49 protein-coding genes, 8 tRNA genes, 1 pseudogene and 1 riboswitch are annotated in these 56,497 nt (G+C 60.3%); of the genes and pseudogenes, 40 read left to right on the forward strand and 18 right to left on the reverse strand.

Translation table 11 applies throughout. From position 1 onward, the window contains the following. Positions 1-176 precede the first annotated feature (176 nt). From GIW28_RS11060 to GIW28_RS11080, 5 genes and pseudogenes are all read right to left on the reverse strand, one after another. Positions 177-368, reverse strand: a pseudogene (locus tag GIW28_RS11060) (histidinol phosphatase); the annotation flags it as partial. A gap of 373 nt (positions 369-741) precedes the next feature. Beyond that, positions 742-1,506, reverse strand: coding sequence for an ABC transporter ATP-binding protein (locus tag GIW28_RS11065; protein ID WP_236447842.1), 765 nt, complete (start codon positions 1,504-1,506; stop codon positions 742-744). Then, complete coding sequence (locus tag GIW28_RS11070) at positions 1,503-2,507, reverse strand: FecCD family ABC transporter permease (RefSeq protein WP_099548990.1); 1,005 nt, start codon at positions 2,505-2,507, stop codon at positions 1,503-1,505. The genes GIW28_RS11065 and GIW28_RS11070 overlap by 4 nt, the downstream gene beginning before the upstream one ends. Continuing rightward, complete coding sequence (locus GIW28_RS11075) at positions 2,504-3,514, reverse strand: ABC transporter substrate-binding protein (RefSeq protein ID WP_099548991.1); 1,011 nt, start codon at positions 3,512-3,514, stop codon at positions 2,504-2,506. The genes GIW28_RS11070 and GIW28_RS11075 overlap by 4 nt, the downstream gene beginning before the upstream one ends. Before the next feature lie 115 nt (positions 3,515-3,629). Beyond that, positions 3,630-3,823, reverse strand: a riboswitch (cobalamin riboswitch). A 495-nt stretch (positions 3,824-4,318) separates the two neighbouring features. Next, entirely contained in the window at positions 4,319-5,710 is a 1,392-nt protein-coding gene (locus GIW28_RS11080; RefSeq protein ID WP_236459140.1) for an aldehyde dehydrogenase family protein, read from the reverse strand. 190 nt (positions 5,711-5,900) lie between these two features. On the opposite strand from GIW28_RS11080, the gene ptrR reads away from it, so the two are divergent. Then, positions 5,901-6,773 (forward strand): putrescine utilization regulator PtrR, encoded by an 873-nt coding sequence (gene ptrR, locus GIW28_RS11085; RefSeq protein ID WP_017138723.1) that lies wholly within the window; start codon positions 5,901-5,903, stop codon positions 6,771-6,773. A 46-nt stretch (positions 6,774-6,819) separates the two neighbouring features. Here ptrR and GIW28_RS11090 read toward each other — a convergent pair whose 3' ends face one another. Both GIW28_RS11090 and GIW28_RS11095 read right to left on the reverse strand, forming a co-directional pair. After that, positions 6,820-7,029, reverse strand: a complete 210-nt coding sequence (locus GIW28_RS11090; RefSeq protein WP_017138724.1) for a hypothetical protein — start codon at positions 7,027-7,029, stop codon at positions 6,820-6,822. Between the two features lie 101 nt (positions 7,030-7,130). Then, a complete protein-coding gene (locus tag GIW28_RS11095; RefSeq protein WP_058420170.1) occupies positions 7,131-8,327 on the reverse strand; it encodes an amino acid aminotransferase in 1,197 nt (398 codons plus the stop codon). A gap of 343 nt (positions 8,328-8,670) precedes the next feature. Between GIW28_RS11095 and uvrB the strand changes: the two genes are divergently transcribed. The 13 genes from uvrB (at position 8,671) to GIW28_RS11160 (ending at position 20,834) form a co-directional block, all read left to right on the forward strand. Beyond that, positions 8,671-10,686, forward strand: a complete 2,016-nt coding sequence (gene uvrB, locus GIW28_RS11100) for an excinuclease ABC subunit UvrB (protein ID WP_099548995.1) — start codon at positions 8,671-8,673, stop codon at positions 10,684-10,686. 190 nt (positions 10,687-10,876) lie between these two features. Further along, positions 10,877-12,358, forward strand: coding sequence for a glutamate--tRNA ligase (gene gltX, locus GIW28_RS11105; RefSeq protein ID WP_169988596.1), 1,482 nt, complete (start codon positions 10,877-10,879; stop codon positions 12,356-12,358). 147 nt (positions 12,359-12,505) lie between these two features. Next, a tRNA-Ala gene (locus GIW28_RS11110) sits at positions 12,506-12,581 on the forward strand. Between the two features lie 78 nt (positions 12,582-12,659). Next, a tRNA-Glu gene (locus GIW28_RS11115) sits at positions 12,660-12,735 on the forward strand. 50 nt (positions 12,736-12,785) lie between these two features. Continuing rightward, a tRNA-Ala gene (locus tag GIW28_RS11120) sits at positions 12,786-12,861 on the forward strand. 79 nt (positions 12,862-12,940) lie between these two features. Then, positions 12,941-13,016, forward strand: a tRNA-Glu gene (locus GIW28_RS11125). Positions 13,017-13,199: 183 nt separating this feature from the next. After that, positions 13,200-13,739, forward strand: coding sequence for a TetR/AcrR family transcriptional regulator (locus tag GIW28_RS11130; protein WP_236446612.1), 540 nt, complete (start codon positions 13,200-13,202; stop codon positions 13,737-13,739). Positions 13,740-13,753: 14 nt separating this feature from the next. Next, positions 13,754-14,587 carry an alpha/beta hydrolase gene (locus GIW28_RS11135; protein ID WP_017138729.1) on the forward strand — a complete coding sequence of 278 codons (834 nt, stop codon included), beginning with the start codon at positions 13,754-13,756 and terminating at the stop codon, positions 14,585-14,587. A gap of 37 nt (positions 14,588-14,624) precedes the next feature. Beyond that, complete coding sequence (locus tag GIW28_RS11140) at positions 14,625-15,059, forward strand: acyl-CoA thioesterase (RefSeq protein WP_138814668.1); 435 nt, start codon at positions 14,625-14,627, stop codon at positions 15,057-15,059. A 55-nt stretch (positions 15,060-15,114) separates the two neighbouring features. After that, positions 15,115-16,074: a tRNA dihydrouridine synthase gene (locus GIW28_RS11145; protein WP_236446614.1), complete on the forward strand. Its 960-nt coding sequence runs from the start codon at positions 15,115-15,117 to the stop codon at positions 16,072-16,074. A 572-nt stretch (positions 16,075-16,646) separates the two neighbouring features. Beyond that, positions 16,647-17,630, forward strand: coding sequence for a hypothetical protein (locus GIW28_RS11150; protein WP_236446616.1), 984 nt, complete (start codon positions 16,647-16,649; stop codon positions 17,628-17,630). A gap of 78 nt (positions 17,631-17,708) precedes the next feature. Further along, a complete protein-coding gene (locus tag GIW28_RS11155; RefSeq protein WP_329606432.1) occupies positions 17,709-18,743 on the forward strand; it encodes a hypothetical protein in 1,035 nt (344 codons plus the stop codon). Positions 18,744-18,920: 177 nt separating this feature from the next. After that, positions 18,921-20,834 (forward strand): hypothetical protein, encoded by a 1,914-nt coding sequence (locus tag GIW28_RS11160; protein ID WP_236446620.1) that lies wholly within the window; start codon positions 18,921-18,923, stop codon positions 20,832-20,834. Here the strand turns inward: GIW28_RS11160 and GIW28_RS11165 are convergent. Both GIW28_RS11165 and GIW28_RS11170 read right to left on the reverse strand, forming a co-directional pair. Then, positions 20,820-24,128 (reverse strand): EAL domain-containing protein, encoded by a 3,309-nt coding sequence (locus GIW28_RS11165; protein ID WP_017138735.1) that lies wholly within the window; start codon positions 24,126-24,128, stop codon positions 20,820-20,822. The two genes, GIW28_RS11160 and GIW28_RS11165, sit on opposite strands and share 15 nt — an antisense overlap. 67 nt (positions 24,129-24,195) lie before the next feature. Beyond that, positions 24,196-25,086 (reverse strand): LysR family transcriptional regulator, encoded by an 891-nt coding sequence (locus GIW28_RS11170; protein WP_017138736.1) that lies wholly within the window; start codon positions 25,084-25,086, stop codon positions 24,196-24,198. 140 nt (positions 25,087-25,226) lie between these two features. Here GIW28_RS11170 and leuC point away from each other — a divergent pair, with 140 nt between their 5' ends. The 19 genes from leuC to GIW28_RS11265 all read left to right on the forward strand — a co-directional run bounded on the left by leuC (position 25,227) and on the right by GIW28_RS11265 (position 44,198). Then, positions 25,227-26,645 carry a 3-isopropylmalate dehydratase large subunit gene (gene leuC / locus GIW28_RS11175; RefSeq protein WP_236446622.1) on the forward strand — a complete coding sequence of 473 codons (1,419 nt, stop codon included), beginning with the start codon at positions 25,227-25,229 and terminating at the stop codon, positions 26,643-26,645. A 10-nt stretch (positions 26,646-26,655) separates the two neighbouring features. Further along, positions 26,656-27,300, forward strand: a complete 645-nt coding sequence (leuD, locus tag GIW28_RS11180) for a 3-isopropylmalate dehydratase small subunit (RefSeq protein ID WP_003234333.1) — start codon at positions 26,656-26,658, stop codon at positions 27,298-27,300. Positions 27,301-27,428: 128 nt separating this feature from the next. Then, complete coding sequence (locus GIW28_RS11185; protein WP_236446627.1) at positions 27,429-28,193, forward strand: class I SAM-dependent methyltransferase; 765 nt, start codon at positions 27,429-27,431, stop codon at positions 28,191-28,193. Between the two features lie 53 nt (positions 28,194-28,246). Continuing rightward, complete coding sequence (gene leuB / locus GIW28_RS11190) at positions 28,247-29,329, forward strand: 3-isopropylmalate dehydrogenase (RefSeq protein ID WP_021491199.1); 1,083 nt, start codon at positions 28,247-28,249, stop codon at positions 29,327-29,329. 64 nt (positions 29,330-29,393) lie between these two features. Further along, positions 29,394-30,506 (forward strand): aspartate-semialdehyde dehydrogenase, encoded by a 1,113-nt coding sequence (asd, locus tag GIW28_RS11195; RefSeq protein WP_017138739.1) that lies wholly within the window; start codon positions 29,394-29,396, stop codon positions 30,504-30,506. A 239-nt stretch (positions 30,507-30,745) separates the two neighbouring features. Then, positions 30,746-31,756, forward strand: a complete 1,011-nt coding sequence (locus GIW28_RS11200; RefSeq protein WP_176991850.1) for an aspartate-semialdehyde dehydrogenase — start codon at positions 30,746-30,748, stop codon at positions 31,754-31,756. A 161-nt stretch (positions 31,757-31,917) separates the two neighbouring features. Next, positions 31,918-34,485: a FimV/HubP family polar landmark protein gene (locus GIW28_RS11205; protein WP_236446629.1), complete on the forward strand. Its 2,568-nt coding sequence runs from the start codon at positions 31,918-31,920 to the stop codon at positions 34,483-34,485. Between the two features lie 225 nt (positions 34,486-34,710). After that, positions 34,711-35,535 carry a tRNA pseudouridine(38-40) synthase TruA gene (gene truA, locus GIW28_RS11210; RefSeq protein WP_056861241.1) on the forward strand — a complete coding sequence of 275 codons (825 nt, stop codon included), beginning with the start codon at positions 34,711-34,713 and terminating at the stop codon, positions 35,533-35,535. 64 nt (positions 35,536-35,599) lie between these two features. Further along, positions 35,600-36,232 carry a phosphoribosylanthranilate isomerase gene (locus GIW28_RS11215; protein WP_138453734.1) on the forward strand — a complete coding sequence of 211 codons (633 nt, stop codon included), beginning with the start codon at positions 35,600-35,602 and terminating at the stop codon, positions 36,230-36,232. Between the two features lie 245 nt (positions 36,233-36,477). Continuing rightward, complete coding sequence (gene accD / locus GIW28_RS11220) at positions 36,478-37,398, forward strand: acetyl-CoA carboxylase, carboxyltransferase subunit beta (RefSeq protein WP_003234319.1); 921 nt, start codon at positions 36,478-36,480, stop codon at positions 37,396-37,398. Further along, positions 37,395-38,702, forward strand: a complete 1,308-nt coding sequence (gene folC, locus GIW28_RS11225) for a bifunctional tetrahydrofolate synthase/dihydrofolate synthase (protein WP_099548305.1) — start codon at positions 37,395-37,397, stop codon at positions 38,700-38,702. Before accD ends, folC begins: the two co-directional genes overlap by 4 nt. Then, entirely contained in the window at positions 38,686-39,360 is a 675-nt protein-coding gene (locus tag GIW28_RS11230; protein ID WP_138453023.1) for an SPOR domain-containing protein, read from the forward strand. Before folC ends, GIW28_RS11230 begins: the two co-directional genes overlap by 17 nt. Positions 39,361-39,543: 183 nt before the next feature. Next, positions 39,544-40,101, forward strand: a complete 558-nt coding sequence (locus GIW28_RS11235) for a CvpA family protein (protein ID WP_003212681.1) — start codon at positions 39,544-39,546, stop codon at positions 40,099-40,101. A 41-nt stretch (positions 40,102-40,142) separates the two neighbouring features. Continuing rightward, on the forward strand, positions 40,143-41,648 hold the full coding sequence (gene purF / locus GIW28_RS11240) for an amidophosphoribosyltransferase (RefSeq protein ID WP_017138746.1): 1,506 nt from the start codon (positions 40,143-40,145) through the stop codon (positions 41,646-41,648). Between the two features lie 65 nt (positions 41,649-41,713). Beyond that, a complete protein-coding gene (locus GIW28_RS11245; protein WP_017138747.1) occupies positions 41,714-42,925 on the forward strand; it encodes an O-succinylhomoserine sulfhydrylase in 1,212 nt (403 codons plus the stop codon). Between the two features lie 11 nt (positions 42,926-42,936). Next, positions 42,937-43,701, forward strand: coding sequence for an SDR family oxidoreductase (locus GIW28_RS11250; RefSeq protein ID WP_020372699.1), 765 nt, complete (start codon positions 42,937-42,939; stop codon positions 43,699-43,701). Positions 43,702-43,808: 107 nt separating this feature from the next. Next, a tRNA-Val gene (locus tag GIW28_RS11255) sits at positions 43,809-43,884 on the forward strand. A 55-nt stretch (positions 43,885-43,939) separates the two neighbouring features. Next, positions 43,940-44,016: transfer RNA gene (locus GIW28_RS11260), tRNA-Asp, on the forward strand. A 105-nt stretch (positions 44,017-44,121) separates the two neighbouring features. Next, positions 44,122-44,198 (forward strand) — tRNA-Asp (locus GIW28_RS11265). Positions 44,199-44,428: 230 nt separating this feature from the next. On the opposite strand, the gene GIW28_RS11270 is transcribed toward GIW28_RS11265, so the two are convergent. Then, positions 44,429-45,712 carry an NAD(P)/FAD-dependent oxidoreductase gene (locus tag GIW28_RS11270; RefSeq protein ID WP_099549905.1) on the reverse strand — a complete coding sequence of 428 codons (1,284 nt, stop codon included), beginning with the start codon at positions 45,710-45,712 and terminating at the stop codon, positions 44,429-44,431. Positions 45,713-45,896: 184 nt separating this feature from the next. Between GIW28_RS11270 and GIW28_RS11275 the strand changes: the two genes are divergently transcribed. After that, positions 45,897-45,973: transfer RNA gene (locus GIW28_RS11275), tRNA-Val, on the forward strand. A gap of 116 nt (positions 45,974-46,089) precedes the next feature. On the opposite strand, the gene GIW28_RS11280 is transcribed toward GIW28_RS11275, so the two are convergent. Continuing rightward, positions 46,090-46,506 (reverse strand): winged helix-turn-helix transcriptional regulator, encoded by a 417-nt coding sequence (locus tag GIW28_RS11280; RefSeq protein ID WP_017138750.1) that lies wholly within the window; start codon positions 46,504-46,506, stop codon positions 46,090-46,092. A gap of 99 nt (positions 46,507-46,605) precedes the next feature. Between GIW28_RS11280 and GIW28_RS11285 the strand changes: the two genes are divergently transcribed. From GIW28_RS11285 to pcp, 5 genes are all read left to right on the forward strand, one after another. After that, the gene (locus tag GIW28_RS11285; protein ID WP_017138751.1) at positions 46,606-47,727 is read left to right on the forward strand and encodes an NADH:flavin oxidoreductase; all 1,122 of its coding nucleotides are present in this window, start codon (positions 46,606-46,608) and stop codon (positions 47,725-47,727) included. A 444-nt stretch (positions 47,728-48,171) separates the two neighbouring features. Continuing rightward, entirely contained in the window at positions 48,172-48,597 is a 426-nt protein-coding gene (locus tag GIW28_RS11290; RefSeq protein WP_017138753.1) for a GNAT family N-acetyltransferase, read from the forward strand. A 242-nt stretch (positions 48,598-48,839) separates the two neighbouring features. Then, the gene (locus GIW28_RS11295; protein WP_236447873.1) at positions 48,840-49,556 is read left to right on the forward strand and encodes a DUF969 domain-containing protein; all 717 of its coding nucleotides are present in this window, start codon (positions 48,840-48,842) and stop codon (positions 49,554-49,556) included. Then, complete coding sequence (locus GIW28_RS11300) at positions 49,553-50,503, forward strand: DUF979 domain-containing protein (protein ID WP_236447874.1); 951 nt, start codon at positions 49,553-49,555, stop codon at positions 50,501-50,503. The genes GIW28_RS11295 and GIW28_RS11300 overlap by 4 nt, the downstream gene beginning before the upstream one ends. Before the next feature lie 7 nt (positions 50,504-50,510). After that, the gene (gene pcp, locus GIW28_RS11305) at positions 50,511-51,152 is read left to right on the forward strand and encodes a pyroglutamyl-peptidase I (protein WP_236447875.1); all 642 of its coding nucleotides are present in this window, start codon (positions 50,511-50,513) and stop codon (positions 51,150-51,152) included. A gap of 15 nt (positions 51,153-51,167) precedes the next feature. Here pcp and GIW28_RS11310 read toward each other — a convergent pair whose 3' ends face one another. From GIW28_RS11310 to GIW28_RS11325, 4 genes are all read right to left on the reverse strand, one after another. Beyond that, positions 51,168-52,568 (reverse strand): heavy metal sensor histidine kinase, encoded by a 1,401-nt coding sequence (locus GIW28_RS11310; protein ID WP_170037997.1) that lies wholly within the window; start codon positions 52,566-52,568, stop codon positions 51,168-51,170. Continuing rightward, positions 52,565-53,236, reverse strand: a complete 672-nt coding sequence (locus GIW28_RS11315; protein WP_017138758.1) for a heavy metal response regulator transcription factor — start codon at positions 53,234-53,236, stop codon at positions 52,565-52,567. The genes GIW28_RS11310 and GIW28_RS11315 overlap by 4 nt, the downstream gene beginning before the upstream one ends. A gap of 42 nt (positions 53,237-53,278) precedes the next feature. Further along, a complete protein-coding gene (locus tag GIW28_RS11320) occupies positions 53,279-53,539 on the reverse strand; it encodes a DUF2790 domain-containing protein (protein WP_058419832.1) in 261 nt (86 codons plus the stop codon). Between the two features lie 110 nt (positions 53,540-53,649). Next, positions 53,650-54,420 (reverse strand): alpha/beta fold hydrolase, encoded by a 771-nt coding sequence (locus GIW28_RS11325; protein ID WP_236447876.1) that lies wholly within the window; start codon positions 54,418-54,420, stop codon positions 53,650-53,652. Positions 54,421-54,641: 221 nt separating this feature from the next. Between GIW28_RS11325 and GIW28_RS11330 the strand changes: the two genes are divergently transcribed. Further along, a complete protein-coding gene (locus tag GIW28_RS11330; protein WP_099549912.1) occupies positions 54,642-55,319 on the forward strand; it encodes an HAD-IA family hydrolase in 678 nt (225 codons plus the stop codon). 19 nt (positions 55,320-55,338) lie between these two features. Here GIW28_RS11330 and GIW28_RS11335 read toward each other — a convergent pair whose 3' ends face one another. The 3 genes from GIW28_RS11335 to csrA form a co-directional block, all read right to left on the reverse strand. Next, positions 55,339-55,635, reverse strand: coding sequence for a hypothetical protein (locus tag GIW28_RS11335; RefSeq protein ID WP_017138762.1), 297 nt, complete (start codon positions 55,633-55,635; stop codon positions 55,339-55,341). Positions 55,636-55,729: 94 nt separating this feature from the next. Then, entirely contained in the window at positions 55,730-55,993 is a 264-nt protein-coding gene (locus GIW28_RS11340; RefSeq protein WP_017138763.1) for a hypothetical protein, read from the reverse strand. Between the two features lie 209 nt (positions 55,994-56,202). Continuing rightward, on the reverse strand, positions 56,203-56,397 hold the full coding sequence (csrA, locus tag GIW28_RS11345) for a carbon storage regulator CsrA (RefSeq protein ID WP_003192511.1): 195 nt from the start codon (positions 56,395-56,397) through the stop codon (positions 56,203-56,205). Positions 56,398-56,497 lie beyond the last annotated feature (100 nt).

Below are 56,497 nucleotides of genomic sequence, written 5' to 3' on the forward strand. Positions count from 1 at the left end.
GGGGCTGCTTCGCAGCCCAACGCAGGACAAGCCTGCTCGCCACAGGAGAAATGGGATGCCTCTAAAAGTTGTGTAGATACCTATGCTGCGATAGCGGTGTGTCAGCCCCAGCTATGGCACTGATCCGCCGGCATCGCAGGCAAGCCAGCTCCCACCTTTGCGCGGTGTGCAGTCCATTAAATGGGGCGTAACCGCAGGATTTGCGCGCCGTCGAACGGGTCCGTGAGGTAATGCGCCTGCACCCCGAATGTTTCCTGTAGCCGCTGCGGCGTCAGCACCTCCAACGGCGTGCCCAATGCCACCAGGCAGCCGCGATCCAGTATCGCCAAACGATCACAGGTCAGCGCCTGGTTCAGGTCATGCGTGGCAGACGACACATATGCAGCGGGCTCTATAGATCAAGGTGGGAGCTGGCTTGCCTGCGATAGCCATAGGTGTCTACACAACGGTTAGAAGTCTGTCGCAAGTGGGCTGTTGTGGCGAGCAGGCTTGCCCTGCGTTGGGCTGCGAAGCGGCCCCAAACCCAGACGCTGAGTACTTTCAGGAAAATTGCAGTGCCTTTACTGGGGCTGCTTCGCAGCCCAACGCAGGACAAGCCTGCTCGCCACAGGAGAAATGGGATGCCTCTAAAAGTTGTGTAGATACCTATGCTGCGATAGCGGTGTGTCAGCCCCAGCTATGGCACTGATCCGTCGCCATCGCAGGCAAGCCAGCTCCCACCTTTGCGCGGTGTGCAGTCCATTAAATGGGGCGTAATCGCAGGATTTGCGCGCCGTCGAACGGGTCCGTGAGGTAATGCGCTTGTACCCCGAATGTTTCCTGTAACCGCTGCGGCGTCAGCACCTCCAACGGCGTGCCCAATGCCACCAGGCAGCCGTGATCCAGCACCGCCAAACGATCACAGGTCAGCGCCTGGTTCAGGTCATGCAGCGCAATCAGCGTGGTCACCGGCAGCGCCTGCACACCTTTCAAAATCGCCAGTTGATGTTGGATATCCAGGTGATTGGTCGGCTCATCCAGCAACAAGATCTGCGGTCGTTGCGCCAATGCGCGGGCGATGTGCACGCGTTGGCGCTCGCCGCCAGAGAGGCTGCGCCAGGCGCGTTGGCTCAGGTGGGTGGCATCGACGTCGTGCAGCGCCTGGCGCACGATGGCATCGTCTTCGGCAGACCACGGGCTCAGCGCCGACAGCCAGGGCGTGCGGCCCAGCGCCACGGCATCGAACACGCGGATGGCATCGTCGGTATCAGCCTGCTGCTCCACCACCGCCAGGTGTTGCGCAACAAGGCGGCGGGGCAGTTTGGTCAGGCGCTGGCCGCCCAGTGACACCTCGCCGGACGCAGGCACACGCAAACCGGCGAGCAATTTAAGCAGGGTGGATTTGCCCGAGCCGTTCGGCCCGACAATGCCCAAGGTTTCACCTGGCTGAACTTCAAGATCAATGTCGCGCAGCAAATGCGCTTCACGCACCTTGAAGCCCAGGCCGGTGCAACTGAGTACCGTCATCGCGCATTCCTCCGGCCAATCAGGATCAATGCAAAGACTGGCGCGCCGACCAAGGCAGTGACCACACCGACGGGAATCACCTGGCCTTTGATCAAGGTGCGCGACAGCACATCAGCAGCGATCAGAAACAACGCGCCACCCAGCGCACTGGCGGGCAGCAACCGCGAATGCCCGGTGCCTAGCAGCAGGCGCACGGCGTGGGGAATCACCAGCCCGACAAAACCGATGGAGCCGACAATCGACACCATCACCGCCGTCACCAGCGCCGCGCAACCGACAAGCACAAATTGCACACGGCGCACTGGAATACCCAACGAAGCCGCCGAGTCGGTGCCAAAGGTAAACGCATCCAGCGCACGCCGATGCCACAAGCACACCGCCAGGCCTGCGACCGCCACCGGCACCGCCAGCCACACCGACGGCCAGCGCACGCCGCTGAGGTTGCCCAGCAGCCAGAACATGATGCCGCGCGCCTGTTCGGAACTGGCGGACTTGGTGATCAGGAACGCGGTGAGGGCATTGAACAGCTGCGAACCGGCGATGCCGGCGAGGATGATCTGGCCGGTGCCGCTGGTTGAGCCGCTGGCCCGTGCCAATAGAATCACCAACGCAAACGCCGCCATCGCGCCGACAAACGCGCCCGCCGACAGCGAAATCAGCCCGCCGCCCACGCCCATCAATGCCACCAACACTGCACCGGTCGAGGCGCCCGCGCTGATGCCCAGCAGGTACGGATCGGCCAATGGGTTGCGCAGCAGCGACTGCAGGATCACCCCGCAGGTGGCCAGCCCGGCGCCACACGCGGCGGCAACCAGCGCCCGTGTCAGGCGGTAGTTCCACACCACGCCTTCATCGATCGGGTCGAGCACGTAACCGGCCGCCCAGAGTTTGTTGGCCAGCACCTGCAAGACCACTTGCGGTTCGATGGCGGTTTCGCCGATGGCGGTGCCGGCGAGCACGGCCATCAGCAACACGGCGAGGGCGAGTAGGGTTCGCATCATTTCGACAGGTCGTAGCCGTCGATGGCACCGGCCAGTTGTTCCAGGCCATCGAACATGCGCAGGCTGGCCTGCAACGCCAGGGCATCAATAATGAGGATGCGGTTGTTTTTCACCGCGTCCATGTTGCGGGTCACCGGGTCGCTGCGCAGGAAGGCGAGTTTCTTTTCATGGTCGTCGGCCGGGTAGCGACGGCGGTCCATGCGCGCGATCACCAGGAAGGTCGGGTTGGCCTTGGCGATGGTCTCCCAACCGACGGCGGGCCATTCTTCGTCGGACTGCACCACGTTGTGCAGGCCGAGGGTTTGCAGCATCAATTCGGGAATGCCCTTGTGGCCGGCCACATACGGGTCGGCGGCCATTTCGCTGCTGGAAAACCACACCAGTGCGCTGGCGTGCTTGAGGCCCTTACCTTGGGCGGTGGCGACCGACTTGGCCAGGCGGGCCTTGAGTTCGTCATTCAACTGTTGGCCGCGCGCTTGCACGTCGAAAATCTCAGCCAACTGGCTGATGCTTTTATAAATCGTGTCGATGCGAAACGGCTCCAGCCGCGTGCCATCGGCGCCCACCAGGTTGTCCTTGCTTTCGCAGTCGGAGGGCAGCACGTAGGTGGGAATCTTCAGTTCGTGGAATTGCTCGCGGGTACCGACCACGCCTTGCGGGCCGACCACCCATTCCAGCTCGGCGGCCACCAGTTGTGGGCGTTTGGCGATCACAGCTTCGAAGCTCGGCTCGTTGTCGGCCAGGCGCTCGATCTTGTCGTTTTGCGCTTTGAACTGCGGTAATACGCTGTTGAACCACAGCGAAGTGCCGACCACTTTGTCCGCTACGCCCAGAGCGTAGAGCATCTCGGTGGCGGCCTGGCCAATGGTCACGCTGCGTGCCGGGGCCTGTTGGAAGGTGACGCTGCTGCCGCAGTTTTCCACCGTGAGCGGGTAGTGAGTCGGCGTGGCGTGGGCCAGGGCACAAAAGCCCAGGCCGGTGATCAGGGCGCAAACGCGTAGCAGCATGGGGCAATCTCCGAGTGAACCGTACGGGAAACAGGGCAGGTACGGCTCGGAAACACACCTTTGAACGCTGCAGGTTTGCAGGGCGCGGATGTCCTTCCCGGACACCCCGCCGGTGAGTGATAACGCTGGGCCGGCAGGTCTCCTGACTGATGCGTCGTCGCCTCGCTCCGGCCTTCCCGGACGTGGTCCAGTGGCAATGGGGAGCAGGCTCGGCACCTACAGTTGCGGGGGCAGTTTCGATTGGCGCGATGGGCCGCGCTTCGAATTCCCTATTAGTCCCGTTTGGGAACCGGCGCGGTATGGTAGTCGATTGCGGGGTGCGGGGGGAATTGGCGCCATTCCTGCGAAGAATAAGAGCTATGCCTTGGGCCTGCCTACTGCTCGCCGGTTCAGTTGGGGACGCCTGCGCTTTTGAAGGCCTGGAGAAGGTGACCATGCCTACCAACCGAGTAACGCGCGAGCAAGTGCTGGAAGCGAGTAAAGGCAAGCTGCAAAAGCAGTGGGGAACGTGACGGTCGACTAATCGATAAGCACCGCAGATCAAAGGTGGGAGCTGGCTTGCCTGCGATGGCAGTGGGTCAGCCAAGGAGTTGTCACTGATGCACCGCTATCGCAGCATAGGTATCTACACAACTTTTTAAAGCAGCCTATTTCTCCTGAGGTGTCTGGGTTTGGGGCCGCTTCGCGGCCCAACGCAGGACAAGCCTGCTCGCCACAACAGCCCACTGGCCACTAACCGGTTGTGTAGATACCTATGGCTATCGCAGGCAAGCCAGCTCCCACAGTTGAAGGGTGTTGCCGGTTTTATTTGCGATCCAGCCACACGGTCTGTGCGTTGCAGAATTCACGCACACCAAAGTGAGACAATTCCCGCCCGAACCCACTCTTTTTCACGCCGCCAAACGCCACGCGTGGGTCTGACACGCTGAACGAGTTGACGAATACTGCGCCGGTTTCCAGTTGGTTGGTGAAATCCCGTGCCTTCGCCGAGTCGGTGGTGAAGACACTGGCGGTCAAGCCGAACTCGCTGTCGTTGGCCAGGGCCAAGGCGTGGTCAGCATCGCGGGCGGTGATGATCGAGGCCACGGGGCCGAACAGTTCCTGTTTGAACGAGGTCATCTGGTCGGTGACGTTGGCCAGTACGGTCGGCTCATAGTAGTTGCCGGCGCCGGGCACTTTATTGCCGCCCAGCAGCAGGGTCGCGCCTTCTTCCAGGGTGGCTTGGACTTGGCCATGCAGCTCGTCGCGCAGGTCGAAACGGGCCATCGGGCCGACGTAAGTGTGGGTCGAGGTCGGGTCGCCCATTACCAGCGCGCGGCTGGCCTGAAGGAATTTGGCTGTGAAAGCTTCCACCACACCTGCTTCGATGATCAGGCGCTTGGCGGCGGCGCAGACCTGGCCGCTGTTCTGGAAGCGCCCGATCACGGCGGCCTGCACGGCGGCATCAAGGTCGGCGTCGTTAAGCACGATAAACGGGTCGGAGCCGCCCAATTCCAGCACGCATTTTTTCAGCGCTGCACCGGCTTGGGAGCCGATGGCGATACCGGCGCGCACGCTGCCAGTGAGGGTGACGGCGGCGATGCGTGGGTCGGCGATGGCCTTGGATACGCCGTCGTTGGTCACGTTGACCACTTCAAAAATACCTTCGGCAAAACCGGCTTTCTGGAACGCCTGCTGGATCAGGTAGGCGCTGCCCATCACATTCGGCGCGTGTTTGAGCACGTAGGTGTTACCGGCCAGCAAGGTCGGCACGGCGCCGCGCAGTACTTGCCACACCGGGAAGTTCCACGGCATGACGGCGAAGATCAGGCCCAGCGGACGATATTCGATCTGCGCGCTGCCGTTGTCCACCAGGGTCGGTTCCGATGCGAGCATGGCTGGGCCTTGGGCGGCGTACCACTCGCTGAGCTGTGCACATTTTTCGATTTCGGCGCGGGCCTGGGCGATGGGTTTGCCCATTTCCAGGGTGATCATCTGGGCCATGTCTTCGGCTTGCTCGCGCAATGCACCGGCCAGGGCCAGCAGCAGTTCAGCGCGTTGGCTCACCGGCTGGCGGCGCCAGCTGCGGAAAGCGTCAGTGGCGCGGTCTAGGGCGGCGTCCAGTTGCGCCGCGGTTTCGTAGGGGTAGCTGGCGACCATTTCGCCATTGGCGGGGTTGATCGACAAGGCGTGGGTCTGGTGAGTAATAGCGTTCATGGCACCGTCCGGCTGAATGAGTGGAATGGGGTTAGCCTACGGGGATGCATGTTTTCTGGAAACTGAATAATATTAAGTGATACGTTCTCGAATTGAGAATGGACGTTGGATTTTGGACGCGGAGCGTCCTTGGCGGCATTCCCGCGCAGAGCGTGGGAACGATCACATACGTTCACGATTGGAGAATGACTTGGATCTGGTGCAGCTGGAAATCTTCAAGGCCGTTGCCGAGCAAGGCAGCATCAGCGCCGCCGCGCAGTTGATTCATCGCGTGCCGTCGAACTTGACCACACGCATCAAGCAACTGGAGCAGGATTTGGGCGTGGAGTTGTTTATCCGTGAGAAAAGCCGCCTGCGCCTGTCGCCAGCCGGCTGGAATTTCCTCGGTTATGCGCGGCGCATTCTTGATTTGGTGCAGGAGGCCCGCGCAACCGTGGCCGGGGAGGAGCCTCAGGGCGCGTTTGCGCTTGGCTCGCTGGAGAGTACGGCGGCTGTACGCATTCCGGCGCTATTGGCGGCGTATAACCAGAAACACACCAAGGTCGAGCTGGACCTGAGCACCGGGCCGTCGGGCACGATGATCGAGGGCGTGTTGTCGGGGCGCCTGGCGGCGGCGTTTGTCGATGGGCCGGTGCTGCATGCCACGCTGGAGGGCGTGGCGGTGTTTGAGGAGGAGATGGTGGTGATTGCGCCGCTGCACCATGCGCCGATCACGCGGGGCCAGGATGTGGCGGGGGAGAGCATCTACACCTTTCGTTCGAACTGCTCGTATCGCCATCACTTCGAACGCTGGTTTTCACAGGATGGCGCGGTGCCGGGCAAGATCTTCGAAATGGAGTCCTATCACGGCATGCTCGCCTGCGTCAGCGCCGGGGCCGGCCTGGCGCTGATGCCGCGCAGTATGCTGGAGAGCATGCCGGGGTTTACGACGGTGAGTGTGTGGCCGTTGACCGACGCGTTTCGCCTGCTCAATACCTGGCTGATCTGGCGCCGAGGCACGGTGTCGCAGAGTTTGAACAGCTTTGTGAAGTTGCTGGAGGAACGCGGCCTGGTAGCCACTTAGATCTCATGTGGGAGCTGGCAAGCCAGCTCCCATCTGTTGATCTGTGTCAGCCGCCAAATTGCAGGGTGCCCATGGCCAGCTTGGCCATTATCGCCGTGGCGCCCAACTGCACCAGCCACAAGGCCAACCCACCCAGGAACACGCCCAGCGCCACTTGCAGCACCAGACTTTTCTGGCGCTTGGCTTGCGGCGCGCGCGGGGTGTAGTCATGCAGTTCGTCGCGGTCGGCGCGCAGGTCCAGGTCGTCGTTTCTCATAGGGCTCTCACAGCAAAGGGGCGATCAGGGTTCAGTCTAGTGGGTTCGCCAATAAAAAGGGGGAAGCCATCGGCTTCCCCCTTCGTACGACGCTGGCAGGTTTATAGAACCTGAACAATCGCTTTTGTTACCGCACCAATGTTCGACTGGTTCAACGCGGCCACGCAGATACGGCCGGTGTCGAGCGCGTAGATGCCAAACTCGGTGCGCAGGCGGGTGACTTGCTCAACGGTCAGGCCGGAGTAGGAGAACATCCCACGCTGGCGGCCGACGAAGCTGAAGTCGTGGCCCGGTGCAGCCTTGGCCAGTTCGGCGACCATCTGCTCGCGCATGCCGCGGATGCGCAGGCGCATCTCGGCCAGTTCCGCTTCCCATTGGGCGCGCAGCTCAGGGTTGTTCAGCACGGCCGCCACGATCGCCGCGCCGTGGGTCGGCGGGTTGGAGTAGTTGGTGCGGATAACGCGTTTGACCTGGGACAGGATGCGCGCGCTTTCTTCCTTGGATTCGCTGACGATCGACAGCGCGCCCACGCGTTCGCCGTACAGCGAGAACGACTTGGAGAACGAGCTGGAGACAAAGAAGGTCAGGCCCGATTCAGCAAACAGGCGCACAGCAGCGGCGTCTTCGTGGATGCCGTCGCCAAAGCCCTGGTAGGCCATGTCGAGGAACGGCACCAGGTTCTTGGCCTTGATGACCTCCAGCACGTTTTGCCAGTCGGCCGGGCTCAGGTCAACGCCGGTCGGGTTGTGGCAGCAGGCGTGCAGCACCACGATGGACTGTGGCGGCAGGGCGTTGAGGTCTTCGAGCAGGCCGGCACGGTTGACGTCGTGGGTGGCGGCGTCGTAGTAGCGGTAGGTCTGCACCGGGAAGCCGGCTTTTTCGAACAGGGCCTGGTGGTTTTCCCAGCTCGGGTCGCTGATAGCGACGACGGCGTTGGGCAGCAGTTGCTTAAGGAAGTCCGCGCCGATTTTAAGCGCGCCGGTGCCGCCGACCGCTTGGGCGGTGATCACACGGCCGGCGCTCAGCAGTGGCGACTCAGCGCCGAACAGCAGCTTTTGCACGGCCTGGTCGTACGCCACGATACCGTCGATCGGCAGGTAGCCACGGGCGGCGTGTTGCGCCACGCGAATGGCTTCCGCTTCGGCAACGGCACGCAAGAGTGGAATCTTCCCCTCCTCGTTGCAGTAAACGCCCACGCCAAGGTTGACCTTGGTGGTTCGTGTATCGGCGTTAAATGCTTCGTTGAGGCCCAGGATTGGATCGCGTGGTGCCATTTCGACAGCGGAGAACAGGCTCATTTTTGCGGCAGCTCTATGGGGGAATGGAGGGACGTGTCGCGCTCCAGCCGAATGCACTAGAGCGGTGCACAAACGGGGAGCTAGTATAGAGGCCATCCAGGCTCAGGGCGACAACCGAAACGGCTTTTAAGCCAAGTTTTTCGGTTTATTTGCCCACCGTTAGTCTTATTGCAATATTGATCAGCGACGGCAGGTAGGACGATTGCCTTGAAACCCGTCACATTCGCCACCACTTCTACAGCTATCATGGTTTTTTCCTGCAACCTGCGAAGACTATTCGCGGGTTGCTGAGCTATTTCGTCCCTGGCGGTTTCGAGTCTGGGGTGACTTCACGAGGTACGTTATGTCGGATTTCCAGCTCGTCACCCGTTTTGAACCCGCCGGCGACCAGCCCGAAGCCATTCGCCAGATGGTCGAAGGCATCGAAGCCGGCCTTGCGCACCAGACGCTGCTCGGGGTGACCGGTTCAGGCAAGACCTTCAGCATCGCCAACGTGATCGCGCAGATCAACCGCCCGACTCTGGTGCTGGCGCCGAACAAAACCCTGGCCGCGCAGTTGTACGGTGAGTTCAAGGCGTTCTTTCCGAACAACGCGGTGGAGTACTTCGTCTCCTACTACGACTACTACCAGCCCGAAGCCTATGTGCCGTCGTCCGACACCTTTATCGAGAAGGATGCGTCGATCAACGACCATATCGAGCAGATGCGGTTGTCGGCGACCAAGGCGTTGCTGGAGCGCAAGGACGCAATCATCGTCACCACGGTGTCGTGCATCTACGGCCTGGGCAGCCCGGAAACCTATTTGAAAATGGTGCTGCACGTCGATCGCGGCGACAAACTCGACCAGCGCGAACTGCTGCGCCGCCTGACAAGCCTTCAGTACACCCGCAACGACATGGATTTTGCCCGTGCCACCTTCCGTGTGCGTGGCGATGTGATCGACATTTACCCGGCCGAATCCGACCTGGAAGCGATCCGCATTGAGCTGTTCGACGATGAAGTCGAGAGCCTGTCGGCCTTCGACCCGTTGACCGGCGAGGTGATCCGCAAACTGCCGCGCTTCACCTTCTATCCGAAAAGCCACTACGTGACGCCGCGTGAAACCCTGATGGGGGCGATCGAAGGCATCAAGGCCGAACTGGTAGAGCGTCTGGAATACCTGCGCGCCAACAACAAGCTGGTGGAAGCCCAGCGCCTGGAGCAGCGCACCCGCTTCGATTTGGAGATGATCCTGGAGCTGGGCTACTGCAACGGCATCGAAAACTACTCGCGCTACCTGTCGGGGCGCGAAGCCGGCGCCGCGCCGCCGACGCTCTATGATTATTTGCCCGACGACGCGCTGCTGGTGATCGACGAATCCCACGTCAGCGTGCCGCAGGTCGGCGCCATGTATAAGGGCGACCGTTCGCGTAAAGAGACGTTGGTGGAATACGGCTTCCGTCTGCCATCGGCACTGGATAACCGGCCGATGCGTTTTGACGAGTGGGAGGCCATCAGCCCGCAGACCATCTTCGTGTCTGCAACCCCAGGCAACTATGAAGCCGAACATGCCGGCCGTGTGATTGAGCAGTTGGTGCGGCCGACCGGGCTGGTGGACCCGCAGATTGAAATCCGCCCGGCGCTGACCCAGGTCGATGATTTGCTCTCGGAAATCACCAAGCGCGTGGCCTTGGAAGAGCGCGTGCTGGTCACCACGCTGACCAAGCGCATGTCCGAAGACTTGACCGATTACCTGGCCGACCACGGCGTTCGCGTGCGTTATTTGCACTCGGACATCGACACCGTGGAGCGTGTAGAGATCATCCGCGACCTGCGCCTGGGTGTGTTTGATGTGCTGGTGGGCATCAACTTGCTGCGCGAAGGCCTGGACATGCCGGAGGTTTCGCTGGTGGCGATTCTGGATGCGGACAAGGAAGGCTTCCTGCGTTCCGAGCGCTCGTTGATCCAGACCATTGGCCGTGCCGCGCGTAACCTCAATGGTCGCGCGATTCTGTACGCGGATCGCATCACCGGCTCCATGGAACGGGCGATTGGCGAGACTGAGCGCCGTCGTGACAAGCAGATTGCGTTTAACCTGGAGCATGGCATCACCCCCAAAGGGGTGTTCAAGGACGTTGCCGACATCATGGAAGGCGCCACCGTGCCGGGCTCGCGCAGCAAGAAGCGCAAGGGCATGGCCAAGGCGGCCGAGGAGAGCGCCAAGTACGAGAACGAACTGCGCTCGCCGAGTGAGATCACCAAGCGGATTCGGCAGTTGGAAGAGAAGATGTACCAGTTGGCGCGCGATCTTGAGTTTGAGGCGGCGGCGCAGACGCGCGATGAGATTGGCAAGTTGCGTGAGCGCCTGTTGGCTGTTTGATTTTTCGCTGGCCGGTCTGGCCTCATCGCGGGCAAGCCCGGCTCCCACAGTTGATGTGTGAACACAGTCAAAATGTGGGAGCTGGCTTGCCTGCGATAGCGGCACCGCGGTCTGCCAGAACCCCCCATGCTGGTGTTACCATTCGCCCCTTGTTTCAATTTTCAGTTTTATCGCCCATTCGAGACCTGCCATGACCACCGTCCGCACGCGCATTGCGCCATCGCCTACTGGGGATCCCCACGTCGGTACTGCCTACATCGCCCTGTTCAACTACTGCTTTGCCAAGCAGCACGGCGGTGAATTCATCCTGCGGATCGAAGACACCGACCAGGTGCGCTCCACCCGTGAGTCGGAGCAGCAGATTTTCGATGCCTTGCGCTGGTTGGGCATTACCTGGGCTGAAGGCCCGGACGTCGGCGGCCCGCACGGCCCGTATCGTCAGAGCGAGCGCAGCGACATCTACAAGCAGTACACCCAGCAACTGGTCGACATGGGCCATGCCTTCCCGTGCTTCTGCACCGCCGAAGAACTCGACCAGATGCGCGCCGAGCAACAGGCCCGTGGCGAAACCCCGCGTTACGACGGCCGCGCGTTGCTGCTGTCCAAGGAAGAAGTGGCCCGGCGCCTGGCCGCCGGCGAGCCGCACGTGATCCGCATGAAAGTGCCGAGCGAAGGCGTGTGCGTGGTGCCGGACATGCTGCGCGGTGATGTCGAGATCCCGTGGGACCGCATGGACATGCAGGTGCTGATGAAGACCGACGGCCTGCCGACGTACTTCCTGGCCAACGTGGTCGACGACCACCTGATGGGCATCACCCACGTGCTGCGCGGCGAAGAATGGCTGCCGTCTGCGCCCAAACTGATTCTGCTGTACGAGTATTTCGGTTGGGAGCAACCGCAGCTGTGCTACATGCCGCTGCTGCGTAACCCGGACAAGAGCAAGTTGTCCAAGCGCAAGAACCCGACCTCCGTCACGTTCTATGAGCGCATGGGCTTTATGCCTGAGGCGATGCTCAACTACCTGGGCCGCATGGGCTGGTCGATGCCGGATGAGCGCGAGAAGTTCTCGTTGCAGGAAATGGTCGACCACTTCGACCTGTCGCGCGTTTCCCTCGGCGGGCCGATCTTCGATATCGAGAAGCTGTCGTGGCTCAACGGCCAGTGGCTGCGTGATTTGCCGGTGGAAGAGTTTGCCAGCCGTGTGCAGCAGTGGGCGCTGAACCCCGAGTACATGATGAAGATCGCGCCGCTGGTGCAGGGCAGGGTAGAGACGTTCAGTCAGGTCGCACCGCTGGCCAGCTTCTTCTTCGCCGGTGGCGTGAACCCGGACGCCAAGCTGTTTGAGTCCAAGAAGCTCTCCGGTGATCAGGTTCGCCAGTTGATGCAGTTGATCCTGTGGAAGCTCGAAAGCCTGCGTCAGTGGGAGAAAGAGGCGATCACCGCGACAATCCAGGCAGTGGTGGAATCGTTGGAATTGAAATTGCGCGATGCCATGCCGCTGATGTTTGCCGCGATCACCGGGCAGGCCAGTTCGGTGTCGGTGCTCGATGCGATGGAAATTCTCGGCCCGGACCTTACGCGTTTCCGTCTGCGCCAAGCCCTTGATTTGCTTGGGGGTGTGTCGAAGAAAGAAAACAAAGAGTGGGAAAAGCTGCTGGGCGCTATCGCTTAAGCAGGCTGTTGTTACGACGAAACCCCGGTTTTCCGGGGTTTCGCCGGTAAGTGATTGTTATCCCGGCAAAAAAGTTTGGAAATTGTTGAAAATAAATTTGACACACTTCCAAACCGCCATTAAGATTCGCCCCGTCCTCACCGATGAGGGGCTATAGCTCAGCTGGGAGAGCGCTTGCATGGCATGCAAGAGGTCAACGGTTCGATCCCGTTTAGCTCCACCAATTTACAGGTTCAAGGTCTGGCCACACCGTCCTTGAATTGATCAGAACTCAGCTCTGATCGGTTGTACAGAAGGTTTTGTCCCCTTCGTCTAGTGGCCTAGGACACCGCCCTTTCACGGCGGTAACAGGGGTTCGAGTCCCCTAGGGGACGCCAGTTTCAACAAGCAGCTCGAAAGGTCTGCTGCGTCGCGAGACGAAAAATCCGGGGCTATAGCTCAGCTGGGAGAGCGCTTGCATGGCATGCAAGAGGTCAACGGTTCGATCCCGTTTAGCTCCACCAATTTACAGGTTCAAGGTTCCGGCCACACCGTCCTTGAATCGATCAGTTCTCAGCACTGATCAGTGTATAGAAGGTTTGTGTCCCCTTCGTCTAGTGGCCTAGGACACCGCCCTTTCACGGCGGTAACAGGGGTTCGAGTCCCCTAGGGGACGCCACGATTACCCGCTCTGCGGGATTTTTAAGGGTCATTCAATTATTGAATGGCCCTTTTGTTTGTCTGGCGTTTGGCCAATTCTCTCCTCAGTGCCCCTTATTCTGTCCTGACCAGCGGTCATGCCTGTCGCTTGCTAAATATTATTATGGTAATAATATTCAACCCATGAGAGACGGAGGCACTGATGAGCGATAAAAAAGCGCAAACCCGCGAACGCATTTTGCAGGCTGCCAGCGCGGCGTTGATCCAGCGCGGCCCGGCTGAGCCGAGTGTCGGCGAAGTCATGGGCGCAGCCGGGCTCACGGTCGGCGGTTTCTACGCGCACTTTGAAAGCAAGGACGCGCTGATGCTGGAGGCCTTCACCCAGTTGCTGGCTCGGCGGCGTGCGTCGATCGACGACATGGACGCGCAACTGACCGGTGAGGAGCGCAGAAGCCTGGTGGCGGCGTTCTACCTGTCGCGCAAGCACCGCGACTCCACCGACCACGCCTGCCCGATCCCCGCCACCGTGGGCGAGATGAGCCGCCTGCCGGACGAGTTCCGCCTGGCGCTCAACGAGCACACCGAATTGATGGCCGCCCAGTTGGCCGCCAGCCCCGAAGACACCGACAAGGCCCTGGCCGACATGGCCTTGATGATCGGCGGCCTGGCGCTGGCTCGTGCGCTTGGCTCGGGTGAATTGTCCGACCGCGTGTTGCGCGCCGCCAAGTCGGCAGTGCGTTAAAGAGGAGTCGCATGATGGGCGCATTAACCTGGATTCGTGGTTTCCATGGCACCGTTGGCCGTTTGGCACCGCGAACGGTGGCCAGCAAATTGCGCCGCACCTTCATGACACCGCGCAACTTGCCGCCGCGAGATTGGGAGCTGCCGCTGCTGGCGCAATCGGAGCGCATCACCTTGCGTTTCGGCTTGTCAGCGTTGTGCTGGGGCCAAGGCCCAGCAGTATTGCTGATGCATGGTTGGGAAGGGCGCCCCACGCAGTTCGCCAGCTTGATCACCGCGTTGGTGGACAATGGTTATTCGGTAATAGCCCTGGATGGCCCGGCCCATGGTCGCTCGCCGGGGCGTGAAGCGCATGTGTTGCTGTTTGCCCGCGCCATGCTCGATGCTGCCGCTGAATTGCCGCCGCTGCATGCGGTGGTCGGGCATTCCATGGGCGGCGCCAGTGCGATGCTGGCGGTGCAATTGGGGTTGCGCACTGAAGCGCTGGTGAGCATTGCCGCGCCCTCGCGCTTCCTGGATGTGCTGCGTGGCTTTACCCGCATGGTGGGCTTGCCGCCGCGTGCGCGCTCGGCGTTTATCCAGGAGGTCGAACAGACTTTCGGCATGCCGCTCAAGCACCTGGATGTGGCCCACTACCAGATGAACCTGCCGGGGTTGATCGTGCACGCTGAAGACGACACGTTCGTCCCGGTCAAAGCCTCGCAAGCCATTCATGAGGCTTGGTTCGACAGCCGCCTGCTGCGCCTGGAGCAGGGCGGTCATCAGCGGGTGCTGGCCGATCCACGGGTGATCGAGGGTGTGTTGGCCCTGTTGGCCGGCAGTCGTTTACAGGAGCGGCAAACCGCCTGATACACTGCCCGGCGACATTCATCGACTGGAGCAAGGCATGGGCTGGGATCTGGCAGCGCCGTTTATCATCGACCTGCAGGTCGCCGCTGAAGACATCGATGGCCTTGGGCACGCCAATAATGCGGTGTACGTGTCCTGGCTGGAGCGTTGTGCGTGGCGTCACTCCCAGCGTCTGGGGCTGGACCTCACCGAGTATCGCCGGCTGGACCGCGCCATGGCCGTGGTGCGCCATGAAATCGACTACCTGGCGGCCGGTTATGAAGGTGACGAGTTGCAATTGGCCACGTGGATCGTTGACTGGGACCAGCGGCTGAAGATGACTCGGCGCTTCCAGTTGGTACGCCCCAGCGATGGTGCGACCCTGCTGCGTGCGCAAACCACCTTTGTTTGCATCGAGCTGTCCAGCGGCAAACCCAAGCGCATGCCCGCCGAGTTTCTCGATGGCTATGGCCCGGCCCTGACAGGGGGTTAACGGTTACTGTGGGAAACCCAGTAAACTGCGCCACGATTTTTGTTGAGTGTTTCCCATGCAAATTGCTTTGGCGCCCATGGAGGGGTTGGTCGACAACATCCTGCGGGACGTGTTGACCCGCGTGGGCGGTATTGACTGGTGCGTGACCGAGTTCATTCGCGTCAACGACCGCCTGCTCACCCCGACCTATTTCCACAAGCTCGCCCCCGAACTGCTGCACGGTGCCCACACCGCAGCGGGCGTGCCGTTGCGCGTGCAGTTGTTGGGCTCGGACCCGGTGTGCCTGGCGGAAAACGCTGCGTTGGCGTGCGAATTGGGTTCCGAGGTGATCGACCTGAACTTCGGCTGCCCGGCCAAGACCGTCAACAAATCCCGTGGCGGTGCGGTACTGCTCAAGGAGCCCGAGCTGCTCAACCAGATCGTCGAGCACGTGCGCCGCGCCGTGCCGGCGCATATCCCGGTCACTGCGAAAATGCGCCTGGGCTTCGACAGCCCCGACGGTGCGTTGGTGTGCGCCACGGCCCTTGCTGAAGGCGGCGCGGCGCACATCGTGGTGCATGCGCGCACCAAGACCGATGGCTACAAGCCGCCGGCCCATTGGGAGTGGATTCCGCGGGTGCAAGACGTGGTCAAGGTGCCGGTGTTTGCCAATGGCGATATCTGGAGCGTCGAAGACTGGAAGCGTTGCCGCGAAGTCAGCGGCGCCGAAGACATCATGCTTGGCCGTGGCCTGGTGGCCCGCCCGGACCTGGCCCGGCAGATTGTGGCGGCGAAGGCAGGCGAAGAGGTGGTAGAGATGACGTGGGCAGACATGCAGCCGATGCTCCAGGAGTTCTGGCGCCAATCGGTGGCGCAACTGACCGAAAAGCAGGCGCCGGGCCGTTTGAAGCAGTGGCTGGCGATGCTCACGCGCAACTACCCCGAGGCAGTCGAGTTGTTTACCGCGCTGCGCCGCGAAACCGGGTTGGAGCAGGTCAGCCGCTTGCTGGGTATGAAGCATCCCGACCCGGCGTAGTGAAGCGATCACAGCCGCCTTTGTTTCAAAAATGCTCCGTATTGAAAGATACGGAGCATTTTTGCATTTAAAGGTATTGCCGGGGAGGCTCGCCAAGCTTGAGAGGTGGCGTTTTTTCGCTGTCGGAAGCTTTTTTAGTGCTGGAAAGCAACAGTCGCTGCCAAACCGGGTTTGGAAATTGATACAGAGTTGTTCTAAATAGTCAGTCGTTTTCTAATCAAGTAATAAATGTTGCGACAGGTGTTTCATTGAGTGCGGAGTATCACACGTTGTCGTTTTGTTGGTTAGTTAATCATGTCGCTTAATTGCAGCCTTGGCAGTTTATAAGTGCATGTGTCCGCTGTTATGCGGGTAGGGGTGAGCGACGTCTCGGTTTTTCGTGAATAACAACGGGGAAAAGTCCTAAAGGTTGATTTGGTTTCCTTATATGAAGCGCGATTTCTGGAACTCAATAATCTCGCGCTTCACAAAAGTAGGGTCTGTGAAGCAGCGCTGTTGCTTGCAGCACTTATAATGACTGTCGCTGTTCTGGGTTTTAATTGCCCAGGCTGCGCTTAATTAGGAAATTGCTAATGTCTTTTTCGATCAACCATTCGCCCTCTATCAACTCTGATACGTTGCCCCTTGACCTGACAGTCTCGAAAGAACCCAATGTCGGTAAGCCTGTTGGCCTGCACGGGGCTGGTTTGGGGCACACTCCACCCGCCCCCCGAACTGAGTTTTCCACGGCTCTGCAGCGTGACGGGTTGAATAATGCCAACATGCTCACGAAACTGTTTGATATGTTTGAACAACTTGTCAGCGCCCTGCGTGAGATGTTTTCGGGCAAGGCCGAAACAGTTGCCCTAATGCCTCACACCGATACAACAGCCAATACCACGCAAGGTATATACCCTCAGAACGACGTGGCTGTGCACACCCAACCTCTGCTGAAGGACGCTGCGGCTGCCGCGTCTCAATTGAAAGGCAAGCTGCAAACAGGCTCGCTGTCCAAGGTTATTTCGGACGTTGCGGATCAACTAAAAGAGAAGTCGGATGAGGATTCGCATCCAGCAGCGATACCAGTCTTCGGGAGCCGTGTTTCACATCCGATGCGCGAATCCGGTGTGAGCGTAACCAATCAGGCAAAACCGCAGGTCAAGGTGGAGGTCAATATCAACCATTGCCACTGTCCCGAGACCTTGGTTGAGCGCGATGGAATAACAACCGGTGTAAGTATACCGGTTGATCACCGCCCTCGGACGCGGATAAACCTTAAGCCTGACAGCCCTGCCGAGCCGCACCCCACTGTTGGCGAGACGCTCAAGACGGTTTCGCCTATCACGCCTGTAGCGCCGGCACCGATTGACGACCACGACCACGACCACGACCACGACAGCCATAGCAAACCGCGCCACATCCATAGTGAGGTGCCAGGCTCGCCCAGGAAGACCCCGCAGGAAGACTTGGAGGTACTCACTAAGCCCAAGGTTGGCGTCACGAGCCCAGGCCCTGCTGAAAATGAGAATGATCGTTGGGACCAGGGCTTCTCCAGCCGCTCCCGGCTGAGGAACTGACACCCGCCAGGGTGTTTTTACTTCGCCGATAACGCCGCGTTTCCCCGGGCCCAAGGTTCGGGGAACCGTTTGAAAAACGTGGAGCAAGTCATGGTGTATTACCGAATTGATAACATCGCTTACCCAGATGTGCGTCAGCTGCCAAGCATGGATTTGCATGGCGCACCCAATGAGCGCGCGTCCTTTTACGCGCCAAAACATGCCGGTTCGCGGTGGAACTCGGTGCCGGTGCCCAGTGATAGGCCTGGGCAACAAAGGGCTCAAAGCCTGGTGGACAGGGTTGCCGCATTTTTAGCGCAAGTGGCCAGTGGTCCCTCGCAGCCAAAGGCTAAGGTCTTTCCCGATGTGCCCCCACAACCCCAAGTGAATCCCCAGGCGGTGAGGCGTGCCGCGCCAGCTGACTCGGCGCCCGTGCTGACTTGCGTGCCTGCGCAGGCGCATGGAGGCGATATCCCGGGTTTGTCCGATAAGCGTAATGGCGCAAAGCCATTGAATATTTGGAGTGGGTTCCGTCAGGGGCCAGGCGGTAACTGTGCCACGGTAGCGACGATCAAGGCTGCCATGCACACATTCGGTCAAAGCCCGACAGACATCTACCGCGAAGTCAGGCGGCTGGACGGTGGTTATCGGGTAACGATGCGCGACAATTACACGCTCACATTGACCGACCGAGAGTTGGCAGTCGCCTCGCGCGCTTCGCAGTTCATCGGCCCCGATAAAGGCATGCTCAAGGATGCGCACTTTTTGTTTGCCGTCAGTGCCAAGCGTGCACACGAGGAGAACAACGACACAACGGCGGGTGAGAGCTTTGACGCGGGTGTGGAGAGTTTGAATGATGGTGAGGATGAGGAAAAGCCTGGCGAGGGCTTCCTGCGGTTAGGGCTAATTCACTATATGAAAAACGTCAGCGTGCGTGAGCTTGCCGAAGGTCACGTGGGCGTGAGTAATCGGCGGGGGCACTCGGTAGCAGTCATCAATGGCCTTGAAGAGATTTGGGGGCGGCCCGGGGCTGAGCCTCGGCGAGGGGAGGCTGTGGCACTCAAGCGCACTCCTTGCTGTCAAGGCCTGGCCTCGCTGGGCGCGAATGATCAGGTAATAAAAGATAAGCGTTGACCGTAACTTTCTACTTATCGCAACTCATTGATTTAACTCTTCTTCTCAACGTGTATTGATTGACAGACTGCAGGAGTCATTTTTGTGGACGTAGCCAGGCTTAACCTCTCTACTCGTTCAACACCCGTACATTCCCTGCCTTTTACAGGGCCGATCTCACACTCCACAGACGTTAAATTGCTGGACGTTGTCAACGCATTCAATGCCCCTCAAAGACGCTTTGGTGAGGACTATGACGCCAGTGCTCACTTAGCGGTTATCAAAATGATGATGGTTACTTTTGGTCAACGCCCTTCGGACTTGTTTACGCAGGTCAAACGTGCCGAGCAGGGGTATGAGGTCACGCTTAGAGATGGCAACAAAGTCCAAGTGTCCGATCTCGAGTTACGGCAAACAGCCGCCGGCTCAAGAATTGTTGGACATGACCCGGCGGCGATCAGTGATGCGAACTTTGCATTGGCTGTGTTTGTTAAACGTAAACAACTAATGGGCGTTCAGGCAGGTAATAGTCAGGGGTTTAAGAGTGCATTATCAAATTCGTTGCGTGGTGAGACGACTTATAATGTGCTCAAGGGCCTGGGCATGGCCGGTTTTTTACGCCAAGTACCGTCGGCGCAGTTGGCAGGCAGCGGGGTCGGCGTCATGCAAACCCATACATTTGGCGGTGCCCTGGTCTATGGGGGCGTGAGCCATGAATATGGGGGCCAGCGACCTGTCGAGCGTCCCTATGTCTACGTGCTGGTTAATCACAATACGTCCGTTGAGGTGCAGGGTAATGCCTCTGGTTTGAGTGCCAGCGCTCAGCCTCAGAGCCCCTCCGACCCCGGCGTGCCGCCAATGAGCGATTTGTCTTCCGACATCCCTGTTCGAGCAAAGGGGCAGAAACCTGTCGATATGGTAAGAAGTTTTGACGTCGCTGAACGACGGTTCGGTGAGGGCGATACCCGTCGGCATGCGTCCGTGATCAAAATGATGATGATGAGGTTTGGTCAAAGTCCGCAGGATGTGTTCGACAAGGTCGTGGCGGCCGCAGAGGGCTATGACATCACCATGAAGGACGGTTTTTCTTTACATCTGTCCAAAGAAGAATTGAGTCGCACGGCCGGGGTCTCGCGGTTTACCGGCGGTGACGGCGGTATTGTGATGGATGCCAATTTCATCTTGGCGGCCTATGTAAAACGTGTGCAACTGTCCAGTACGGACCCTGATAAACAGGGGAGCTTCGAGCGCGCGTTATCCGCGGTCATGCTTAATGATACGGTGTACCGGGCATTAAAAGGGATGGGGATGATCGGTTTCCTGCGCATTGTCGAACCCGAAAAAATGTTGAAAAAAGGCGCCGTTGCCGTCTTGGATAATTACGCTGGTGAGTTTGTACTGGATGGCATCAAATACTCGTCGGGAAAACAACAGCCTGTTGTCAAAGACTATGGCTATATGCTCGCCATGCAGCCGTCGAACACTTCGTCGGCGCCACCGGGCGGGAACATTTCAAACCTCTCCAGTCGTCAGGTGGGCGTCAAGCCTGACAATATCTGGAGTGGGTTCTATCAAGGTTCAGAACTCAACTGCGTCACCGTCTCTGCGATCAAGGCCGCGATGATGAAGTACGGTCAAAATCCCCAGGGCATTTATAAGCGCATTATTGAGACACCCGAGGGTTATACCGTGACCATGCGTGACTCATGCACGGTACACCTGACCCACGATGAGTTGAAAAAAGCGCAAAAAGGTTCGCACTTCTTCGGTGAAGATAAAGGTCTTTTGCACGACGCGATTTTCATGTTCGCGGTGAGCGCAAAGCGCGCGCAAATGGAAAATCACGAGTTTCGGGCTGAAGCGAGTTTTGAGGCCGCCATGGGGACGCTCAATGATAGAGAAACCCCTGGCGAAGCACTTCGGCGCCTTGGCTTGTATGCCTTCACGCGTAGCAGCACTGCCGAGGAATTGGCCAGTGGCGTTGCGGGCACTCTTGCCAATCATGGCCACTCCGTAGGCGTTTTTGACGGAATTATCGATTTTTATGGGTCAACAATAAAATTGGCCGGTTCGGACTGGGAGAAAGGCGCTCACGCGTTAAAACTGGTGTAGACCGGGTGAGGGCGGTTGGACCAGTAACTGCCTGAACGCCTTGATCGGCAACGGCCGGCTGTGCAAATACCCTTGGAACAAATGGCACCCCAGCTTTTGCAGGAACGCCAGTTGCTCCGGCGTTTCCACGCCCTCGGCAATTACATCAAGGTTGAGGCTGCGGGCCATGGCCACGATGGCGCGGATGATTTCCGCGTCGTTGGGGTCATGGGTGGCATCGCGCACGAAGGACTGGTCGATCTTCAGCGCATCCACCGGCAGGCGTTTGAGATAAGTCAGCGACGAATAGCCGGTGCCGAAGTCATCCATGGCAAAGCTCACGCCGAGCTTTTTCAGGCGGCGCATCTTGGCCACGGTGTCGTCCAGGTTCTGGATGACGATGCCTTCGGTGATCTCCAGCTTTAACAGGCTGCAGGGCAGATGATGCTGTTTGAGGCTGTGTTCTACCCGCTCCACAAAGTCGTTCTGGCGAAACTGCCGGGGGCTGATATTCACGCACAGGCTGAAATTAAGCGGGTCTACCAGGCCCTCGGCAATCAGCTGCGCAAAGGCGCCGCAGGCCTCATCGAGAATCCAGGTGCCGACCTCCAGGATCAGGCCGCTGTCTTCCAGTACCTTGATAAATTCGGTGGGAGACTGCGCGCCCAATTGTGGGTGCTGCCAGCGCACCAGCGCCTCGGCGCCGACAATTTTGTTGCCGCGTGCATCCACCTGGGGTTGGTAATGCACGCTGAACTCACCGCGTGACAGCGCCAGGCGCAGGTCGGTCTCCATGCGCAGACGCTCACTGGCGGTTTTCTGCATGCTGTTGTGGAACATTTGCGTGGTGTTGCGCCCCGAGTCCTTGGCGCGATACAGCGCAATATCGGCGCGCTTGAGCAGGTCGGCCGGTGTGGAGCCATGATCGGGTATAAGCGCCACGCCGATGCTCGGTGTGACCTGCAAGCGGTGGCCATCCAGGAACATCGGCTCCGACAGCAGTTCGCGCAGCGTGTCGGCCAATACTTGTACTTGGCCGCTGACCGCTGTACGTGTGCCTTCCAGGCCACTGAGCAACACCACGAACTCATCACCGCCCAGGCGCGCCACGGTGTCTTCCAGGCGCACGCTGGCTTCCAGCCGTGCAGTGACTATTTTCAGCACGGTGTCGCCCACCGGGTGACCGAGGGAATCATTGATGTGCTTGAAGTGGTCAAGGTCGAGGAACAATAACGCGCCGCGCAGGTTATGGCGTTTGAGCAGGGCGATCTGCTGACTGAGACGGTCCATCAGCAGCGCGCGGTTGGGCAGGTTGGTCAGAGGGTCGTGGTAGGCCAGGTGACGAATCTGCGCCTGGGCGTTTTTCAACAGGCTCACATCCCGTGCAGTCAACAGCAGGCACGGGGTTTCATTGAGGGTGATGGGTTCGACCGAGACTTCCACTGCCAACACTTCACCGCGCTTGTTGTGCCAGAGCATTTCCAGGTGATGAATGCGGCCCTTGATCTGCAGTTCGGCCAACAATGCCGCGCGCTGGTTTTCATCGGCCCAGATGCCGATCTGGTAGAGCGTGAGGCCGATGGCTTCTTCGGCGCGGTAGCCGGTCAGGCGGCAGAAGCCATCATTGACCTCGACATAACGGCCGGTGTCGCGTTCGGTGATGGAAATCGCGTCAGGGCTGGAGTGAAAAGCCTTGGCGAATTTCTCTTCACTGGCCTTGAGCGCGGCTTCCGAGCGCTGTTGCTGGGTGATATCGCGCAACGTCGTGACAATGCAGGGTTGGTCACCGACCTTGATCAACCGGCTGGAAATTACGCAGGTCAGGCTGTGGCCGTTCTGGTGATGCACCACCAGGGCCACATTGCTCAACGATTGTTCGCGAATCACCTGCTCAATGCGTTGCAGGCGCTGGCTCGAATCGTCCCACAGGCCGATCTGCTCGGCGCTGTTGCCGATGACGTCGGCAGCGGTCCAGCCGAAGGTCTGGGTAAAGGCCGGGTTGATCTCGATAAACACGCCGCTGTCCAGGCAGGTTACGCAGATCGGGTCGGGGCTGGCCTGGAACAGGCTGGCGAATTTTTCTTCGGAGGCGGTCAGGCGTTGTTCGCGTTCAACCTGGTCGGTGATATCGAGCAAGGTGCCGGCCATGCGCAGCGGCTTGCCGGCGTCATCGCGATACAGGCGTGCACGGCTTTCCAAGTAGCGCGGGCTGCCATCTTCCATTTCTACGCGGTAGGTCAACTGATAGTTGCCGTCCGGGCCTTCGCGCAGGCTGCGGTAGGCGTTGCGCATGCCCTCGCGGTCGGCATCGGACATGCCTTCAAAAAACGCATCGAAGGCTTCGTGGAACGGTTCGGGCGGCAGGCCGTGCAACTGGGCAGCGCGGGCCGAGCCGTAGAGCATGCCGGTGGGGATATGCCAGTCCCAGGTGCCCAGTTGCGCCGAATCCAGGGCCAGGTCGAGGCGCTCCTGGCTGTCCTTGAGGGCCTGCTCGGCGTTCTTGCGGTCGGTGGTGTCAAGAAAGGTGCTGATCAGGTAAGCCTCGCCCTCAAGCTCGACCTTTTGCGCGCTGAGGGTGCCATCGTGAATCTGGCCGTTGCTGGCGCAGAACTGCACGTCCATGGTGATCGGCTCGCCCTTGCGCTGGGTGGCCTTGACCAGCAGCGCGCGCTCCTCGGGGTGGCGCCACAGGCCCAGCTCCAGGGTGGTGCGGCCGATGGCCTCGGCCACGGGCCAGCCAAAGTGAATCTCGAAGTACTGGTTGGCTTCGCTGATGCGGCCGTCGGACTGGCGGGTGAGCAACACCATGTTGGGGCACAGGTGAAACAGCGTGGCGAAGCGTTTTTCCGATTGCATGAGGGCGTGTTCGCGCTCGCGTTGGCGAGTGGTTTCGCGAATTACCCCGATCATGCGGCGCCGGCCGGTTTTGTCCGGCGCCAGGCTGCCGTTGATTTCCAGCCAGTGATGGCTGCCATCCGGCCATTGGATGTGGTGGTGCATGGCCTGCTCGAACGGCTCGCCCGCCAGCACCGCATGGAACGCGCGCACCACCCGGGCGCGGTCCTGCGGCGCCAGCAGGTCCAGGTAGTCGAGGTCTTTGGGCAAGGGTTGCCGAGGGTCGTAGCCAAACAACGCCTGGGTGCCGCGTGACCAACTGATCCTGCCGGTATCGATTTCCCAGCACCACGCGCCAAGGCGGGCAGCATTGAGGGCCGCCAGCAATTGTGGAGCACTTTCCCAGCTTTGTTCCGCCTCTTGAGGGTCCAAGGCGTAAATGCGCGGCAGGGGCGGTACGGAATCGACGGGGTTGCGCATTATCAATGGGCCTTGGCTCAATGGGCGTTCGGCGCGGGATTATTCAGGCTTTATGGGCCGCACAGCTTCATGCCGGTATCCCTGGCAGATCGACCTGTGCATCCAATAGGCTCATGAAAGCCCGCGCAGCGTTCGACAGCGTCCTTTCGGTGTGCACGATATAGCCTAGCTGGCGACTGAGCTGTATGCCCGGCAAAGCGATACTTGCCACCTGATCATCGAGCATGGTGCGCGGCAAAACGCTCCAGGCCAGGCCGATGGAGACCATCATCTTGATGGTTTCCAGGTAGTTGGTGCTCATGGCGATGTTGGGCGTGAGGCCCTGGGCCTCGAACAGCCGTCTGACGATATGGTGGGTAAAGGTGTTGCCGCCGGGAAAGACCGCCGGGTGTTTGGCAATGTCGGCAAGGCTGACCATACCATTGCCGGTCAAGCTGTGTTCCGGTGCCACCACGAAGTCCAGCGGGTCGTCCCACACCGGCGTGGCGCGCACCAGGTTGTGCGGTTCAGGTGCCAGGGTGATGACCGCCACTTCGGCACGGCCATGGAGGATTTCTTCGTAGGCCACTTCCGAATCAAGGAACTGAATATCCAGTGCCACATTGGGATATTGCCGGGTAAAGGTGCGCAGAATGGGCGGCAGGCGGTGCAGGCCGATGTGATGGCTGGTGGCCAATGTCAGCCGGCCGCTGACTTCGCCGGTCAGGTTGGTGAGCGCCCGGCGTGTATCGTCCAGCACATTCAAAATCTGATAAGCGCGTGGCAGCAGGGCGCGCCCGGCTTCGGTCAGGCCGACTTCACGGCCCAGGCGATCGAACAGGCGCACCTTTAATTGTTGTTCCAGCCCGGCGATGCGTTTGCTGATCGCAGGCTGGGTCAGGTGCAGGCGATCACCGGCGCCGGAAAAGCTGCCGGTCTCGGCGATAGCGATAAAGGCGTTGAGGTTGGCCAGGTCCATGGTGGTATTCCAGTTGGTAATCCAAAGCATAAAAAATATGAATTTGAGTTATTTAATGTAGCGCCATACCATCAGCCTCACAAGCCAAAGGGTTATTGAAAAGCCCGGCGTATAGATGCACCTGTGATGAGGACCGACTGATGGCCGGCAAAACGCTTTACGACAAGCTTTGGGATTCCCATGAAGTGAAACGGCGCGACGATGGCTCGTCGCTGATCTATATCGACCGTCACATCATCCATGAAGTGACCTCGCCCCAAGCGTTCGAAGGCCTGCGACTGGCCGGGCGCAAGCCTTGGCGCGTCGACTCGATCATCGCAACCCCGGACCACAACGTGCCGACCACTCCGGAACGCAAGGGCGGGATCGACGCCATCGTCGACACCGTGTCGCGCCTTCAGGTGCAGACCCTCGACGACTACTGCGACGAATATGGCATCACCGAATTCAAGATGAATGATGTGCGTCAAGGCATCGTCCACGTGATCGGCCCGGAGCAGGGCGCCACCTTGCCGGGCATGACGGTGGTCTGCGGCGACTCCCACACGTCCACCCACGGCGCGTTCGGCGCCCTGGCGCACGGCATCGGCACCTCCGAGGTGGAACATGTGTTCGCCACCCAGTGCCTGGTCGCCAAGAAGATGAAAAATATGTTGGTGAAAGTCGAAGGCAAATTGCCGTTCGGCGTGACCGCCAAAGACATCGTGCTGGCCGTGATCGGCAAGATTGGCACCGCCGGCGGTAACGGCCACGCCATCGAATTCACCGGCAGCGCGATTCGCGACCTGTCCATCGAAGGCCGCATGACCATCTGCAACATGTCCATCGAAGCCGGTGCCCGCGTGGGCATGGTGGCGGCGGACGAAAAAACCGTTGAATACGTCAAAGGTCGCCCATTCGCACCGGCGGGCGCCGATTGGGATGCCGCCGTTGAAGCCTGGAAAGACCTGGTCTCCGACACCGACGCGGTGTTCGACACCGTGGTCGAGCTCGACGCTGCCCAGATCAAGCCGCAAGTCAGCTGGGGCACCTCGCCGGAAATGGTCCTGGCGGTTGACCAGAACGTGCCGGACCCGGCTAAAGAAACCGACTTGGTCAAGCGCGGTTCCATCGAGCGCGCCCTGAAATACATGGGCTTGCAAGCCAACCAGGCGATCACCGACATTCAGTTGGATCGCGTGTTTATCGGTTCCTGCACCAACTCGCGGATCGAAGACCTGCGCGCTGCGGCGGTGATCGCCAAGGGCCGCAAAGTGGCTTCGACCATCAAGCAAGCCATCGTGGTGCCGGGTTCGGGCCTGGTCAAAGCCCAAGCCGAAGCCGAAGGCCTGGACAAGATCTTCCTCGAAGCCGGTTTTGAATGGCGTGAGCCGGGCTGCTCGATGTGCCTGGCGATGAACCCGGATCGTTTGGAACCGGGCGAGCATTGCGCGTCTACGTCCAACCGTAACTTCGAAGGGCGTCAGGGCGCTGGTGGCCGTACCCACCTGGTCAGCCCGGCCATGGCCGCTGCGGCTGCCGTCAACGGTCGTTTCATCGACGTTCGCGAATTGATCTGAGGAATACCCGATGAGAGCTTTTACCCAACACACCGGCCTTGTCGCCCCTTTGGATCGCGCCAACGTCGACACCGACCAGATCATCCCCAAGCAGTTCTTGAAGTCGATCAAGCGCACCGGTTTCGGCCCTAACCTGTTCGACGAGTGGCGCTACCTGGACGTGGGCTACGCCTACCAGGACAACTCCAAGCGCCCGCTGAACAAAGACTTCGTACTCAACGCCGAGCGCTACCAGGGCGCCAGCGTATTACTGGCGCGGGAAAACTTCGGCTGCGGCTCCAGCCGTGAGCACGCGCCGTGGGCGCTGGAAGAATATGGCTTTCGCAGCATCATCGCGCCAAGCTACGCCGACATCTTCTTCAACAACAGCTTCAAGAACGGCTTGCTGCCGATCATCTTGAGCGACGCTGAAGTGGATGAGCTGTTCAAGCAGGTGGAGGCTGATGTGGGCTACCAACTGACCGTTGACCTGGCCGCGCAAACCGTGACCCGTCCGGACGGCAAGGTGTATCACTTCGAGGTGGATGCGTTCCGCAAGCATTGCCTGATCAATGGCCTGGATGATATCGGCCTGACCCTGCAGGACGGCGATGCGATTGCCGCGTTTGAAGCCAAACACCGGGCGAGCCAGCCCTGGCTGTTTCGCGATGCCTGATTGGCGGTAACCGTGCGGGCCCCATCGCGGGCAAGCCCGACTCCCACCCTGGAATGCATTCCACTGTGGGAGCTGGCTTGCCTGCGATAGCGCCCGTACAACCACCCCAACACCCAAGGAAAGCCACCATGACCACCACCGCCCACACCCAAGTCGTGCAAAAACAATTCGGCGAGCAAGCCTCCGCCTACCTGAGCAGTGCCGTGCACGCCCAAGGCACCGAATTCGCGCTGCTCCAGGCCGAACTGGCCGGGCAGGGCGCTGCACGGCTGCTGGATCTGGGTTGCGGCGCCGGGCATGTGAGTTTTCAGGTGGCGCCACTGGTTAAAGAAGTGGTGGCCTACGACCTGTCCCAACAGATGCTCGACGTGGTTGCCGCAGCTGCTATAGACCGCAACCTGGCCAACATCCGCACCGTACACGGCGCCGCCGAGCGCCTGCCATTCGCCGACGGCGAGTTCGACTTCGTGTTCAGCCGCTACTCGGCCCACCACTGGAGCGACCTGGGCCTGGCGCTGCGCGAAGTGCGCCGGGTGCTCAAGCCCGGTGGCGTGGCGGCCTTCGTCGACGTCTTGTCACCGGGCAGCCCACTGTTGGACACTTACCTGCAAACCGTCGAAGTGCTGCGTGACACCAGCCACGTGCGCGATTATTGCGCCGCCGAATGGATGCAACAGCTCAGCGAATCCGGCTTGCATGTGCGCACCAGCAGCCGTCAACGCCTGCGCCTGGAATACACCTCGTGGGTCGAGCGCATGCGCACGCCAGAGGTATTGCGCGCGGCGATCCTTGCGCTGCAACAGGCAATGGGCCAGGAAGTGCGCGATTACTACGAGATTCAAGCCGACGGCACCTTCAGCACCGACGTGCTGGTGGTTTTCGCTGAACGCTGATTGATTTTTCCCGACCTGCCCACGGGCGGGTCGCTTGATGAAATGAGGAACGCATGAGCAAGCAGATTCTGATTCTCCCTGGCGACGGTATTGGTCCGGAAATCATGGCCGAAGCGGTCAAGGTCCTGGAACTCGCCAACAGCAAGTACAGCCTGGGCTTTGAGCTGAGCCACGACGTGATCGGTGGCGCGGCCATCGACAAGCACGGCGTGCCGCTGGCTGACGAAACCCTGGACCGCGCCCGTGCGGCCGATGCCGTGCTGCTCGGCGCCGTGGGTGGCCCGAAATGGGACAAGATCGAGCGTGACATCCGCCCTGAGCGCGGCCTGCTGAAAATCCGCGCGCAACTGGGCCTGTTCGGCAACCTGCGCCCGGCCATCCTCTACCCGCAACTGGCTGACGCGTCGAGCCTCAAGCCGGAAGTGGTCGCGGGCCTGGATATCCTGATCGTGCGTGAACTGACCGGCGGTATCTATTTTGGCTCGCCACGCGGCGTGCGCGAGTTGGAGAATGGCGAACGCCAGGCCTACGACACGCTGCCGTACAGCGAGAGTGAAATCCGCCGTATCGCCCGTGTCGGTTTCGACATGGCCCGCGTGCGCGGCAAAAAGGTCTGCTCGGTCGATAAAGCCAACGTACTGGCCTCCAGCCAACTGTGGCGCGAAATCGTCGAGGAAGTCGCCAAGGACTACCCGGACGTCGAGCTGAGCCACATGTACGTCGACAACGCTGCCATGCAACTGGTGCGTGCGCCCAAGCAGTTTGACGTGATCGTCACCGATAACCTGTTTGGCGACATCCTGTCGGACCAGGCCTCGATGCTCACCGGCTCCATCGGCATGCTGCCGTCGGCGTCCCTGGACACCAACAACAAGGGCATGTACGAGCCTTGCCACGGTTCGGCGCCGGACATCGCGGGCCAGGGCATTGCCAACCCGTTGGCGACGATTTTGTCGGTCTCGATGATGCTGCGTTACAGCTTCAACCTGAGCGAAGCGGCGGATGCCATCGAGAAGGCCGTAAGCCTGGTGCTGGATCAAGGTTTGCGCACCGGTGACATTTGGTCACAGGGTTGCACCAAAGTCGGCACGCAAGAAATGGGCGACGCAGTAGTCGCCGCGCTGCGGAATCTGTAATCTCTCCGGCCCGCTTGCAGTTGTTGCTGCAAGGCGGCCCACTTTTTAACAAGGTGTAGTTGCGATGAAACGTGTAGGTCTGATCGGTTGGCGCGGTATGGTCGGTTCCGTGCTCATGCAGCGGATGCTGGAAGAGCAGGATTTCGATCTTATTGAGCCGGTGTTTTTCACCACTTCGAACGTAGGTGGCCAAGGGCCGTCCGTGGGCAAGGATATCGCCCCGCTCAAGGACGCCTACAGCATTGAAGAGCTGAAAACCCTCGATGTGATCCTGACCTGCCAGGGTGGCGACTACACCAGCGAAGTCTTCCCCAAGCTGCGCGAAGCCGGCTGGCAGGGTTACTGGATCGACGCCGCCTCCAGCCTGCGCATGCAGGACGACGCGGTGATCATCCTCGACCCGGTGAACCGCAAGGTCATCGACCAGCAACTGGATGCCGGCACCAAGAACTACGTCGGCGGCAATTGCACCGTCAGCCTGATGCTGATGGGCCTGGGCGGCTTGTTCGAAGCCGGCCTGGTTGAGTGGATGAGCGCCATGACTTATCAGGCGGCGTCCGGCGCCGGTGCGCAGAACATGCGTGAACTGATCAAGCAGATGGGCGCGACCCACGCCGCTGTCGCCGATCAACTGGCCGACCCTGCCAGCGCGATCCTCGACATCGACCGCCGCGTGGCCGAAGCCATGCGCAGCGACGCTTACCCGACCGAGAACTTCGGTGTGCCATTGGCCGGCAGCCTGATCCCGTGGATCGACAAGGAACTGCCAAACGGCCAGAGCCGCGAAGAGTGGAAGGCCCAGGCCGAGACCAACAAGATTTTGGGTCGCTTCAAGAGCCCGATCCCGGTCGACGGCATCTGCGTGCGCATCGGCGCCATGCGCTGCCACAGCCAGGCGCTGACCATCAAGCTGAACAAAGACGTGCCGATCGCCGATATCGAAGGGTTGATCAGCCAGCACAACCCGTGGGTCAAGCTGGTGCCGAACAACCGCGACATCAGCATGCAGGAGCTGAGCCCGACCAAGGTCACCGGCACCCTGAATGTACCGGTGGGCCGTCTGCGCAAGCTGAACATGGGCAGCCAGTTCCTCGGCGCGTTCACGGTCGGCGACCAACTGCTGTGGGGCGCTGCCGAGCCGCTGCGTCGCATGCTGCGGATCTTGCTTGAGCGTTGATCGCTTGAAGCCGTAAGAGAAACCCGCGTACTGGTGACAGGCGCGGGTTTTTTGTTGCCCTTGAGGCCGCCATCGCAGGCAAGCCAGCTCCCACATTTTGTTTTGTAAACACATTCAAGGGTGGGAGCTGGCTTGCCTGCGATGAGGCCATCAGCCTCACCACAAAGGCCAGCTTAATTGCCTCACCCCGAGCCACCCGGTAAAGTGCCGCTCCCCCCGCAATGCCCGAGGCAGCCTCCATGACCCAGACCTTTGAAATCGCCGTGATCGGCGCCACTGGCACCGTCGGTGAAACCCTGGTGCAGATTCTCGAAGAACTGGATTTTCCGGTGGGCACCCTCTATCTGCTGGCCGGCAGCAATTCGACCGGCGCCTCCGTGCCGTTTCGCGGCAAGAACGTGCGGGTCAAGGAAGTCGATGAGTTCGATTTCAAAAAAGCGCAGCTTGCCTTCTTTGCGGCCGGCCCGGCCGTTACCTTGAGCTTCGCCCCGCGCGCCACCGCTGCCGGTTGCGCGGTGATCGACTTGTCTGGCGCCTTGCCTGCTGAACAGGCGCCTCAGGTGGTGCCGGAAGCCAATGCCCATGTACTGGACAGTTTGAAAAAGCCCTTCCAACTGAGCAGCCCAAGCCCATCGGCGACCAACCTGGCCGTGGTGCTGGCGCCGTTGCGTGAATTGTTGGAGATCCAGCGTGTCAGCGTCACCGCCAACCTGGCGGTATCCGCCCAGGGCCGTGAAGCCGTCAGCGAGCTGGCGCGACAGACCGCCGAACTGTTGAACGTGCGCCCGCTGGAGCCCAAGTTCTTTGATCGGCAAATGGCCTTCAACCTTTTGGCACAAGTCGGCACGCCAGATGCGAAAGGTCATACAGCCCTGGAGAAACGTCTCGTACACGAACTGCGCGCGGTGCTGGAAACTCCATTGCTGAAGATTTCTGCAACCTGCGTTCAAGCCCCGGTGTTTTTTGGCGATAGCCTGACGGTGTCGTTGCAATTGGGCGCGCCGGTCGATCTGGCAGCGGTGAACCGTGCATTGGAAGCGGCGCCTGGCATCGAACTGGTTGAAGAGGGCGATTACCCCACGGCTGTGGGCGATGCGGTCGGCCAGGATGTGGTCTACGTCGGCCGTGTGCGTGCAGGTGTGGATGACCCGGCGGAACTAAATCTGTGGCTGACGTCAGATAACGTACGCAAGGGCGCGGCACTCAACGCCGTACAGCTGGCGCAGTTGTTGATAAAAGGCCTTGTGTAAAAGATACTTGGCGGCAATTTGTAGATTGATTCTAGCCAGGCGCTATGCTTGGCCCCAAGCGGTAAAGAAGCGCGTCGGTAACCTATCGGCTCGCCATGCCTTGTGGCAGCGGTTACCAACCTTCTCGCAGGCCGGGGAGTGTTCAGACAAAGGATGAGGCTATGGTTCAAGTTCGCAAACTGGTGTTAGCAATAGCGGCCGCCTCGGCGCTGTCCTCCGGTATGGCGCAGGCGCTGCAACTTGGGGAGATGACCCTCAAATCGAAGCTGAACCAGCCGTTGTCGGTGGAAATCGAATTGCTCGACGTAGGCGGCCTCACGGCTGCCGAGATCACCCCGAGCCTGGCCTCCGACCAGGCGTTTGTAGATGCAGGCGTTGACCGCCAGGCGTTTCTCAATGACCTGACGTTTACCCCGGTGGTCAACCCCAGCGGCCGCAGTGTGGTGCGCGTCACCTCCAGCAAGCCGCTGCCCGATTCCTACGTACGTTTCCTGCTGCAGGTGCAGTGGCCCAATGGCCGCTTGATGCGCGACTACAGTGTGTTGCTCGACCCGGCCAAGTTCGAGCAGCCGGCGCCGACCGCCAACGCGCCCGCGCCGCGCTTGAGCGCACCGGCCAGCACTGCGGCCGCCAACCCGGCGAAGACCGCCAGCAAATCCGCTCAACACACCACGACCTCTCACGACACCTTGTGGGAAATTGCCGAAAAGAATCGCAACGGTGCGTCGGTGCAGCAAACCATGCTGGCCATCCAGGCGCTTAATCCTGATGCCTTTGTCGACGGCAACATCAATCGCCTGAAAACCGGCCAGGTCCTGCGCCTGCCGGACCGCCAGCAAGCCACCAGCTTGCCGCAGCCCGAGGCGATTGCCGAAGTGACTGCGCAAAATGCTGCCTGGCGCGCAGGTCGTCGCGCAGCCAGTAACCCGGTGGCGGGCAAGCAACAGCTGGACGCGACCAAGCGCACCCAGGCGGGCAATGCGCCGTCGAGCACCACGGCCAAGGACAACTTGAGCCTGGTCTCGGCGGAGTCGGCCAAAAAAGGCGCAAAGGGCAAGGCCGGTGATAGCCGAGCGGTGAGCGATAAACTGGCGATGACCCAGGAGCAGCTGGACACCACCCGTCGCGACAATGAAGAGCTCAAAAGCCGTGCGGCGGACCTGCAAAGCCAGCTGGACAAGCTGCAAAAACTGATTCAACTGAAAAACGATCAACTCGCCAGGTTGCAGGCCGGCAACCCTGAGCCAGCGGCACAGGCGACAGCGGCGATGCCGGCTCAATTGGCGGCTGAACCTGCGGCCACGCCAGCACCGGCTGAGGCGGCGCCCGTTGCCGCAGCACCCGCGCCTGAGCCAATCAAGGCGCAGGACACGCCTGCCACCAACGAAGGCAAGTTCAACGAGCTGCTGACCAATCCGATCGTCCTTGGTGTAATCGGTGGCGCGGCTGGCTTGCTGGTGTTGTTGCTTCTGCTGCTGTGGGCGCGCCATCGCAATGCGCGCCTCGAAGAGGAAAAGCACCTGCGCATGGCACGCGCGCTGGCCGAAGAACCGGCATTTACGCCAAATGTGGATCACGATCTGCCTGCGGACAGCTTCGAAGGCCTTGAGGTGGCAGCGCCGAACGTTAAATTGGCTGCTGCTCCAGCGCCGGCGGCGGTTGCTGAGCCTGTGGTGGTGCCATCGGTCGCCTCCGTGCTGGCGCCATTGGCCGTCGCCGTCGCCCCGGAAAACTCCAGTGATGCACTGGCGCAAGCGCAATCCCATATCGACCGTGGCCACCTGAACCAGGCCGCCGATGTGCTGGAGCAGGCGATCAAGCGCGAACCCAAGCGCAGCGACCTGCGCCTGAAGTTGATGGAAGTCTATGGCCTGCAAGGCGACAAGGACGGTTTCGTCACCCAGGAGCGTCAACTGGTGGCCAATGGTGAAAACCATGCCCAGGTCGAGCAGCTCAAAAACCGCTTCCCGGCCATGGCCGTGTTGGCGGCGGGCGTCAGTGCTGCGGTGGCAGCGGCGGCCCTGGATGCTCAATACGTCAAGGACTTGCTCGAAGACAAGCCCGCCGCGCCTGCCCCGGAGCCTGAGGCGTTCGACACCGATTTCGACCTGAGTCTGGATGACCTGGAAGCGGCGTCACCCACCGTAGTCAGCCCGAAAGACGCGCCGAGCTTTGAGTCGGTGCTGCAACAGCAGACCGAAGCCAAGGCCAGCCCTGATGACCTGTCGGACTTCGACCTGGACTTGCAGCTTGAGGCTCCGTCTTCGCAGGCCGATGACGACTTCCTGTCGGGCCTGGAAGATCAAATGAAGGACGTGCCGGCTGTTGAGCCGCCGACCCTCAAGCCGGCTGCGCTGGACGATTTTGACCTGCCGGAGGACTTCGACCTGTCCCTGGCGGACGAGCCGCAAGCCCCGGCCGTTGCCAAGCCTGATGCATTCGCCTCGGAGCTCGATGACGTCAACGCAGAACTCGATCGCCTGTCTTCGAGCCTCGAGCATCCGCCGATCGAGCCTTCCTTCACCGCTGAAGACGCGGCGTTGGGCGCTGATGAGCCGGAGTTTGACTTCCTTTCCGGCACCGACGAGGTCGCCACCAAGCTGGACTTGGCCCAGGCTTACATCGACATGGGCGATGCGGATGGCGCAAAGGACATCCTCAATGAAGTGCTGACCGAGGGCAGTGAAGAGCAGCGCGGTGAAGCCAAGGAAATGCTCGGCAAAATCTAACAATTGATACAAACCCCCTGTGGGAGCTGGTTTGTGCGGGAGCTGGCTTGCCTGCGATGGCGTCAACCGGGTCTCAACTGTAGACCGAGGTGCCTGTATCGCAGGCAAGCCAGCTCCCACACAACAAAAGCGCCCCGCATAGCTCCAGCGCCTTTATAATGCCCGCCTTCGCGCAACTCATCGGGCTCTCAGTTCTTGGCAAATATAGATAACGCGGCTGCCGAAATGGCGGCCGCAGGCTTTAACCGCATCGCCTTGGGCGTGGAATATAAAGGTTCGCGCTATCGCGGCTGGCAGCGCCAGGCTTCAGGTGTGCTGACTGTGCAGGAAACCCTCGAAAACGCGTTGTCGAAGGTGGCGGATTCGCCGGTCTCGCTGATGTGTGCCGGGCGTACCGATGCCGGTGTGCATGCCTGTGGCCAGGTGGTGCACTTTGACACCCAGGCCGAGCGCACGCTGAAAGCCTGGGTGATGGGCGCTAATATCAATTTGCCCCATGACGTCAGCGTGACCTGGGCCAAGGTCATGCCTGCGCATTTTCATGCGCGCTTCAAGGCCATTGCCCGGCGCTACCGCTATGTGATCTACAACGATCAGATCCGCCCGGCGCACCTGAATCAGGAAATCACCTGGAACCACCGCCCGCTGGATGCCGAACGTATGGCCGAGGCCGCCCGGCATCTGGTCGGCGTGCATGATTTCAGCGCCTTCCGTGCGGGGCAATGCCAGGCTAAATCGCCGATCAAGGAAGTCCATCACCTGCGCGTGACCCGTCACGGCAAGATGATCGTGCTGGATATCCGCGCCGGTGCTTTCCTGCACCACATGGTGCGCAATATTGCCGGTGTGCTGATGACCATCGGCACTGGCGAGCGCCCGGTGGAGTGGGCGCGGGAAGTGCTGGAGAGCCGCGTTCGCCGCACCGGCGGTGTCACGGCGCACCCGTTCGGCTTGTACCTGGTGGATGTGGAGTACCGCGACGAGTTTGAATTGCCGCAGCGCTTTATCGGTCCACATTTCCTCACAGGTTTCAGCGAACTTGACGGCTGACGCCTGCAAGCGCTTTTGTTACCATCCGGGACTTTCTCGGCCCAACCCCTGAGGTTTCCACGACATGCCAGCCGTTCGCAGCAAGATTTGCGGGATTACCCGCATAGAAGACGCGCTGGCGGCAGTCGAAGCGGGGGCGGATGCCATCGGTTTCGTGTTTTATGCCAAGAGCCCGCGCGCGGTGAATGTGTTGCAGGCGCGGGCGATTATCGCTGCGCTGCCGCCATTCGTCACCACCGTGGGGCTGTTCGTCAACGCCAGCCGTTGCGAACTCAACGAAACCCTGGATGCCGTGCCGTTGGATATGCTGCAATTTCACGGTGACGAAAGCCCCGATGAATGCGAAAGCTACCAGCGCCCGTACATCAAGGCGCTGCGCGTCAAGGCCGGAGATGACATTGCTGCTGCGTGCGCCGCCTATACTGGCGCTCGCGGCATTTTGCTGGATACCTATGTCGAAGGCGTGCCCGGCGGCACGGGTGAGGCGTTCGACTGGACGCTGATTCCCGAAGGCTTGAGCAAGCCGATCATTCTCGCAGGTGGGCTCAATCCCGCGAATGTCGCGGTGGCCATCGAGCAGGTCCGGCCTTATGCGGTGGACGTCAGCGGCGGAGTGGAGCAGGGCAAGGGCATCAAGGATCACCACAAGATTCGCGCATTCATGCAGGCCGTGCGCAACAGCAGTGGCGCGATGTGACGGCTGGCAGTCTGCCGCCGTCCATAACTACCACTGTGTAGAACAGCACCGGTGCCGCCTGCGGGAGGCCCGGAAATGAAGTGGCAACCCTGCGTTGGCAGGTTGTCTGGAAGGCTGAGGATACAGGCGGGAAATGGCCGGTCGAACGTCTGACCCCGTCCAGCCTGTGTCATCGCCACATATGAATTTAGCTCAAGGGCATACGCGGGGCTGTGTTCAAGCCACCGGTACTGGAGAAAGAAAGCATGAGCAACTGGTTAGTAGACAAACTGATCCCTTCGATCATGCGGTCCGAGGTGAAGAAAAGCTCGGTTCCTGAAGGTCTGTGGCACAAGTGCCCATCCTGCGACGCGGTGCTGTACCGCCCGGAGCTGGAAAAGACCCTGGACGTTTGCCCCAAGTGCAACCATCACATGCGTATCGGCGCCCGTGCGCGCATCGACATCTTCCTGGATGCCGACGGCCGTAACGAGCTGGGCGCAGACCTGGAGCCGGTTGACCGTCTCAAGTTCCGCGATGGCAAGAAGTACAAGGACCGCTTGACCGCAGCGCAGAAGCAGACCGGCGAAAAAGACGCGCTGATTTCGGTCAGCGGCAAGCTGCTGGGTATGCCGGTGGTAGTGTCCGCGTTCGAATTTTCCTTCATGGGCGGTTCCATGGGTGCCATCGTTGGCGAGCGTTTTGTACGTGCCGCCAACTACGCGCTGGAAAATCGTTGCCCGATGATCTGCTTCGCTGCCTCTGGTGGTGCGCGCATGCAGGAAGCGCTGATCTCCTTGATGCAAATGGCCAAGACCTCTGCGGTACTGGCACGTCTGCGTGAAGAAGGCATCCCGTTCATCTCGGTACTGACTGACCCGGTTTACGGTGGTGTTTCCGCCAGCCTGGCGATGCTGGGTGACGTGATCGTCGGTGAGCCCAAAGCACTGATCGGCTTTGCCGGCCCGCGCGTGATCGAGCAGACCGTACGTGAAAAGCTGCCGGAAGGCTTCCAGCGCAGCGAGTTCCTGCTGGAGCATGGTGCGATCGACCTGATCATCCCGCGCGGTGAACTGCGCCCACGCCTGGGTAACCTGCTGGCGCAAATGATGGGCTTGCCGACGCCTGTGTACGTCGCACCTAAAATCGAACCTATCGTTGTTCCGCCGGTGCCAGCAAACCTATGACCCAACGTACCCTGGGCGAATGGCTCGCTTACCTTGAGCAGTTGCATCCGTCAGCCATCGACATGGGCCTGGAGCGCTCGCAACAGGTAGCGGCCCGCCTCGGGTTGGGCCGCCCGGCGCCGCGTGTAATCACGGTGACCGGCACCAACGGCAAAGGCTCTACCTGTGCCTTTGTCGCGGCGCTGCTGCAAGCCCAAGGGCTTAAAGTAGGCGTCTACAATTCTCCGCACCTGCTGCGTTATAACGAGCGGGTGCAGCTCAATGGCATCGAAGCCACTGACGCGCAGCTTTGCGAAGCCTTCGCCGCACTGGATGCCGGCCGTGGCGAAATTTCCCTGACTTACTTTGAAATGGGCACCTTGGCGGCTTTCTGGCTGTTCGAGCGTGCGCAGTTGGATGTGGTCGTGCTGGAAGTCGGGCTTGGCGGGCGTCTGGATACCGTTAACGTGGTGGACGCCGATATCGCGCTGGTAACCAGCATTGGTGTCGACCATGCGGACTATCTGGGCAACACTCGCGAGTCGGTGTCTTATGAAAAGGCCGGGATCTTCCGCCAAGGCAAGCCGGCGCTGTGTGGTGACCTGAACCCGCCGCAGCCTTTGCTGGACAAGGTGCGCGAGCTGGATTGCCCATTTTACCTGCGCGGCCGCGAATTCAATCTCGAAGTTGGCGACCAGCATTGGCAGTGGCGCGGGTGTGATGCGCGTGCCCAGGTGGTAGAGCTGCGGGATTTGCCGCTGCTGAACCTGCCGATGGAAAACGCCGCGCTGGCGCTGCAAGCGTACCTGTTGATGGATCTGCCGTGGAATCCCGAGCAGATTGCTGCCACGTTGCTGGCTACTCGTGTGGTGGGGCGCCTGGATCGCCGCACATTCGAGTGGGAAGGCAAGCGTTTGAACCTGCTGCTGGATGTGGGGCACAACCCGCACGCCGCCGAGTACCTGGCGCAACGTCTGTCACGCACGCCACCTGCCGGTCGTCGCCTGGCGGTGTTCGGGCTGTTGGCTGACAAGGATCTGGACGGTGTGGTTGCGCCGTTACTCGGCAATGTCCAGGCTTGGGCGGTAGCGCCGCTGGACACGCCGCGCAGTCGCCCGGCTGCCGAACTGCAAGTGGCATTGCAGAACCTTGGTGCGTCGGCGGCGTCGTATGCAAGCGTCACTGCAGCGCTTGAGGCGCAATGTGCAGTGGCGACGGCCGAGGACGAGATTCTGTTGTTCGGATCATTTTATTGTGTTGCCGAGGCGCTTGAGTGGTTGGCCCGGCGCTCCACGGAGGAAGCTGCACATGGCATTACTGGATAGCGCATACAAGCAGCGAATGGTCGGAGCCCTGGTATTGGTGGCGTTGGCGGTGATTTTCCTGCCGATGCTGTTTTCGCGCCAGGACGAACAGCGCCAGGTCGTGGTCGAGGCACCGGCAGCGCCACAGGCGCCAGCGATGCCGCAAGTTCAGGTGGAGCCGGTGGTGGTGCCTGAGCCGCAGACGCTGCCTGAAGAACCGGTGCCGAGCGATGATGAGGTGGCTGCGCAAACGACTCCAGCGGCGCCAGCAGTGCCGGTGCAACAGAGTGTGCCGGTGGTCAAACCGGCGCCCGCTCCAGCGGCCCCGGTGGTGGCTGCCAAACCTGCTGCGCCAGCCCCTGCGCCCAAGCCTGTAGCGCCACAACCAGCCGCGCCGGGCAAGCCGGATGTCGGTCAAAGCCGTATCGACCCGAATGGTCTGCCGATCAGTTGGTCGATCCAGCTCGCCAGCCTGGCCAACCGTGAAAGCGCCGATGCCTTGCAGAAAAAGTTGCGTGCCCAGGGGTATAACGCCTATATCCGCAGTGCCGACGGCAAAAATCGCGTATTTATCGGGCCGCTGATCGAGCGCGCCGAAGCGGATCGCCTGCGTGACCTGCTGGGGCGACAGCAGAACCTGAATGGGTTTGTGGTGCGGTTCCAGCCTGAGCGCGGCTGAGTAAAGGGTTGGAATGCAGGGCAAATGTGGGAGCTGGCTTTTGTGGGAGCCAGCTCCCACATTGTTTTTGGGTGGTCTTGAGATTGCTCAACCCATTGATTTGCAAAGCACCCACAATCACAGCTTACCGATAGCCCAGCGCTCTGCTAAAATGCGCCGCCTTATCCGTACGTAGGCTGCACTGTGCCATTTACCTGGGTTGATTGGGCGATCGTAGCAATCGTCGCCATCTCCGCTTTGATCAGTCTAAGCCGCGGCTTCGTAAAAGAAGCACTGTCGTTGCTGACCTGGATCATCGCAGGAGTTGTAGCCTGGATGTTCGGTGGTTCACTGTCGGTTTACCTGGCCGGGTATATCGAAACACCTTCGGCTCGCGTCATTGCGGGCTGCGCCATCATGTTCATCGCCACGCTGTTGGTGGGGGCAATGGTCAATTATCTTATTGGCGAGTTGATACGTGTCACCGGCCTCTCCGGGACCGATCGATTTCTCGGCATGGCCTTCGGCGCCGCGCGTGGCGGCTTGCTGGTGGTTGTGGCGGTCGGGCTGTTGAGCCTGGGGCCGGTACAGCAGGATTCGTGGTGGCAGGAGTCGGTACTCGTGCCAAAATTTCTATTGGTTGCAGATTGGTCCAAGAACCTCATATTGGGGTGGAGCAGTCAGTGGCTGGCCAGCGGAATCAGCGTACCCGCTGATCTTCCGTTCAAGGAACACCTCTTGCCGGCCAAAACGCCTCAGTAAGTAGTGTTCAGTCAAGATTCATTAAGTAGGGGTTGCGTCGCATGTGTGGCATCGTCGGTATCGTCGGTAAGTCGAACGTCAATCAGGCGCTGTATGACGCGCTAACCGTCCTCCAGCACCGCGGCCAGGACGCTGCCGGTATTGTGACCAGCCACGACGGCCGGTTATTCCTGCGCAAGGACAATGGCCTGGTGCGTGACGTGTTCCATCAGCGTCACATGCAGCGCCTCGTCGGGCACATGGGCATTGGCCATGTGCGTTACCCGACTGCCGGTAGCTCGACCTCGGCCGAAGCTCAACCGTTTTACGTCAACTCGCCTTACGGCATCACCCTGGCGCACAACGGTAACCTGACCAACGTTGAACAGCTGGCCAAGGAGATTTACGAATCTGACCTGCGCCACGTCAACACCAACTCCGACTCGGAAGTGCTGCTCAACGTGTTCGCACATGAGCTGGCCCAGCGCGGCAAGTTGCAGCCGACCGAAGAAGATGTATTCGCTGCCGTGACCGACGTGCACAACCGTTGTGTTGGTGGTTATGCCGTCGTCGCAATGATCACCGGTTATGGCATCGTCGGTTTCCGTGACCCGCACGGCATTCGCCCGATCGTGTTCGGCCAGCGTCACACCGACGAAGGCGTCGAGTACATGATCGCGTCCGAAAGCGTGTCCCTGGACGTGCTCGGCTTCACCCTGATCCGCGACCTCGCGCCGGGCGAAGCCGTATACATCACCGAAGACGGCAAGCTGCACACCCGTCAGTGCGCGATTGCGCCGAAACTCACTCCGTGCATCTTCGAACACGTCTACCTGGCGCGTCCGGACTCGATCATCGACGGTGTTTCGGTGTACAAGGCGCGCCTGCGCATGGGCGAGAAGCTGGCCGAGAAAATCCTGCGCGAGCGTCCTGAGCACGATATCGACGTGGTGATCCCGATCCCGGACACCAGCCGTACCGCTGCGCTGGAGCTGGCCAACCACTTGGGCGTCAAGTTCCGCGAAGGTTTCGTCAAGAACCGTTATATCGGCCGTACCTTCATCATGCCTGGCCAGGCGGCGCGCAAGAAGTCGGTGCGCCAGAAGCTCAACGCCATTGAGCTGGAATTCCGCGGCAAGAACGTGATGCTGGTCGACGACTCCATCGTGCGCGGCACCACCTGCAAGCAGATCATCCAGATGGCTCGCGAAGCCGGTGCGAAGAACGTGTACTTCTGTTCCGCCGCACCTGCCGTGCGTTACCCGAACGTGTACGGTATCGACATGCCGAGCGCCCACGAGCTGATCGCCCACAACCGTTCGACCCAGGATGTAGCCGACCTGATCGGTGCCGACTGGTTGATCTATCAGGACCTGCCAGACCTGATCGAGGCGGTCGGTGGTGGCAAGATCAAGATCGCCGAGTTTGACTGCGCCGTGTTCGACGGCAAGTACGTGACCGGTGATGTCGACGAGGCCTACCTGAACAAGATCGAGCAGGCGCGTAACGACTCGTCGAAGATCAAGACCCAGGCGGTCAGTGCGATCATCGATCTGTACAACAACTGAGTAAACACCGGCCCTGAGGGGCCGGTTTTGTATCTTAAATAGAGTATTGAGTAAGGAGTCGCAGCATGAGTCAGGAATGGGATGCCGGTCGGTTGGACAGCGACCTCGATGGCGTAGCTTTCGATACCCTGGCTGTGCGCGCCGGTCAGCACCGCACCCCGGAAGGTGAGCACGGTGACCCGATGTTCTTCACCTCCAGCTATGTATTCCGCACCGCTGCCGACGCGGCTGCGCGCTTTGCCGGTGAAGTGCCGGGCAACGTTTACTCGCGTTACACCAACCCGACCGTGCGTGCGTTCGAAGAGCGTATCGCGGCCCTGGAAGGCGCTGAGCAGGCGGTGGCCACGGCGACCGGTATGGCTGCGATCCTGGCAGTGGTGATGAGCCTGTGCAGTGCTGGCGACCATGTGCTGGTGTCGCGCAGTGTGTTCGGCTCCACCATCAGCCTGTTCGAGAAGTACTTCAAGCGCTTCGGCATCGAAGTGGACTACGTGCCCCTGGCGGATCTGTCCGGCTGGGATGCGGCGATCAAGGCCAACACCAAGCTGCTGTTCGTCGAGTCGCCGTCCAATCCGCTGGCCGAGTTGGTAGATATCGCCGCGTTGTCCGAAGTGGCCCACGCCAAGGGCGCGATGCTGGTGGTCGATAACTGCTTCTGTACGCCGGCGCTGCAACAGCCGTTGAAGCTGGGCGCGGACATTGTTGTGCACTCTGCCACCAAGTTCATCGACGGCCAGGGCCGTTGCATGGGCGGCGTAGTCGCCGGCCGCAGCGAGCAGATGAAGGAAGTGGTGGGTTTCTTGCGCACCGCCGGGCCGACTCTGAGCCCGTTCAATGCGTGGATCTTCCTCAAAGGCCTGGAGACCCTCAGCCTGCGCATGAAGGCCCATTGCGCCAATGCCCAGGCCCTGGCCGAGTGGCTGGAGCAGCAGGACGGGATTGAGAAAGTCCATTACGCCGGTCTCAAGAGCCACCCGCAACACGCGTTGGCCCAGCGTCAGCAGCGTGGTTTCGGCGCGGTGGTGAGCTTTGAAGTTAAAGGCGGCAAAGACGGCGCCTGGCGCTTTATCGACGCAACGCGCCTGATCTCCATCACGGCCAACCTGGGTGACAGCAAGACCACCATCACCCACCCCAGCACCACCTCCCACGGGCGCCTGGCGCCACAGGAGCGTGAAGCGGCCGGCATCCGTGACAGCCTGATCCGCATTGCAGTGGGCCTGGAAGACGTAGCCGACCTGCAAGCTGACCTGGCTCGCGGGCTGGCTGCCTTGTGATCGAGTGGTCCATGGAAACAGCAGCGGCCGGTAACGGCCGTGTTGCGCTGGTGACGGGCGCCGCCCGAGGCATTGGCCTCGGCATCGCGGCATGGCTGATCAGCGAAGGCTGGCAGGTGGTGTTGACCGACTTGGACCGCGAGCGCGGCTCCAAGGTGTCCAAGGTGCTGGGTGACAACGCCTGGTTTATCAGCATGGACGTGGCCGACGAGAAGCAGGTCGCCCAGGGCGTTGCCGAAGTGCTCGGCCAGTTCGGTCGCCTGGACGCGTTGGTGTGCAACGCCGCCGTGGCCGACCCGCGCAATATCACCCTCGAAAGCCTCGACCTGGCGTACTGGAACCGCGTGCTGGCGGTAAATCTCAGCGGGCCGATGCTGCTGGCCAAGCACTGTGCACCGTACCTGCGTGCCCATGGCGGCGCGATCGTCAACCTGGCCTCGACCCGCGCGCGTCAATCGGAGCCCGACACCGAGGCCTACGCGGCGAGCAAGGGCGGGCTGTTGGCCCTGACTCACGCGCTGGCCATAAGTCTTGGGCCGGAGGTGCGGGTCAATGCCGTCAGCCCTGGCTGGATCGATGCGCGTGATCCAGCGGCGCGGCGTGCCGAGCCTTTGACCGATGCCGATCATGCCCAGCATCCGGCGGGCAGGGTGGGCACGGTTGAGGACGTGGCGGCGATGGTGGCGTGGCTGCTGTCGCGTCAGGCAGGGTTTGTCACTGGCCAAGAGTTTGTGGTCGACGGCGGCATGAGCAAGAAGATGATTTACAGCGAGTAGGGCGGGTAGCCGCCTTGAAGCAATTTTGTCTTTTTCAGAAAAACTTCAAGCAGGCTATTGACTTAGGTCTGCTACCTGCGTAAATTTCGCGGCCTCAACGAAGCAAAGGGTGATTAGCTCAGCTGGGAGAGCATCTGCCTTACAAGCAGAGGGTCGGCGGTTCGATCCCGTCATCACCCACCACTTCTTGAGAGTTTTGCCTTCGGGCAAGACGCAACGTTAAAGGTTGCACCGACGCGCAGCGGTAGTTCAGTCGGTTAGAATACCGGCCTGTCACGCCGGGGGTCGCGGGTTCGAGTCCCGTCCGCTGCGCCATATTTTCCAGGTCCGATTTGTCGGGTTTGAGATTGAAAGGCTTAGGCTGATCAGTCAGACGTTTAAAGACAGTTGAGGGTTTAGGCTCAACTGGTGAAGCGATACGCAGCGGTAGTTCAGTCGGTTAGAATACCGGCCTGTCACGCCGGGGGTCGCGGGTTCGAGTCCCGTCCGCTGCGCCATATCTGCCCCAAGGCCCACTGAACGCCTTGGAGCACAAAGCAAGTGTTAAGCTGCTTTGATCCGATAGCAAAGACCCTGGTCGAAAGACCGGGGTTTTTTGTGTCTGCGATTTGATATTTTGGGTTGAGCTTCTTCTGAAGCTGCCACTGGTCAATGTGGGAGCTGGTTTGCCTGCGATAGCTACACCTCGGTCCAAGGTATGGCCATCGTCGGCAGCCAGCTATCGCAATCAGAACCCCAGCTTATCCCGCAGCCCGTAATACCAGGCACCCATCGCCGCAAACGGTGTGCGCAACAGTTGCCCGCCCGGGAACGGGTAGTGCGGCAGGTCGGCAAACGCATCAAAACGCTCTGCCTGGCCTCTCAACGCTTCTGCCAGCACCTTGCCCGCCAGGTGCGTGTACGTCACGCCGTGGCCACTGCAGCCCTGGGAGTAATAGATGTTGTCGCCCAGGCGACCCACCTGTGGCAGGCGCGACAGGGTCAGCAGGAAATTGCCGGTCCAGGCGTAATCGATCTTCACATCCTTGAGCTGCGGGAAGGCCTTGAGCATCTTCGGGCGGATGATCGCTTCGATGTTGGCCGGGTCGCGCGCGCCATACACAACGCCACCGCCGAAGATCAGGCGCTTGTCACTGGTGAGGCGGTAGTAGTCCAGCAAGTAGTTGCAGTCCTCGACGCAGTAGTCCTGCGGCAGCAAGGTCTTGGCCAGTTCATCGCCCAGCGGCGCGGTGGTGATGACCTGGGTGCCGCACGGCATCGACTTGGCCGCCAGCTCCGGCACCAGGTTGCCCAGGTAGGCATTGCCCGCGACGATGATGAACTTGGCCCTGACCTTGCCCTCGGCGGTGTGTACCACAGGGTTGGCGCCGCGCTCGATGCGCACCGCCGCAGACTGCTCGTAAATCGTGCCGCCCAGGGACTCTACCGCCGCTGCTTCGCCCAGTGCCAGGTTGAGCGGGTGAATATGGCCGCCGCTCATGTCCAGCAGGCCGCCGACATAGTTGTCACAGGCCACCACTTCGCGGATACGGCGCTCATCCAGCAACTCAAGCTGCGTATGGCCGTAGCGCTCCCACAGGCGCTGCTGCGACTCCAGGTGGCCCATGTGCTTGCTGTTGAGTGCAGCGAACACACCGCCGTCCTTCAAGTCGCACTGGATCTGGTACTTGGCCACGCGCTCACGAATGATCCTGCCGCCCTCAAACGCCATCTGCCCCAGCAACTGCGCCTGCTTGGGGCCAACGCTGCGTTCGATCACGTCGATGTCGCGGCTATAGCTGTTGACGATCTGGCCACCATTGCGGCCCGAGGCGCCAAAGCCGACCTTGGCGGCTTCCAGTACCGTCACGCGAAAACCGTTCTCCAGCAGAAACAGCGCGCTGGACAGGCCGGTATAACCGGCGCCAATCACGCAGACATCGGTTTCGACTTCACCTTGCAGCACCGGGCGTGGCGGAACCGCATTCGCGGACGCGGCGTAATACGACTGGGGGTAGGGGGTGTTCGCCATCCTGGAACCTCTGTTTTATATTTTTTACGAGTGCGCCGATCCTACCTGAGTTGAAAATTGCCTGCCAGCCACCCGAAAACCCCGGGCATGCCTTTCACAAATAAAAAATTCGCATATTCATAGGGTTAGCTGCAAAAAAGATGTTGACACCCCTTCGGAATTCCGTAGAATGCCGCCTCACAGCAGGCACGTAGCTCAGTTGGTTAGAGCACCACCTTGACATGGTGGGGGTCGTTGGTTCGAGTCCAATCGCGCCTACCAAACAAAATCCGCTCTGCTGGGCGGTCTAGAAGGGCTCACCGAAAGGTGGGCTCTTTTTTGTTGTCTGCGATTTGCAAAACTTCCTTATCAACACTCCCGCCGCCATCGTTATGCTTTTACCCGTCGTGCTGCTGCTCTTCTGCAAGCTTATCGAATGCCGCCTGGGCGTTCATCACAGCTTCAGAATGTTGGAGCGTCCACCTATATAACGCACGAAATGGCTCTTCCAGCGTATGCCCCAGGTCCGTAACGCTGTACTCGACCGCGACTTGAGAAGAGGGAATGACGCGGCGCGACAAAATGCCATTGCGCTCCAGGCGACGCAGGCTTTGCGTGAGCGCTTTTTGCGTAATGCCGTCGAGTCGACGTTTGATTTCATTGAAGCGCAGCGGGCTTTTACAGAGCGTTGCCAGTATCAATACGGACCATTTGTCCGCGATCTGATCGAGCAGTATCCGGCTGGTGCAATCAGCGGCGTAGACGACTGGAGGGTTCTCGTTTTGCCCCAACGCCTGAATAGCTTTTTCCTGCATGTAGTTTCCTCGGGTATACCTGAGCACTTTTAAGTGCCTTATTGATATTAGGTATACACCTTATACCATGGAGTTTCCTTTTGCTCGGAGCATCTCTCAATGAGTTCTACGAATCTCGACTCTCTATTTCAGCCGTTCACGATCAAGTCCTTGACCCTGAAGAATCGAATTGTAATGGCGCCTATGACGCGCGCTTTCGCCAAGGGCGGTGTGCCTGACGAACAAATCGCCGCCTATTACCGCAAGCGTGCGGAAAACCAGGTCGGGTTGATTCTGTCTGAGGGGACTGTGGTGGATCGTCCGGGCGCTCGTAATATGTCGCGGATTCCGTTTTTCCATGGCGATGAATCACTCGCAGGCTGGAAAGCAGTAATCGATGGTGTTCATCGCGCCGGTGGCAAAATGGGGCCGCAGATCTGGCACGTCGGGGCCGCGCCCAGTTTCCAGGAAGACTGGGCGCCCGCCGGTGGGTTTGAGAGCCCGTCGGGGCTTGCCGGTCCTCAAAAACCACTGGGGCAGGCCATGAATGATGAGGCGATTGCCGACACCATTGCGGCGTTCGCCAAGGCCGCTGCTGACGCCAAGCGGCTGGGGTTTGATACCGTCGAAATACACGGTGCCCACGGATACCTGCTGGACCAGTTTTTCTGGACAGGTACGAATGAACGCTCCGACCACTTCAACGGCGCAACGATCAAGGAGCGCTCACGGTTCGCGGCGGAAGTGGTCAAGGCCATACGCGCAGCCGTAGGGCCGGATTTCCCGGTCATTCTGCGTCTGAGTCAGTGGAAGCAGCAGGATTACAGCGCCCGTTTGGCTACGACGCCTGAAAGCATGTCCGATTGGCTGGTGCCACTGGTGGAGGCCGGTGTGGACGTTTTGCATTGCTCTCAACGGCGCTTCTGGGAAGCCGAGTTCCCGGAACTGGACGGCGAGCAGGGTCTGAACTTTGCCGGCTGGGCCAAAAAACTGACGGGCGCTGCGACTATCAGTGTCGGCTCTGTGGGGTTGTCCGGCGACTTCCTCGGCGCCTTCAGCGGCGAAAGCTCCCAACCGGCAGCGATCGACAATTTGGTGCAGCGATTGGAGAAAGAGGAGTTCGACTTGATCGCTGTTGGGCGAGCACTGCTGAGTGACGCGCAGTGGGTGAGGAAAATTCGAACGGGCAATTCGGCCGACTTGAAGCCTTTTGACGTAAAAGATTTGGCCGAGCTGGCCTGAGTCTCACACTTCTGACACGTGCAAAACCTTGAGTGTTGAAGGGCTCACCGAAAGGTGGGCTCTTTTTTTGGCTGGAATTTTGCCAATACCTGCCCATACCGCTTTGCGGGTTACTGCGCTGAGAACTGCTAGCAGAACAGCGTAGCCACCGATAACAGGCAGATAATCTGTGCAAACATCTGGCACCGTATCTCACCATTTGTTGTCGCCATACTCGTTTGTCCGGCGTACATAGCGGCTGCCTCCATCGGCAATACTGCGCTGAGCGCTGCGCAGGACCGCGCAACACTGTATTGAGTATAGGTCTGGAACGAGATCCATGCTGTCGAGACGACTTAAGGTGATTGAGCGCCGCTGGGTTAATGAAACTGGCGCAGATCCACTCAGGTTTGGTGCGCCCAAGGCATACTGAGGAGCGATTGAATTCAACCCATGGAGTCCGTAATGGAATTGGCAATGGAAGTATCGTTCGACGTGACGGCGCAGGAGCGCGAGGCCATTCTCAAGCCGCTGCGGGCTTTCAACCGCAGCCACACCGGCCAGATGCCGTCCGAAACGGTCGGTATTTTGCTGCGTGATCCCGCTTCTCAAGAAGTAGTGGGCGGTCTTTACGGGGAGATTTCCTTCGGGTGGTTGTTCATTGAGCTGTTGAGCATTCCCGACCAGATGCGCACCCAAGGCACGGGCACGCGATTAATGCGCGCGGCTGAAGACTTGGCCCGTGAACGCGGATGCGAGGGCATCTGGCTGGACACTTTCAGCTTCCAGGCGCCCGGGTTTTATCGCAAGCAGGGCTTCACTGAATTTGGCCACATTGCTGATTTTCCGCCGGGCCATAAACGCCATTTTTTCCACAAGCGCTTGAGCTGAACTCCCTCAAAGCGCCGGGCCACCCGGCGCCCATCACCGACAAAATTTATTGGTTTGCAGCAACAATTTTTCTTGTTGGACACCTCCCGCCCCCAAGCAGCACAGTTGCCGCCACTGACGCTCGACCTCCCAGGTCAACAATAAAAAACCACGTCGGGCTGCACGCCACTTTCATGCTGTGAACCCTTTGTTCACATCCTGCCGTCATGGCGCCGCAGCGCGCATTCTAGGACTTAATCGTCATGCAAACTGTTGTGAACCTATGGCCGTTGATCGGCGTACTTGTCATCGTGGTTGGCTTTGTCCTGCGCTTCAATCCGTTGCTGGTGGTGACCGCCGCAGCCATTGCCACCGGGCTTGCCGCCCACTTCCCGCTGGAAAAAATCCTCGCCAGCATGGGCGAAGGCTTCCTTCAGACCCGCGCCCTGCAATTGATCCTGTTGCTGCCCCTGGCCGTTATTGGCCTGCTGGAGCGCCATGGCCTGCGCCTGCATGCGCAGAACTGGATCGCTCGCTTCGAGCGCGCCACCGTCGGGCGCTTGTTGATCATCTACCTGTTCGTGCGCGAGTCCACGGCCGCCATGGGCCTCACCAGCCTGGGCGGGCATCCGCAGATGGTGCGGCCGTTGTTGGCGCCGATGGCCGAAGGCGCAGCGGAAAAACGCTACGGCAAACTGCCGGACAAACTGCGCCACAAGGTGTTGGCCATGTGTGCGGCGACCGATAACGTCGGGCTGTTTTTCGGTGAAGACATCTTTGTTGCCTTTGGTGCGATTGCGCTGATGCACACCTTCCTGCTCGGTTCGGGGATTGATGTGGAGCCGTTGCACATTGCGGTGTGGGGCATTCCGACGGCGATTTGTGCGTTTATCATCCATGCGATTCGCCTGCACCGGTTCGACCGAAGGCTTACCCGCGACATGACGCCCGTCGCGACGCCGGTGGAGTCTGCGCAATGATTATCTCCATCGAGTACCTGTACTGGCTGGCCGGCATTCTGCTGTTGATTACCGCAGGCATGATCCTGCTGGATCGTACCCATCCCAAGCGCTGGTCCAGCGCGGCATTCTGGTTGCTGTTTGCCATTCCGTTCCTGGTCGGGGAGCGTTTGCCGCCGGTGGTTATCGGCGTTGGCGTGGTGGTGATGGCGTTGATCGCAGGTTTGGGCGGCGTGGGGCGTGGCGCGCATGCCCAGTTGCATGACAAGTCTGCCCGCGCCAGTGCCGGTCGGCTTGGCCACAAGCTGTTTATCCCGGCGTTGGCCATTCCGCTGACCACCGTGATTGGCTCGGTATTGCTCAAGCACACCGAAATCGGCGGCGTGCCATTGCTGGACCCGAAAAACACCACTTTTGTCTCCCTGGGCATCGGTTGCCTGATCGCCCTCGGCCTGGCCTGTTGGTTGACCCGCGACACACCGGTGCAAGCCTTGCGTGAATCCCGACGCCTGACCGAAGCCTTGGGCTGGGCCATGGTGCTGCCGCAAATGCTCGCCATGCTCGGCTTGCTGTTCAATGAAGCCGGGGTCGGCACAGCGGTTGCCCATGTCACCACCACCTATATCAACCTGGATTTCAAGCTGGTGGCGGTGATGGTGTATGTATTGGGCATGGCGCTGTTTACCGTGATCATGGGCAATGGTTTTGCGGCGTTCCCGGTGATGACCGGCGGTGTCGGCGTGCCGGTGCTGGTGGGCATCTACGGCGGCAACCCGGCGGTAATGGCGGCGATTGGCATGTTCTCCGGCTATTGCGGCACGTTGATGACGCCGATGGCGGCCAACTTCAATATAGTTCCGGCAGCCTTGCTGGAGTTGCCGGACAAGAACGCGGTCATCAAGGCGCAATTGCCCACGGCATTGATGATGCTGGTGGTCAATATTGTGCTGCTCTACCTGTTGATGTGAGGCGAGGATGAAAACGTTACTGTTGATGGGCTTCGAGCCCTTTGATCAAGACTCGGTAAACCCGTCCTGGGAGGCCGTGCGCCAGTTGGATGGGATGCTTTTGGGTGAGGGTGTGCAGATTGTTGCGCGCCGACTGCCTTGTGCATTTGCCTTGGTGGAGGAGTGCCTGGCTGAGTGGATCACCCAATTGCGCCCGGCGATGGTGATCGCCACGGGGCTTGGGCCTGGGCGCGACAGCATTTCCATGGAGCGGGTGGCGATCAACGTTAACGACGCGCGCATCCCTGACAACCTGGGTGCGCAACCCGTCGATACGCCGGTGGTGGTCGATGGGCCGGCCGCGTACTTCAGCACACTGCCGATCAAGGCCATGGTCAAGGCGTTGCGCGAGGCCGGGGTGCCTGCGGCGGTTTCGCAGACCGCGGGTACGTTTGTGTGTAATCAGGTGTTTTATCTGTTGCAGCACGCGCTGGCCGGCACGGACGTTCGCAGTGGGTTCATCCATGTGCCGAACTTGCCGGAGCAGGTGGTGGGGACTGGGCTGGCATCGATGCCATTGGTGACAACCTTAGAAGGCTTGCGCCTGGCGGTGCAGGTGGCATGGAACACACAGGTTGATGTGGTGCAGGCCGGTGGCCAGGTCAGTTGACCCGGCTCGCGGTGTTCAGGCTTCGCGCCTGGGGAAAAACAACTCAAAACAGGTCACTCCGGCCTCACTGGTGACCCGGTAGCGGCCGTTGTGCAGCTGCATGATGGTCGCCACAATCGACAGCCCCAGCCCATTGGACTGGGCCGAGCGTTCCCGTGACTCATCCACCCGGTAAAAACGCTCGAACAGGCGCGGCAAATGCTCGGCGGGAATCGTCTGCCCCTGGTTGCTGACGCGCAAGTTGATGCCCTCGGCGTCTGGAATGGCCTGAATCAGCAACTGCGAACTGGGTGCGCCGTACTTGATGGCGTTTGCACACAAATTTGCCAAGGCGCGGCGCAACAGCATCGGCTCGGCCCAGATCAGGCCTTCGCCCTCGGCCTGAATGTGAATATCCACATCGCTCGCCAACCCTTCGAAGTAGTCGGCTATACGCTCCACTTCATCCGCCGCACTCAGTTCCTGGCGTTGGCGCAGTGCGCTGGCCGGGTCGGTACGGGCGAGGAACAGCATGTTGTCGAGCATTCGTGCCAGGCGTTCGAGTTCTTCGACATTGGACGCCAGCAGTTGCTGGTAGCTCTCAATGTTACGGCTCTGTTGCAGGGCGACCTGGGTTTCCCCCAGCAAGTTGTTGATCGGCGTGCGCAGCTCGTGGGCCATGTCGGTGGATACCTGGCTCAGTTGTACAAAGCCCTTGGCCAACCGTTCAAGCATGGTATTGAAGGCGTCGATCATTGGCAGCAGCTCTTTGGGCGCGCCGTGGCTGTCGAGGCGTTCGGCCAGGTTGCCCACGCCGATACCCTGGGTGTGCACGGCCAGGCGCCGCAGTGGCACCAGCCCGCGGTGCACCAGCAGGTAGCTGACGATGGCGAGAATGACCGCGGCGATGCTGGCGAGGATAAACACGCTCAAGCGATAGCTGGCGAGCATCGCCGTGCGTTCGGTCATCAGGCGCCCGGTGGTGACTTGCAGGCTGCCCAGGTCGCCCGAGTCGATGGACGCGGCCACGGTGGCGAAAGGCACGCCATTGATACCGGGTAAATGGTGCACGTCGGCAAAGCCCAGTTCACGGTTGGTGGGCACGGGCGGCACATCTGGCATTGCAATGTTGCCCGGGTTTACCAGCAGCAACGGCTTTTGCCCCGGCGCCGCGATGCTCAGCACCGACTCGCTGTTGCCCAGCATGTTCTGGAACAGCTCTGGCTTGGTCTTGATCAGGTCCAGGGTGTTGCTGTCCTTGAGCAGGTTGCGCAACTGGTCGGCGCGATAAATCAGTGCGGCGTCGTCACGCTTGATCAGTTCACGCTCAAGCTCGCGGTACAACGCAACGCCCAAGGTGGCGAGCAGCGCGAAGGCGAGCAGGGCGAAGATCAGCGCCAGGCGCAGGGTCAGCGAATAATGGCGGCGAGGGTTCATGGCTGGGTGTCGAAGCGGTAGCCGATGCCCCGCACGCTGTGGATCAATTTGAGCTGGAATGGGTCGTCGATTTTCAGGCGCAGGCGCCGCACGGCGACGTCGACCACATTGGTGTCGCTGTCGAAATTCATGTCCCAGACCCGCGAAGCAATCATCGAGCGTGATAACACCTGGTCCTGGTGGGTGGCGAACAGGTGCAGCAGGGCGAACTCCTTGTTGGTCAATGTAATGCGCGTGCCGCCGCGGGTGACGCGGCGTTTGAGCACGTCGATCTGCAGGTCGGCGATGTGCAGTTGCTCTTCTTCGCGACTCGGGCCGCGACGCGTCAGGGTACGCAAGCGCGCGACTAGTTCGGCGAAGGAGAAGGGCTTGATCAGGTAGTCGTCGGCGCCCAGTTCCAGGCCCTTGATGCGGTCGGCGATGTCATCGCGGGCAGTGAGGAACAGCACCGGCGTGTCAGCCTCTTTGCGCAGGCGGCGCAGCACTTCCCAGCCGTCCATTTTCGGCATCATCACATCCAGCACGATGACGTCGAAGGGCGTTTCCAGCGCTTGGTGCAAGCCGTCTACGCCGTCGCGGGCAAGGCTCACCGAGTAACCCAGTTCCTGCAGGCCATTGAGCAGGTAATTGCCGGCCTTGGGTTCGTCTTCGACTACGAGGATGTTCATGGGAAGTGCCCTGGTTCGCTGCGTTGCGCAAGTGTAGCCGGATCAATTGTCACTGGGGCAACCGATGCCTTGCACCTGGTAGTCCAGCACGTGTTCACGGTCTTGGGAGTCGAGGTATTTGAGTTGCGCCGGGACGATCCCGCATTGGCCGTAGGTGTCGGTGCTCGACAGCACTTTAGCCACGTCCAGGTGCACGAAGAAGCCGGTTTTGTCGTGGATCACGTTAGCGTCAGGGGCGGTGTCGGCAGCGAACGCAGAGCCGGTAGCAAGCAAAGCGGCAAAGCCCAGGATAAACAGTTTCATGGCAGTAGCTCTCTTTAAGGGTTGGCTGCCGGGGCTGGCAGTGAGTTCACAGTAACCAGGCACCCCAAACAGCCAGCCAACAGGATGATGACAAGTTTGTAATGCGTGGTTTAAGGCTGGCGGCCGGACGCTTCGAGGATCAGGTCAGTGATTGCCTTGGCGTGGGACACCAGTGACAAGTGGCTCGACGGCAGTTCGATGGTGGTCGCGTTCATGCGCTTGGCCAGAAAACGCTCCAGGTCCGGGTTGATGGTCTGGTCATTGCTCGACACTGCGTACCAGGACGGCTTGGTGTGCCAGGCGGCATTCACCGTGCGGCCGTTGAAGAGGGTCTTGGCGATCGGCTGTTGTACGGCGAACAGCTGCAGGGCTTTGGCGCGCGGCACGTCAGCGGCGAAGTACTTGAGGAAGGCGTCCTGGTTCAGCGTCAGGTAACCGTCGTGCTCGACGACACCGGCGCGCACCGGCGTGCTGGGGTATTTGGCAGACAGGGCGACGAAGTCTTCGTTGGCGTCCGGTGCACGGGCGGCCACGTACACCAGTGAGCTGACCTTGGGGTTCGCCCCGGCGTCGCTGACCACGGTGCCGGCGTAGGAGTGACCGACCAGCACGGTAGGGCCGTCCTGTTGGTCCAGCACGCGGTTGGTGGCAGCGACGTCATCGGCCACCGAAGTCAGTGGGTTTTGTACGGCGGTCACATGCAGCCCGGCGGCCTGCAGGCGCGTGATCACCTCGGACCAGCTCGAGCCGTCAGCCCAGGACCCGTGCACCAACACCACATTGTTGGTCTTGATCGGCGCGACAGTGCCGGCCATGGCGGTGCCGGTGCCCAGCATCAACAGGCTGGCGGCGATCAGGCAGAGTTTGCTGGCAGGTTTCATCGTGCGGCCCTTCATCATCAGTGGGAAGTTGTGCCACCCGGTGTGGGTGACTGACGACGCCACTGTATGAAGCGAGGGTGCTGACAAGCCTTACAGGCTCATTACAAACCTGTCATTCAATCGCAGGGGCCGCCAGATACCGCTGGCGTTTACAAGCGAGGAGGTGACCCGTAGATTGCATCGGGCCGATTATTTGTTACCGCCTATGAGGAAGCCACGCAGTGTCCATTCGAGGTCCAGCCGTATTCACCCAACGTTATCGCGCCTTCCTGTTTGATATGGATGGCACCCTGCTCAACTCCATTGCCGCCGCCGAGCGCGTGTGGAGCATCTGGGCTGAACGCCACGGTCTGGAGGTGGCGGCGTTCCTGACCACCATTCATGGCGCACGCGCCATTGACACTATTACTCGCCAGGCACTGCCAGGCGTGGACCCCGAAGTTGAAGCACAGTGGATTACCGAGGCCGAAATCAACGACGTCGAAGGCGTGGTGGCGATTCCCGGTGCTGTCGGGTTTCTGAATAGCGTGCCTGGCGATCAATGGGCACTGGTCACGTCTGCGCCCAAGGCGCTCGCGCTACGACGCCTGGCTGCGGCCGGTATTACGCCCCCAGCCGTGCTGGTGACGGCCGAGGACGTTGCCAGCGGCAAGCCCGATCCCGCCTGTTACGTGCTGGGCGCCCAGCGTCTGGGTGTGCCGGTGCAGGATTGCCTGGTGTTCGAAGACGCTTCGGTGGGGATTCGCGCCGGGGAGGCGGCCGGCGCGGATGTGCTGGTTGTAACCAATACACACCTGACGCCGATCGTCACGGCGCATGCCTGCATTAACGACTATCAGCCGCTGCAGGTTCTGCGCGATGCAGAGGGCACGTTACGCTTGCAGCGCCTGGAAGACTGAAACGAAAAAGCCGAGCCCGTTATTGGTCTCGGCTTTGTGCGCAGGAAGGCGAGTCGGGTGGCGCCTGCAGTCGGCTGCTCTTGATGCCTTGGCGCGAAAGCACCATTTCCCTGAGGATTTCATTGGCAAGCCGGGCAATCGCCTCGGGGCCATGGTAGTGCGCGCGCACGATGCCGGTAATCGCGAAATGGTCGGTTTCCGGACCACTAAGGATGGCGGAAAGGGTGCCGTCAGCGTGTAACGTACAGGTGATCGCATAGCTGGGCAAACGCGCCGCCAGGGCCGCTTCGATTTGAGATTTGCTGAGGGTATCCATCTGCGTCAATGCCTTTCAGAAACCGTGCAAGCCCAAGCATAGATCCTGCCGCCGACCTGTAAATACCGGCGATCTAATAGCAGATTAGCCGCCATCAACGTGCGGTTTTCGGGTGCTCACGTTGCGCGGCGCGCTGGCATAATTTGCGCAAAATGGCTTTCTGGATAGGCTGCAGGCAGAACACGAACAGGTAGCCGCACAAGAAGAGTGTAAGTTCCATCGACGAACGCTTGCCGGGGTCACTGACTGTTTCGATCTCGAACTTCACGCCATATCCCAGCACCACGAAGGCCAGCCCTATCAGCAGGGCGATCCCCCAAGACTTGGAGGCAAGCGGTTGTTTTGCAATCGGTCTCATCGACGTGCTCCTGAACGCACACTGATGGTAGGGTTATAGTCAGTGGATTCGGCCGCGAATTACGCAACAAGTTCCAGTCGCCAAGACAGTTTTATCTTGCAGCGTAGCTGAAAGCATAAAGCACGCCGATCATGCAGGAAGCGCGAGTGGGCGGAAGGGTTTTCGCCAGCCATCACAATGAACGAAAAGGCTGGCTACTGAGTGAGGCGTCAAGGAGTCTGGTTTTTGTCCGGAGCTGTCAGGCCAGCCTGAATGCGCTGGTAGATCTCCTCGCGATGCACGGCAACGTCCTTGGGTGCGTTGATGCCGATTCGTACTTGCTGGCCGCTGACGCCCAGGATGGTGATCGTGATGTCATCACCGATGTTTATGCTTTCACCAACTTTGCGGGTGAGTATCAGCATGGACTTCTCCTTGATTACTTTTAAGGACACATGTTTCAGACAGGGCAGGTGTCGGATGTGTGTAGCTTACTGCTAAGCGCTTCCCTGTGACTGCCTCTTT

Source organism: Pseudomonas sp. PA-5-4B (genome assembly GCF_021606215.1).
In the GTDB taxonomy this organism is placed as follows: Bacteria; Pseudomonadota; Gammaproteobacteria; order Pseudomonadales; family Pseudomonadaceae; genus Aquipseudomonas; species Aquipseudomonas edaphica.

What these genes read in the sequence shown, in the direction of transcription:
- GIW28_RS11095 (WP_058420170.1), bottom strand. Translation starts at nt 8,327, where the DNA reads ATGAGCCTGTTCTCCGCTGTCGAAATGGCACCACGCGATCCAATCCTG.
- GIW28_RS11165 (WP_017138735.1), bottom strand. Translation starts at nt 24,128, where the DNA reads ATGCGCAACCCCGTCGATTCCGTACCGCCCCTGCCGCGCATTTACGCC.
- GIW28_RS11250 (WP_020372699.1), top strand. Translation starts at nt 42,937, where the DNA reads ATGGAAACAGCAGCGGCCGGTAACGGCCGTGTTGCGCTGGTGACGGGC.
- GIW28_RS11090 (WP_017138724.1), bottom strand. Translation starts at nt 7,029, where the DNA reads ATGAGAAACGACGACCTGGACCTGCGCGCCGACCGCGACGAACTGCAT.
- GIW28_RS11295 (WP_236447873.1), top strand. Translation starts at nt 48,840, where the DNA reads ATGCAAACTGTTGTGAACCTATGGCCGTTGATCGGCGTACTTGTCATC.
- GIW28_RS11150 (WP_236446616.1), top strand. Translation starts at nt 16,647, where the DNA reads ATGTCTTTTTCGATCAACCATTCGCCCTCTATCAACTCTGATACGTTG.
- GIW28_RS11145 (WP_236446614.1), top strand. Translation starts at nt 15,115, where the DNA reads ATGCAAATTGCTTTGGCGCCCATGGAGGGGTTGGTCGACAACATCCTG.
- GIW28_RS11075 (WP_099548991.1), bottom strand. Translation starts at nt 3,514, where the DNA reads ATGCTGCTACGCGTTTGCGCCCTGATCACCGGCCTGGGCTTTTGTGCC.
- GIW28_RS11065 (WP_236447842.1), bottom strand. Translation starts at nt 1,506, where the DNA reads ATGACGGTACTCAGTTGCACCGGCCTGGGCTTCAAGGTGCGTGAAGCG.
- GIW28_RS11300 (WP_236447874.1), top strand. Translation starts at nt 49,553, where the DNA reads ATGATTATCTCCATCGAGTACCTGTACTGGCTGGCCGGCATTCTGCTG.
- asd (WP_017138739.1), top strand. Translation starts at nt 29,394, where the DNA reads ATGAAACGTGTAGGTCTGATCGGTTGGCGCGGTATGGTCGGTTCCGTG.
- accD (WP_003234319.1), top strand. Translation starts at nt 36,478, where the DNA reads ATGAGCAACTGGTTAGTAGACAAACTGATCCCTTCGATCATGCGGTCC.
- GIW28_RS11130 (WP_236446612.1), top strand. Translation starts at nt 13,200, where the DNA reads ATGAGCGATAAAAAAGCGCAAACCCGCGAACGCATTTTGCAGGCTGCC.
- GIW28_RS11325 (WP_236447876.1), bottom strand. Translation starts at nt 54,420, where the DNA reads ATGAAACCTGCCAGCAAACTCTGCCTGATCGCCGCCAGCCTGTTGATG.
- csrA (WP_003192511.1), bottom strand. Translation starts at nt 56,397, where the DNA reads ATGCTGATACTCACCCGCAAAGTTGGTGAAAGCATAAACATCGGTGAT.
- GIW28_RS11170 (WP_017138736.1), bottom strand. Translation starts at nt 25,086, where the DNA reads ATGGACCTGGCCAACCTCAACGCCTTTATCGCTATCGCCGAGACCGGC.
- GIW28_RS11070 (WP_099548990.1), bottom strand. Translation starts at nt 2,507, where the DNA reads ATGATGCGAACCCTACTCGCCCTCGCCGTGTTGCTGATGGCCGTGCTC.
- GIW28_RS11280 (WP_017138750.1), bottom strand. Translation starts at nt 46,506, where the DNA reads ATGCAGGAAAAAGCTATTCAGGCGTTGGGGCAAAACGAGAACCCTCCA.
- gltX (WP_169988596.1), top strand. Translation starts at nt 10,877, where the DNA reads ATGACCACCGTCCGCACGCGCATTGCGCCATCGCCTACTGGGGATCCC.
- leuC (WP_236446622.1), top strand. Translation starts at nt 25,227, where the DNA reads ATGGCCGGCAAAACGCTTTACGACAAGCTTTGGGATTCCCATGAAGTG.
- GIW28_RS11315 (WP_017138758.1), bottom strand. Translation starts at nt 53,236, where the DNA reads ATGAACATCCTCGTAGTCGAAGACGAACCCAAGGCCGGCAATTACCTG.
- purF (WP_017138746.1), top strand. Translation starts at nt 40,143, where the DNA reads ATGTGTGGCATCGTCGGTATCGTCGGTAAGTCGAACGTCAATCAGGCG.
- leuB (WP_021491199.1), top strand. Translation starts at nt 28,247, where the DNA reads ATGAGCAAGCAGATTCTGATTCTCCCTGGCGACGGTATTGGTCCGGAA.
- GIW28_RS11215 (WP_138453734.1), top strand. Translation starts at nt 35,600, where the DNA reads ATGCCAGCCGTTCGCAGCAAGATTTGCGGGATTACCCGCATAGAAGAC.
- GIW28_RS11140 (WP_138814668.1), top strand. Translation starts at nt 14,625, where the DNA reads ATGGGCTGGGATCTGGCAGCGCCGTTTATCATCGACCTGCAGGTCGCC.
- GIW28_RS11135 (WP_017138729.1), top strand. Translation starts at nt 13,754, where the DNA reads ATGGGCGCATTAACCTGGATTCGTGGTTTCCATGGCACCGTTGGCCGT.
- pcp (WP_236447875.1), top strand. Translation starts at nt 50,511, where the DNA reads ATGAAAACGTTACTGTTGATGGGCTTCGAGCCCTTTGATCAAGACTCG.
- GIW28_RS11080 (WP_236459140.1), bottom strand. Translation starts at nt 5,710, where the DNA reads ATGAACGCTATTACTCACCAGACCCACGCCTTGTCGATCAACCCCGCC.
- GIW28_RS11340 (WP_017138763.1), bottom strand. Translation starts at nt 55,993, where the DNA reads ATGAGACCGATTGCAAAACAACCGCTTGCCTCCAAGTCTTGGGGGATC.
- GIW28_RS11245 (WP_017138747.1), top strand. Translation starts at nt 41,714, where the DNA reads ATGAGTCAGGAATGGGATGCCGGTCGGTTGGACAGCGACCTCGATGGC.
- folC (WP_099548305.1), top strand. Translation starts at nt 37,395, where the DNA reads ATGACCCAACGTACCCTGGGCGAATGGCTCGCTTACCTTGAGCAGTTG.
- GIW28_RS11270 (WP_099549905.1), bottom strand. Translation starts at nt 45,712, where the DNA reads ATGGCGAACACCCCCTACCCCCAGTCGTATTACGCCGCGTCCGCGAAT.
- GIW28_RS11335 (WP_017138762.1), bottom strand. Translation starts at nt 55,635, where the DNA reads ATGGATACCCTCAGCAAATCTCAAATCGAAGCGGCCCTGGCGGCGCGT.
- leuD (WP_003234333.1), top strand. Translation starts at nt 26,656, where the DNA reads ATGAGAGCTTTTACCCAACACACCGGCCTTGTCGCCCCTTTGGATCGC.
- GIW28_RS11310 (WP_170037997.1), bottom strand. Translation starts at nt 52,568, where the DNA reads ATGAACCCTCGCCGCCATTATTCGCTGACCCTGCGCCTGGCGCTGATC.
- GIW28_RS11185 (WP_236446627.1), top strand. Translation starts at nt 27,429, where the DNA reads ATGACCACCACCGCCCACACCCAAGTCGTGCAAAAACAATTCGGCGAG.
- truA (WP_056861241.1), top strand. Translation starts at nt 34,711, where the DNA reads ATGGCGGCCGCAGGCTTTAACCGCATCGCCTTGGGCGTGGAATATAAA.
- GIW28_RS11200 (WP_176991850.1), top strand. Translation starts at nt 30,746, where the DNA reads ATGACCCAGACCTTTGAAATCGCCGTGATCGGCGCCACTGGCACCGTC.
- GIW28_RS11290 (WP_017138753.1), top strand. Translation starts at nt 48,172, where the DNA reads ATGGAATTGGCAATGGAAGTATCGTTCGACGTGACGGCGCAGGAGCGC.
- GIW28_RS11320 (WP_058419832.1), bottom strand. Translation starts at nt 53,539, where the DNA reads ATGAAACTGTTTATCCTGGGCTTTGCCGCTTTGCTTGCTACCGGCTCT.
- uvrB (WP_099548995.1), top strand. Translation starts at nt 8,671, where the DNA reads ATGTCGGATTTCCAGCTCGTCACCCGTTTTGAACCCGCCGGCGACCAG.
- GIW28_RS11285 (WP_017138751.1), top strand. Translation starts at nt 46,606, where the DNA reads ATGAGTTCTACGAATCTCGACTCTCTATTTCAGCCGTTCACGATCAAG.
- GIW28_RS11205 (WP_236446629.1), top strand. Translation starts at nt 31,918, where the DNA reads ATGGTTCAAGTTCGCAAACTGGTGTTAGCAATAGCGGCCGCCTCGGCG.
- GIW28_RS11230 (WP_138453023.1), top strand. Translation starts at nt 38,686, where the DNA reads ATGGCATTACTGGATAGCGCATACAAGCAGCGAATGGTCGGAGCCCTG.